At 69.2% G+C, this 55,870-nt stretch carries 48 protein-coding genes and 2 pseudogenes (1 of these 50 cut by a window edge); 25 read left to right on the plus strand and 25 right to left on the minus strand.

Translation table 11 applies throughout. The features are described from left to right. From VV867_RS19760 to VV867_RS19770, 3 genes and pseudogenes are all read left to right on the plus strand, one after another. A pseudogene (locus VV867_RS19760) lies at nucleotides 1-156 on the plus strand (ABC transporter permease); the annotation flags it as partial. Nucleotides 157-162: 6 nt separating this feature from the next. Beyond that, nucleotides 163-972, plus strand: coding sequence for an ABC transporter permease (locus VV867_RS19765; protein ID WP_089391084.1), 810 nt, complete (start codon nucleotides 163-165; stop codon nucleotides 970-972). 17 nt (nucleotides 973-989) lie between these two features. Continuing rightward, on the plus strand, nucleotides 990-2,129 hold the full coding sequence (locus VV867_RS19770) for an ABC transporter ATP-binding protein (protein ID WP_328567325.1): 1,140 nt from the start codon (nucleotides 990-992) through the stop codon (nucleotides 2,127-2,129). Between the two features lie 800 nt (nucleotides 2,130-2,929). On the opposite strand, the gene VV867_RS19775 is transcribed toward VV867_RS19770, so the two are convergent. After that, a complete protein-coding gene (locus tag VV867_RS19775; RefSeq protein ID WP_328567326.1) occupies nucleotides 2,930-4,333 on the minus strand; it encodes a purine-cytosine permease family protein in 1,404 nt (467 codons plus the stop codon). A 564-nt stretch (nucleotides 4,334-4,897) separates the two neighbouring features. Between VV867_RS19775 and VV867_RS19780 the strand changes: the two genes are divergently transcribed. Next, nucleotides 4,898-5,383, plus strand: a complete 486-nt coding sequence (locus tag VV867_RS19780; RefSeq protein WP_328567327.1) for a flavin reductase family protein — start codon at nucleotides 4,898-4,900, stop codon at nucleotides 5,381-5,383. Between the two features lie 216 nt (nucleotides 5,384-5,599). Here the strand turns inward: VV867_RS19780 and VV867_RS31195 are convergent, their stop codons facing one another. Beyond that, entirely contained in the window at nucleotides 5,600-6,328 is a 729-nt protein-coding gene (locus VV867_RS31195; RefSeq protein ID WP_371921176.1) for a methyl-accepting chemotaxis protein, read from the minus strand. A 129-nt stretch (nucleotides 6,329-6,457) separates the two neighbouring features. Next, nucleotides 6,458-7,633 (minus strand): annotated as a pseudogene (locus VV867_RS31200) (HAMP domain-containing protein); the annotation flags it as partial. A 114-nt stretch (nucleotides 7,634-7,747) separates the two neighbouring features. Between VV867_RS31200 and VV867_RS19790 the strand changes: the two are divergent. Next, on the plus strand, nucleotides 7,748-8,791 hold the full coding sequence (locus VV867_RS19790; RefSeq protein ID WP_328567329.1) for an LLM class flavin-dependent oxidoreductase: 1,044 nt from the start codon (nucleotides 7,748-7,750) through the stop codon (nucleotides 8,789-8,791). Between the two features lie 71 nt (nucleotides 8,792-8,862). Here VV867_RS19790 and VV867_RS19795 read toward each other — a convergent pair whose 3' ends face one another. From VV867_RS19795 to VV867_RS19810, 4 genes are all read right to left on the minus strand, one after another. Then, nucleotides 8,863-10,221: an MFS transporter gene (locus tag VV867_RS19795; RefSeq protein ID WP_328567330.1), complete on the minus strand. Its 1,359-nt coding sequence runs from the start codon at nucleotides 10,219-10,221 to the stop codon at nucleotides 8,863-8,865. Between the two features lie 76 nt (nucleotides 10,222-10,297). Continuing rightward, entirely contained in the window at nucleotides 10,298-10,642 is a 345-nt protein-coding gene (locus tag VV867_RS19800) for an NIPSNAP family protein (RefSeq protein WP_328567331.1), read from the minus strand. Next, nucleotides 10,642-12,375 (minus strand): FAD-dependent oxidoreductase, encoded by a 1,734-nt coding sequence (locus VV867_RS19805; protein ID WP_328567332.1) that lies wholly within the window; start codon nucleotides 12,373-12,375, stop codon nucleotides 10,642-10,644. The genes VV867_RS19800 and VV867_RS19805 overlap by 1 nt, the downstream gene beginning before the upstream one ends. A gap of 78 nt (nucleotides 12,376-12,453) precedes the next feature. Then, nucleotides 12,454-13,287: an SDR family NAD(P)-dependent oxidoreductase gene (locus VV867_RS19810; RefSeq protein ID WP_328567333.1), complete on the minus strand. Its 834-nt coding sequence runs from the start codon at nucleotides 13,285-13,287 to the stop codon at nucleotides 12,454-12,456. Between the two features lie 226 nt (nucleotides 13,288-13,513). Between VV867_RS19810 and VV867_RS19815 the strand changes: the two genes are divergently transcribed. The 5 genes from VV867_RS19815 (at nucleotide 13,514) to VV867_RS19835 (ending at nucleotide 18,737) form a co-directional block, all read left to right on the plus strand. Further along, nucleotides 13,514-14,389 (plus strand): helix-turn-helix domain-containing protein, encoded by an 876-nt coding sequence (locus VV867_RS19815; protein WP_109935108.1) that lies wholly within the window; start codon nucleotides 13,514-13,516, stop codon nucleotides 14,387-14,389. A 279-nt stretch (nucleotides 14,390-14,668) separates the two neighbouring features. Further along, the gene (gene msuE / locus VV867_RS19820) at nucleotides 14,669-15,229 is read left to right on the plus strand and encodes an FMN reductase (RefSeq protein WP_328567334.1); all 561 of its coding nucleotides are present in this window, start codon (nucleotides 14,669-14,671) and stop codon (nucleotides 15,227-15,229) included. An 11-nt stretch (nucleotides 15,230-15,240) separates the two neighbouring features. After that, nucleotides 15,241-16,392 (plus strand): FMNH2-dependent alkanesulfonate monooxygenase, encoded by a 1,152-nt coding sequence (gene ssuD / locus VV867_RS19825; RefSeq protein ID WP_328567335.1) that lies wholly within the window; start codon nucleotides 15,241-15,243, stop codon nucleotides 16,390-16,392. Then, complete coding sequence (locus VV867_RS19830) at nucleotides 16,389-17,600, plus strand: acyl-CoA dehydrogenase family protein (RefSeq protein WP_109935111.1); 1,212 nt, start codon at nucleotides 16,389-16,391, stop codon at nucleotides 17,598-17,600. Before ssuD ends, VV867_RS19830 begins: the two co-directional genes overlap by 4 nt. A gap of 9 nt (nucleotides 17,601-17,609) precedes the next feature. Next, nucleotides 17,610-18,737, plus strand: coding sequence for a sigma-54 interaction domain-containing protein (locus VV867_RS19835; RefSeq protein WP_109935112.1), 1,128 nt, complete (start codon nucleotides 17,610-17,612; stop codon nucleotides 18,735-18,737). A 12-nt stretch (nucleotides 18,738-18,749) separates the two neighbouring features. On the opposite strand, the gene VV867_RS19840 is transcribed toward VV867_RS19835, so the two are convergent. From VV867_RS19840 to VV867_RS19860, 5 genes are all read right to left on the minus strand, one after another. After that, entirely contained in the window at nucleotides 18,750-19,787 is a 1,038-nt protein-coding gene (locus VV867_RS19840) for a methionine ABC transporter ATP-binding protein (protein ID WP_328567336.1), read from the minus strand. A gap of 53 nt (nucleotides 19,788-19,840) precedes the next feature. Continuing rightward, on the minus strand, nucleotides 19,841-20,611 hold the full coding sequence (locus VV867_RS19845; protein ID WP_328567337.1) for a MetQ/NlpA family ABC transporter substrate-binding protein: 771 nt from the start codon (nucleotides 20,609-20,611) through the stop codon (nucleotides 19,841-19,843). 99 nt (nucleotides 20,612-20,710) lie between these two features. Continuing rightward, entirely contained in the window at nucleotides 20,711-21,376 is a 666-nt protein-coding gene (locus VV867_RS19850; RefSeq protein ID WP_109935115.1) for a methionine ABC transporter permease, read from the minus strand. Beyond that, nucleotides 21,373-22,746 (minus strand): LLM class flavin-dependent oxidoreductase, encoded by a 1,374-nt coding sequence (locus VV867_RS19855; protein ID WP_328567338.1) that lies wholly within the window; start codon nucleotides 22,744-22,746, stop codon nucleotides 21,373-21,375. Before VV867_RS19855 ends, VV867_RS19850 begins: the two co-directional genes overlap by 4 nt. Before the next feature lie 9 nt (nucleotides 22,747-22,755). Then, nucleotides 22,756-23,970 carry an SfnB family sulfur acquisition oxidoreductase gene (locus tag VV867_RS19860; protein ID WP_328567339.1) on the minus strand — a complete coding sequence of 405 codons (1,215 nt, stop codon included), beginning with the start codon at nucleotides 23,968-23,970 and terminating at the stop codon, nucleotides 22,756-22,758. Between the two features lie 321 nt (nucleotides 23,971-24,291). On the opposite strand from VV867_RS19860, the gene VV867_RS19865 reads away from it, so the two are divergent. Further along, nucleotides 24,292-25,020 carry a hypothetical protein gene (locus VV867_RS19865; RefSeq protein WP_109935118.1) on the plus strand — a complete coding sequence of 243 codons (729 nt, stop codon included), beginning with the start codon at nucleotides 24,292-24,294 and terminating at the stop codon, nucleotides 25,018-25,020. A gap of 13 nt (nucleotides 25,021-25,033) precedes the next feature. Here the strand turns inward: VV867_RS19865 and VV867_RS19870 are convergent, their stop codons facing one another. Then, nucleotides 25,034-25,213: a hypothetical protein gene (locus VV867_RS19870; RefSeq protein ID WP_328567340.1), complete on the minus strand. Its 180-nt coding sequence runs from the start codon at nucleotides 25,211-25,213 to the stop codon at nucleotides 25,034-25,036. A gap of 234 nt (nucleotides 25,214-25,447) precedes the next feature. On the opposite strand from VV867_RS19870, the gene VV867_RS19875 reads away from it, so the two are divergent. Both VV867_RS19875 and VV867_RS19880 read left to right on the plus strand, forming a co-directional pair. Beyond that, on the plus strand, nucleotides 25,448-25,885 hold the full coding sequence (locus VV867_RS19875; protein ID WP_109935120.1) for a CBS domain-containing protein: 438 nt from the start codon (nucleotides 25,448-25,450) through the stop codon (nucleotides 25,883-25,885). Between the two features lie 92 nt (nucleotides 25,886-25,977). Continuing rightward, nucleotides 25,978-26,160 (plus strand): ribbon-helix-helix protein, CopG family, encoded by a 183-nt coding sequence (locus VV867_RS19880; protein WP_109935121.1) that lies wholly within the window; start codon nucleotides 25,978-25,980, stop codon nucleotides 26,158-26,160. A 509-nt stretch (nucleotides 26,161-26,669) separates the two neighbouring features. Here VV867_RS19880 and VV867_RS19885 read toward each other — a convergent pair. Continuing rightward, the gene (locus VV867_RS19885) at nucleotides 26,670-28,331 is read right to left on the minus strand and encodes a SulP family inorganic anion transporter (protein WP_328567341.1); all 1,662 of its coding nucleotides are present in this window, start codon (nucleotides 28,329-28,331) and stop codon (nucleotides 26,670-26,672) included. 288 nt (nucleotides 28,332-28,619) lie between these two features. Here VV867_RS19885 and VV867_RS19890 point away from each other — a divergent pair, with 288 nt between their 5' ends. The 6 genes from VV867_RS19890 to VV867_RS19915 all read left to right on the plus strand — a co-directional run bounded on the left by VV867_RS19890 (nucleotide 28,620) and on the right by VV867_RS19915 (nucleotide 35,902). Then, entirely contained in the window at nucleotides 28,620-29,750 is a 1,131-nt protein-coding gene (locus tag VV867_RS19890; protein WP_089393882.1) for a PAS domain-containing protein, read from the plus strand. After that, nucleotides 29,747-31,171: a sigma-54 interaction domain-containing protein gene (locus VV867_RS19895; protein WP_275627986.1), complete on the plus strand. Its 1,425-nt coding sequence runs from the start codon at nucleotides 29,747-29,749 to the stop codon at nucleotides 31,169-31,171. The genes VV867_RS19890 and VV867_RS19895 overlap by 4 nt, the downstream gene beginning before the upstream one ends. A gap of 496 nt (nucleotides 31,172-31,667) precedes the next feature. Then, nucleotides 31,668-32,264, plus strand: coding sequence for a dimethylamine monooxygenase subunit DmmA family protein (locus tag VV867_RS19900; protein ID WP_109936889.1), 597 nt, complete (start codon nucleotides 31,668-31,670; stop codon nucleotides 32,262-32,264). Beyond that, nucleotides 32,261-33,229, plus strand: coding sequence for a PDR/VanB family oxidoreductase (locus VV867_RS19905; protein WP_089393880.1), 969 nt, complete (start codon nucleotides 32,261-32,263; stop codon nucleotides 33,227-33,229). The genes VV867_RS19900 and VV867_RS19905 overlap by 4 nt, the downstream gene beginning before the upstream one ends. Before the next feature lie 14 nt (nucleotides 33,230-33,243). Further along, entirely contained in the window at nucleotides 33,244-34,260 is a 1,017-nt protein-coding gene (locus tag VV867_RS19910) for a heme-dependent oxidative N-demethylase family protein (protein ID WP_328567342.1), read from the plus strand. 109 nt (nucleotides 34,261-34,369) lie between these two features. Continuing rightward, the gene (locus VV867_RS19915; RefSeq protein ID WP_328567343.1) at nucleotides 34,370-35,902 is read left to right on the plus strand and encodes an APC family permease; all 1,533 of its coding nucleotides are present in this window, start codon (nucleotides 34,370-34,372) and stop codon (nucleotides 35,900-35,902) included. A 384-nt stretch (nucleotides 35,903-36,286) separates the two neighbouring features. Here VV867_RS19915 and VV867_RS19920 read toward each other — a convergent pair whose 3' ends face one another. Beyond that, the gene (locus VV867_RS19920) at nucleotides 36,287-37,216 is read right to left on the minus strand and encodes an AEC family transporter (protein ID WP_275627989.1); all 930 of its coding nucleotides are present in this window, start codon (nucleotides 37,214-37,216) and stop codon (nucleotides 36,287-36,289) included. Nucleotides 37,217-37,323: 107 nt separating this feature from the next. On the opposite strand from VV867_RS19920, the gene VV867_RS19925 reads away from it, so the two are divergent. Further along, nucleotides 37,324-38,211, plus strand: coding sequence for a LysR substrate-binding domain-containing protein (locus tag VV867_RS19925; RefSeq protein ID WP_328567344.1), 888 nt, complete (start codon nucleotides 37,324-37,326; stop codon nucleotides 38,209-38,211). A gap of 255 nt (nucleotides 38,212-38,466) precedes the next feature. Here VV867_RS19925 and VV867_RS19930 read toward each other — a convergent pair whose 3' ends face one another. The 3 genes from VV867_RS19930 to VV867_RS19940 form a co-directional block, all read right to left on the minus strand. After that, entirely contained in the window at nucleotides 38,467-39,417 is a 951-nt protein-coding gene (locus VV867_RS19930) for an adenosine deaminase (protein WP_328567345.1), read from the minus strand. Between the two features lie 98 nt (nucleotides 39,418-39,515). Further along, a complete protein-coding gene (locus VV867_RS19935) occupies nucleotides 39,516-41,306 on the minus strand; it encodes an acyl-CoA dehydrogenase C-terminal domain-containing protein (protein WP_328567346.1) in 1,791 nt (596 codons plus the stop codon). After that, the gene (locus VV867_RS19940) at nucleotides 41,303-42,544 is read right to left on the minus strand and encodes a 3-hydroxyacyl-CoA dehydrogenase (RefSeq protein WP_328567347.1); all 1,242 of its coding nucleotides are present in this window, start codon (nucleotides 42,542-42,544) and stop codon (nucleotides 41,303-41,305) included. The genes VV867_RS19935 and VV867_RS19940 overlap by 4 nt, the downstream gene beginning before the upstream one ends. A 110-nt stretch (nucleotides 42,545-42,654) precedes the next feature. On the opposite strand from VV867_RS19940, the gene VV867_RS19945 reads away from it, so the two are divergent. After that, nucleotides 42,655-43,557 (plus strand): LysR family transcriptional regulator, encoded by a 903-nt coding sequence (locus tag VV867_RS19945; RefSeq protein ID WP_328567348.1) that lies wholly within the window; start codon nucleotides 42,655-42,657, stop codon nucleotides 43,555-43,557. Between the two features lie 234 nt (nucleotides 43,558-43,791). Here the strand turns inward: VV867_RS19945 and VV867_RS19950 are convergent, their stop codons facing one another. The 5 genes from VV867_RS19950 to hslO all read right to left on the minus strand — a co-directional run bounded on the left by VV867_RS19950 (nucleotide 43,792) and on the right by hslO (nucleotide 50,902). Continuing rightward, nucleotides 43,792-44,394 (minus strand): nitroreductase family protein, encoded by a 603-nt coding sequence (locus VV867_RS19950; RefSeq protein WP_109936879.1) that lies wholly within the window; start codon nucleotides 44,392-44,394, stop codon nucleotides 43,792-43,794. Between the two features lie 97 nt (nucleotides 44,395-44,491). After that, entirely contained in the window at nucleotides 44,492-45,985 is a 1,494-nt protein-coding gene (locus tag VV867_RS19955; protein WP_328567349.1) for a flavin-containing monooxygenase, read from the minus strand. A 124-nt stretch (nucleotides 45,986-46,109) separates the two neighbouring features. Next, the gene (locus VV867_RS19960; RefSeq protein WP_328567350.1) at nucleotides 46,110-48,044 is read right to left on the minus strand and encodes a RecQ family ATP-dependent DNA helicase; all 1,935 of its coding nucleotides are present in this window, start codon (nucleotides 48,042-48,044) and stop codon (nucleotides 46,110-46,112) included. 254 nt (nucleotides 48,045-48,298) lie between these two features. After that, entirely contained in the window at nucleotides 48,299-49,840 is a 1,542-nt protein-coding gene (locus tag VV867_RS19965) for a phosphoenolpyruvate carboxykinase (RefSeq protein ID WP_275627997.1), read from the minus strand. A 168-nt stretch (nucleotides 49,841-50,008) separates the two neighbouring features. After that, nucleotides 50,009-50,902 (minus strand): Hsp33 family molecular chaperone HslO, encoded by an 894-nt coding sequence (gene hslO, locus VV867_RS19970; protein WP_089393867.1) that lies wholly within the window; start codon nucleotides 50,900-50,902, stop codon nucleotides 50,009-50,011. Nucleotides 50,903-51,010: 108 nt separating this feature from the next. Between hslO and VV867_RS19975 the strand changes: the two genes are divergently transcribed. Then, a complete protein-coding gene (locus VV867_RS19975) occupies nucleotides 51,011-51,811 on the plus strand; it encodes a phosphatase PAP2 family protein (RefSeq protein ID WP_328567351.1) in 801 nt (266 codons plus the stop codon). A gap of 37 nt (nucleotides 51,812-51,848) precedes the next feature. Here the strand turns inward: VV867_RS19975 and VV867_RS19980 are convergent, their stop codons facing one another. After that, entirely contained in the window at nucleotides 51,849-52,244 is a 396-nt protein-coding gene (locus VV867_RS19980; protein WP_089393865.1) for an RNA-binding S4 domain-containing protein, read from the minus strand. 118 nt (nucleotides 52,245-52,362) lie between these two features. Here VV867_RS19980 and rimB point away from each other — a divergent pair, with 118 nt between their 5' ends. The 3 genes from rimB (at nucleotide 52,363) to VV867_RS19995 (ending at nucleotide 54,965) form a co-directional block, all read left to right on the plus strand. After that, entirely contained in the window at nucleotides 52,363-52,839 is a 477-nt protein-coding gene (rimB, locus tag VV867_RS19985; RefSeq protein ID WP_089393864.1) for a retropepsin-like aspartic endopeptidase RimB, read from the plus strand. Then, entirely contained in the window at nucleotides 52,836-53,741 is a 906-nt protein-coding gene (gene rimK / locus VV867_RS19990; RefSeq protein WP_089393863.1) for a 30S ribosomal protein S6--L-glutamate ligase, read from the plus strand. The genes rimB and rimK overlap by 4 nt, the downstream gene beginning before the upstream one ends. 297 nt (nucleotides 53,742-54,038) lie before the next feature. Beyond that, nucleotides 54,039-54,965, plus strand: coding sequence for a S66 peptidase family protein (locus VV867_RS19995; protein ID WP_328567352.1), 927 nt, complete (start codon nucleotides 54,039-54,041; stop codon nucleotides 54,963-54,965). A 310-nt stretch (nucleotides 54,966-55,275) separates the two neighbouring features. Here the strand turns inward: VV867_RS19995 and VV867_RS20000 are convergent, their stop codons facing one another. Further along, nucleotides 55,276-55,870: the 3' portion of an ATP-binding protein gene (locus VV867_RS20000; RefSeq protein ID WP_074978160.1), read on the minus strand. 725 nt of this gene lie beyond the right edge of the window; the window shows 595 of its 1,320 coding nt (coding positions 726-1,320); its start codon lies beyond the right edge, outside the window — the gene reads right to left on this strand; it ends in the stop codon at nucleotides 55,276-55,278.

Here is a 55,870-nt window from a genome sequence, read left to right on the forward strand (position 1 = left end):
CTGCCGGAATTCATCGTCCAGCAGGTGCAGTCCTTCCTCAACTGGGGCCTGGCCAGCGCCGCCGCGGCGTTGCTGATCCTGATCACCCTGGTGCTGTTCTACGTCTACCTGAAAGTGCAGCCGGAATCCCCGGTCGGCGCCAGTAACGCGAGGTAAGCCGCCATGCTGCTCTCCCCCAACGCCATGGGCCCGCGCCTGCGCGGCGGGCTGTACCTGGTCACCGGCCTGATCGCCGCCTTCCTGCTGCTGCCGATCGTGTTCATCGTGCTGCTGTCGTTCGGCTCCTCGCAGTGGCTGGTGTTCCCGCCGCCGGGCTGGACGCTGAAGTGGTACACCCAGTTCTTCGCCAACCCCGAATGGATGGACGCCGCCCTGGCCAGCCTCAAGGTGGCGGTGCTGACCACTGTCTGCGCGGTGGCCCTGGGCCTGCCGACCGCCTTCGCCCTGGTGCGCGGCAGGTTCCCCGGCCGCGAGCTGCTCTACGGCCTGTTCACCCTGCCGATGATCGTACCGCTGGTGATCATCGCCGTGGCGGTGTACGCGCTGTTCCTCAAGCTGGGCTACACCGGCACGCTGTTCGCCTTCGTGGTCAGCCACGTGATAGTCGCCCTGCCCTTCACCATCATCTCGATCATCAACTCGCTGAAGCTGTTCGACCAGTCCATCGAGGACGCCGCGGTGATCTGCGGCGCCTCGCGCCTGCAGGCGGTGTTCAGGGTGACCTTCCCGGCCATCCGCCCGGGCATGGTCGCCGGCGGCCTGTTCGCCTTCCTGGTGTCCTGGGACGAAGTGGTGCTCAGCGTGATGATGGCCAGCCCCACCCTGCAGACCCTGCCGGTGAAGATGTGGACCACCCTGCGCCAGGACCTGACCCCGGTGATCGCCGTCGCCTCGACGCTGCTGATCGGCCTGTCGGTCCTGGTGATGCTCGCCGCCGCGCTGCTGCGCCGGCGCAATGAAGTCAGCGCCTGAGCGCGAGGAGTCAGACAATGAGTGCCGTCATCCAAGAAACCGCGCCGGGCGGGACCCTGGTCAGCCTGCGCAACCTGAACAAGCACTACGGCGACTTCACCGCCGTGGACAACATCAACCTCGACATCCGCGACGGCGAGTTCCTCACCTTCCTCGGCTCCAGCGGCTCGGGCAAGAGCACCACGCTGTCGATGCTGGCCGGCTTCGAGACGCCCAGCAGCGGCGAGATCCTGGTGCAGGGCCAGTCGCTGGTGAACGTGCCGCCGCACAAGCGCGACATCGGCATGGTGTTCCAGCGCTACTCGCTGTTCCCGCACCTGTCGGTGCGCGACAACATCGGCTTCCCGCTGGACATCCGCAAGCAGAAGGGCGACGCGCGCGAGCGCCGCGTCGACGCCATGCTCAAGCTGGTGCAACTGGAGAAGTTCGCCCAGCGCCGCCCGGCGCAGCTTTCCGGTGGCCAGCAGCAGCGCGTGGCGATCGCCCGCGCGCTGGTCTACGAGCCGCGCATCCTGCTGATGGACGAACCCCTGGGCGCGCTGGACAAGAAGCTGCGCGAGGACCTGCAGGACGAACTGCGCCACCTGCACCGGCGCCTGGGCATCACCATCGTCTACGTGACCCACGACCAGGAAGAGGCCATGCGCCTGTCCCAGCGCATCGCCATCTTCAGCCACGGCAGGATCGTCGGCCTGGGCAGCGGCTACGACCTCTACCAGAACCCGCCGAACACCTTCGTCGCATCCTTCCTCGGCAACTCCAACTTCCTCCGCGTGCAGGCCCAGGGCAACGCCGCGGCGCGCTTCGAGAGCAGCGTGCTGGGCATCCGCCCCACCGGCGGCCTGCGCGAAGGCCAGGACCTGGTGCTGATGGTGCGCCCGGAGAAGGCCCTGGCCCTGACCGCCGAACAGGCCGCCGCGCAGCCCCTGCAGGCCGGCTGGAACGAACTGGGCGCCACGGTGCAGGAAGTGGTGTTCCTCGGCGAGAGCCAGACCTGCAGCGTGACCACCGTGGGCGGCACCCAGCTGACCCTCAAGGCGCTCTCCGGCGGCCAGCCGCTGCACCCGGGCAGCCCGGTGCGGGTACGCTGGGCGGCGGCCGACGCCTGCATCTACGGCGAATGGAACGAGAGCGACCTGGTCAAGGGCGCGCACTGATCCTTTGAAGTCCCTTGCGCCCCCGGCCGTTGTGGCGGCCGGGGGCTTTTTTTGCCTGCGGCTCCCGCTCCATATTTCCCCGTAGGAGCGGACCCTACCCACACCATTCCCTGTAGGAGCGCGCCCTGCGCGCGAAATCGCGGGCAGGGCCCGCTCCTACAGGTTGACACCGAACGCCGAATGGCCCGTAGGGCGAATAACCGTTCGCGGTTATCCGCCGTTGGCCGTGCTGCCGGGGCGTCCGGCGTGGCCGGTGAATCCAATCGCGGACGGAGTCCGCTCCTACGTCCGTGCGTCCTGGAACCGTAGGAGCGGACCTTGTCCGCGATTTGGCGGATAACGCCATAGGCGTTATGCGCCCTACGGGAAGCCCGGGAGCTTCGTGGTTTCGCCTCGCGCCGAACGGTCCCCTCTCCCGCTTGCGGGGGAGGGTTAGGGAGGGGGTGCGGCGTCAGGGTTGGCAGAGGTGCGTGAGCGAAGTCCGTCCCCTCTCCCCAACCCTCTCCCTGAAGGGAGAGGGGGCTGTCCGAGCAGGCGGATAACGCAGCGTCAGCCGGCAAACTCGTAGGGCGAATAACCGTTCGCGGTTATCCGCCGTTAGCCGGGGCACCGGGGCGTCCGGCGTGGCCGGTGAATCCAATCGCGGACGGAGTCCGCTCCTACGTCCATGCGTCCTGGAACCGTAGGAACGGACTCCGTCCGCGATCATGGCTACGAACCGTGCCGGCGGATGGCTCCGTGCGGCAAAAAAAGCCCCGCCAGAGTTGCTCTCGGGGCGTGGCGGAGAGTGGGACGAGGAATCAGTCGGCCAGGCCCAGGCGGCCCTGCAGGCTTGCGCGGGCCTGGCCGCGGGTGGCCAGGCAGTAGTACAGCGGGCAGGTCACCAGCAGGCCGGCCAGCCAGGACAGGTCGGCGCCTTCCAGGTAGTTGGCGTAGGGGCCGACGTAGAGCGCGGTGTTGGCGAAGGGCAGCTGCACCAGGATGCCGATGGCGTAGGCGACGATCGCGTGCGGGTTGAAGCGTCCGTAGATGCCGCCGTCGGCGCGGAAGATCGAGGCGATGTCGTAGCGGCCGCGCTTGACCAGGTAGAAATCGATCAGGTTGATGCAGGCCCAGGGCACCAGGACCAGCAGCAGGGCGAGGATCAGCCCGATGAACTGCGCGATGAAGTTCGCCGAGGCGCTCAGCGCCACCAGGCAGCTACCGGCGAGCACCACCGACGACAGCGCCACGCGCAGGCGCACGCTGGGCGTCCAGGTGGCGGCGAAGGTCTGGATCGAGGTGACGATGGAGAGCACCGCGCCGTACAGGTTCAGCGCGTTGTGGCTGATGATGTTGAGCAGGAACAGCACCATCAGCGCCGGGCCGAACACGCCGGTGGCCTGCTTCACCGCGGCCATGGCCTCGGTGCCTTCGGGGGTGGCCAGCACCGCCACCGCGCCGAAGCTGAACGACAGGCTGGTGCCCAGCACCGCGCCCAGGAAGGTGGCGAAGAACGGCCTGGCGATGCCGACGCTGGCCGGCAGGTAGCGCGAGTAGTCCGAGGTGTAGGGCGAGAAGCTGACCTGCCAGATGATCCCCAGGCACAGGGTGGCGACGAAACCGGAGAGGTTGAAGCCGCCGCGGCTGAAGAAGTCCGCCGGCAACTGCTGGCAGAAGATCCAGGCGAAGCCCAGCAGCAGCGCGCCGCCCATCACCCAGGTGCCGATGCGGTTGAGGGTGTGGATGAAGCGGTAGCCGATCACGCCGATGGCGGTGGCGCCCAGCGCGCCGAGCAGGATGCCCGCCGGCAGCGGCACGGCCGGGGCGATGCTGTGGATCGACTCGCCGGCCAGGACGATGTTGGAGATGAAGAAGCCAAGGTAGATGAGCGCGGTGAAGAACACGATCAGCAAGGCGCCGTAGCGGCCGAACTGGCCGCGGCTCTGGACCATCTGCGGGATGCCCAGCTGCGGCCCCTGGGCCGAGGCCAGGGCGATGCCGACGCCGCCGAGCATGTGCCCGAGGAAGATCGCGACCAGGCCCCAGAGCAGGTCCAGGTGGTAGACCTGGACCACCATGGCGCCGGTCACCACCGGCAGGGGCGCGATATTGGTGCTGAACCACAGGGTGAACAGGTCGCGGGCACGACCATGGCGCTCGGCCGGGGGCACGTAGTCGACGGTGTGGTTCTCGATGAGCGGGGTGGACTCGGTGTGGGACATCTTCTGGCTCGCTGCGGATGGCCGGGCGCGGGCGCGGAGCGTCCGGCCACATGGCCGACGGCGTTCCACTGCGGGCGCGGACAGTCGGGAATCGGGATTGCAGGAATCAGGCCACGGGCAGCCTGGTGCGGGACCGGCGGTGCCGGGGCGGGTGCAACCTCGGGGAATCATCGAGCCAGGCCCCTTCGGAGGCGCGGCGGGGGAACATCATGCACAGCATCTTCTTGTCTTCTTTGTACGAAAGCTACGTATGTATTTGCCTTCGGCAGCAGGCCCCGTAAAGGGCTGGCAGGCACGCCAAGGCGAAGACCATATTATGGTATTCCAAAATTCCGGCAAGCCTTTTCCCCACCAGCAGCCCCGACCTGGGGCTATCCAGGCGGCCATCCAGGCCCCTCGGAGAACCGCTGAAACCCTTGCCACCCGAGAGCTTGAGCCCGAAGAGCGACGTTCGTCGGCAACCGACTGGCGGTCATCCCGGGGCTTGAACTTTCAGTAATACGGTATACCATCAGACGAAAATAATTCCTCCAACGCCCGCCCCCGTGGCAGCAGGTACCCGCAATGATCGACGCCAACCTCTACAAGCAAGTCATGGGCTCCTTCCCCTCCGGCGTGACCGTGATCACCACCCTGGACGAGGACGGCCAACTGGTGGGCCTGACCGCCAGCGCCTTCAGCTCGCTGTCGATGGACCCGGCGCTGGTGTTGTTCTGCCCCAACTACAGCTCCGACTCCTACCCGGTGCTGATCCGCCGCAAGCAGTTCGCCATCCACCTGCTCTCCGCCGAGCAGCAGAGCGAGGCCTACAGCTTCGCCAAAAAGGGCAAGGACAAGGCGCAAGGCATCGACTGGCAACTGAGCGAGCTGGGCAACCCGCTGCTGGAAGGCGCCACCGCGGTGATCGAGTGCGAGCTGTGGCGCGAGTACGAAGGCGGCGACCACGCGATCATGGTCGGCGCGGTGAAGAACCTGGTGGTGCCGGAACAGCGGGTGCAGCCGATGGTTTACTGCCGCGGGAAGATGGGGGCGCTGCCGGCGCTGGCCTGATACCTGTAGGGCGGATAACGCCTACGGCGTTATCCGCCAAATCGCGGACGGAGTCCGCTCCTACGGTTCCAGGAAGCACGGTCGTAGGAGCGGGCCCTGCCCGCGATTCGCGCGCAGGGCGCGCTCGAATGGCATGGCTCGGCCAGCGTAGGAGCGGACTCCGTCCGCGATTGAACCTGCAGGCTGCGCCGGACCCTCCGGTGGCACAGCCAGCCCTCACGTCCTGAACCGCGACACCAGCCGGTTCAACTCCTCCGACAACCCATTCAACGTCTGCGCATCCCCCCGCGTGGCGTCCGCCAGCCCCGCCACTTCCTGGGCGTCGCGGTGGATCTGGGCGATGTGCCGGTTGATCTCCTCCGCCACCTGGTGCTGCTCCTCCGCGGCCGTGGCGATCTGCGCGTTCATGTCGCGGATCACGTCCACCGACTCGCGGATGGCGCCGAAGCAGGCGCGGGCCTCGCGGATGGAGCCGACGGTGCGCTGCGAGGCCTCCAGGCTGGCCTGCATCTGCCGGCCGGTGTCGTGGGTGCGGCGGGCCAGGTTGCCCAGCAGCGCGTCGATCTCGCCGGTGGATTCGGCGGTGCGCCGCGCCAGCGCGCGGACCTCGTCGGCCACCACGGCGAAGCCGCGGCCCTGGTCGCCGGCCCGCGCCGCCTCGATGGCGGCGTTGAGCGCCAGCAGGTTGGTCTGCTCGGCGATGGAGCGGATGGTGCCAAGGATCGACTGGATGTCGTTGCTGTCCTGCTCCAGCTGGCGCATGGCGCTGGCCGAACCGGCGATCTCCTCGCTCAGGCGGCCGACGCTGTCCACCGCCTCGTCGATCTGCTGCTGGCCGTCGTGGGCCTGGCGCTGGCCGCTGTCGGCGGAGGCCGCCGCCTGGCTGCAGGAGCGCGCCACCTCGTTGGCGGTCATGACCATCTCGTTGAACGCCGTGGACACCATGTCCACCGCCTCGCGCTGGCGCGCCGCGGTATCGGCCAGGGCCTGGGAGGTGCCGCTGGAGCTGCCGGCGCTCTGGTGGATGCTCGCCGCGGCCTGGCCGATGTGCTGCACCAGGCGGCGGATGGCATCGAGGAACTGGTTGAACCAGCCGGCCAGCTGCGCCGTCTCGTCGCGGCCGCGCACCGGCAGGCGTCCGGTGAGGTCGCCGTCGCCCTGGGCGATGCCCTCCAGGCCGTCGGCCACGGCGCGCACCGGGCGCACCACCAGGCCGGCGAAGAAGGCGCCGACACCGGCGAAGCCCAGCGCCACCAGCGCGGCGATCAGGGCGATCGCCCAGGTCAGGCGGGTCGCCGCGGCCATCACCTCGCTCTCCTTGATCAGGCCGACGAAGCGCCAGCCCAGGGCCTGGGACGGCCAGACGTTGGCCAGGTAGCGCTCGCCGTCGATGGTCACTTCCACCAGGCCCTTGTCGGCGCTGGCCAGGCTGGCATAGCCGCTGCCCAGCTCGTCGAGCTTCCTGAAGTTGTGCTCCGGCTGCTGCGGGTCGACCAGCACGGTGCCGTCGCCTTCCATCAGCATCAGGTAGCCGCTCTCGCCCAGGCGGATGCCCTTGACGATATCGGTCAGGCGCTTGAGCGAGACGTCGATGTTGACCACCCCACCCTGCTCGCCGAGGCGGTTGGCGAAGGTGCGCACGGTGCTGACCAGCACCACCTTGTCCGCCGCCCAGTAATAGGCGTGAGTGCGCAGGGTGCGCCCCGGCTGGGCCATGGCCGCCTGGTACCAGGGGCGGGTGCGCGGGTCGTAGCTGGCCAGTTGGTCGTCGCCCGGCCAGAAGGCGTAGCCGCCCTCGCGCGTGCCGAGGGACACGTAGGCGTAGTCCGGGTGGCTGTGGGCCAGGCCGGCGAAGAGGTCGAACACCCGGTGGTCGAGGTCGCCGGCCGGGTGCTGCGCGGCGTCGGCGCCGATGAATTGCTTGAGGCCGGCGTCGATGGCCTGCAGCTGCGGGTGGCTGGCCAGGTACTCGACATTCTGGGCGATGCCGTCGAAGAACAGCTGCATGGCGTTCTCCACCTGGCGGATCTCCCGGCTGCTGCCGTCGATGAAGCCGGCCCGCGCCTCGCCGCGCAGGTTGAAGATCACCAGCGCGGCGACCAGGAGCACCGGCAGGCTGGCGATGGCGGCGAAGGCCAGAATCAGTTTCTGTTTGAGGTTCATCCTTACTCCTTGGTCGGCGCCGGGCAGAAACGCCTTGCAGATATTCCGTATTATGGTATACCAATAAACCACGGACACCCAGCACATTCATGGCCAGTCGCCATGCCAGTGCCCGACCCCCGAAGCAGCGGTGCGCGCAGGCGCATCCCATCCGCCGGCCGCGCCTGTGCCGGATACAAGAAAAGGTTCGAGGTAAGCGATATGAAATTTTCCCTGTTCGTGCACATGGAGCGCTACGACGAGCAAACCAGCCACCGCCAGCTGTTCGAGGAACTCACCGAACTGACGCTGATGGCCGAGGCCGGCGGCTTCAGCACCGTGTGGATCGGCGAGCACCACGCCATGGAATACACCATCTCGCCCAGCCCGATGCCGCTGCTGGCCTACCTGGCCGCCCGTACCGAAACCATCCGCCTGGGCGCCGGCACCATCATCGCGCCCTTCTGGCACCCCATCCGCGTGGCCGGCGAATGCGCCCTGCTCGACGTGATCAGCAACGGCCGCATGGAAGTGGGCCTGGCTCGCGGCGCCTACCAGTACGAGTTCGACCGCATGGCCAACGGCATGCCGGCCACCGACGGCGGCAAGTACCTGCGCGAGATGGTCCCGGTGGTGCGCGCGCTGTGGCAGGGCGACGTCGCCCACGAAGGCGAGATCTGGAAATTCCCCACCGCCACCTCCTCGCCGCGGCCGCTGCAGAAGCCCACCCCGCCGATGTGGATCGCCGCCCGCGACCCGGACTCGCACAACTTCGCCGTGGCCAACGGCTGCAACGTGATGGTCACCCCGCTGATGAAGGGCGACGAGGAAGTGGTCGACCTGAAGAACAAGTTCGAGGCGGCCCTGGCCAACAACCCCGGCGTGCCGCGCCCGCAACTGATGGTGCTGCGCCACACCCACGTGCACAGCGCCGACGACCCGGACGGCTGGAAGGTCGGCGCCGAGGCCATCTCGCGCTTCTACCGCACCTTCGACGCCTGGTTCGGCAACAAGCAGACGCCGGTCAACGGCCTGCTGCCGCCCAGCCCCGAGGAGAAGTTCAAGGACCGCCCGGAGTTCGAACTGGAGAACATCCGCAGGAATACCATGATCGGCACCCCCGAGGAAATCATCGCGCGCATCCGCCACTACCAGGAACTGGGCGTCGACGAATTCAGCTTCTGGGCCGACAACAGCCTGCCCTACGAGCAGAAGAAGAAGTCCCTGGAACTGTTCATCAAGCACGTGGTGCCGGCGTTCCGCTGAACATCCGCCCGGGCTTCACAACACCAACGCCGGTCAGGAAACTGACCGGCGTTGTGCATTCGGTCCCTGCCTCACCAGGAACCGGCGCCCGCCACCTTCGCCCGCTCGGTGCGGGCCGCGCGACGGCCCTGGGCGCACACCGCCAGGGCGGCCAGGGCGGCGGGCGCCACCAGGGCGCCGAACACCTGCGGCAGCGACCAGCCCAGGGCCATCATCTGGGCGCCGGCGAAGGCGCTGAGGATGGCGCCGAAGCGGCCGATGCCGCTCATCCAGCTGGCCCCGGTGGCGCGCGCCTCGGTGGGGTAGAAGCAGGCGGCCAGGGCGTTCATGCCGACGCTGGAGCCGTTCAGGCAGAAGCCCACCAGCCAGGCGATGGCGCACAGCAGGTAGAAGTGCGCGGTGACGTGGCCGATGGCGAAGATCACCAGGCCGCCGAGCAGGAAGCTGAGCATGATCACCCGCTGCTTGTTCCAGCGGTCCATGGCCCAGCCCACGCTGAGCGCGCCCAGCGGCCCGCCGACCTGGAAGCAGGCGGTGATCAGCGCCGCGTCCGCCACGCTGTAGCCGCCGCCCTCCTTGACCAGGGTCGGCAGCCAGCTGCTGAACAGGTAGACCAGGAACAGCGAGAGGAAGTAGCCGCCCCAGAGCATCAGGGTGCCGAAGCGGTAGCGTGGCGAGAGCATGATGCCGATGGCGCCGCCCGGCTCGCGCGCCCTGGGCGGCACCAGGAATTCGCTGTCGGCGGCGATCGCGTCCGGCGCCAGGCGCCGGAGGATGCGGCGGATGCGCGCCGGCTCGGCGCGGCGCGCCACCAGGAAGCTCACCGACTCCGGCAGGCCGAACAGCAGCAGCGGCGCCACCAGCAGCGGCAGCACGCCGCCGAGCACCAGCACGCTGTGCCAGCCGAAGGCCGGGATCATCCAGGCGGAGAGGAAGCCGCCGCCCGCCGCACCCAGGGAGAAGCCGCAGAAGGCCACGGTGATGAGGAAGGAGCGGCTGCGTTGCGGCGCGTACTCCGACACCAGGGTGCTGGCGTTGGGCATGGCCGCGCCCAGGCCCACGCCGGTGAGCAGGCGCAGGATGACCATCTGCTGCAGGTCGCCGGCGAAGGCCGTGGCCAGGGTCCACAGGCCGAAGAAGAACACGCTGCACACCAGCACCGCCTTGCGCCCGTAGCGGTCGGCCAGCGGCCCGGCCACCAGGGCGCCCAGCGCCAGGCCGATGAGCGCGGCGCTGAGCACCGGGCCCAGGTCCCTGGCGCTCAGCGCCCAGTCCATCTTCAGCTGCGGGGCGATGAAGCCCATCGCCGCCACGTCGAAACCGTCCAGGGCGATGATCAGGAAGCCGAGGAACACCACCCACTTCTGGTAGCCGCCCAGGGGCCGGGCGTCGATCAGTTCACGCACGTCTATGGCTTGCTTGCCGCTCATTTCTGGCACCTCTCGCATCGGGCGGCCGGCAGCCGCCGCTTTCTTGTTGTTGTGTCGCGATCGCTTCGGTCCCGCCTCAGGCCCGTGGCTGGCCCTCCAGCGTGCGGAAGCGCACCGGGCGGATGATCCGCGTCTCCTGGGCGATCACCAGGTGGGTGGTGGCGCGCAGGTATTCGGCGAAGCCCGGGTCGCTGTCGCGGGCCAGGCTGCGTTTCTCGAAGTCGTCGAGGCTGTCGTAGCCCCACAGGTGCACCACCTGGTTCAGCGGGCCGATGCTGCTGGTGTAGAAGGCCAGCGGCGGGCCCAGGTGGCGCAGCAGGATGGGCATGGCCAGGCGCTCGAAGAGGTCGAGGAACTCGGCCATGCCGCGCGGGCGGATGCTGTAGACGCGGTGGTCGACCACCGGCTTGTGGGCGAGCATCAGGCCACCTCCCGGCGCCGCGCGGCGCCTTGCTCCAGCCCGGCCAGGTGGCGGCCGGTGAGGTAGCCGAAGGTCATGATCGGGCCCAGGGTGATGCCGGCGCCGGGGTAGTTGCCGCCCATCACGCTGGCGCGGTCGTTGCCCACCGAGAACAGCCCGGGGATGGCCTCGCCGCGGGCGTCGAGCACTTCGCCACGGACGCTGGTGCGGATGCCGTCGAAGGTGCCGAGGTCGCCCATCAGCACCTTGAGCGCGTAGTAGGGCCCTTCGCCGATCGGCGCCACGCAGGGGTTGGGGCGCTGCCCGGGGTCGGCCAGGTAGCGGTTGAAGCTGGTGCCGCCACGGCCGAACTGGCGGTCCTCGCCGTGCGCCGCGCCCTGGTTGTATTCGTGCACCGTGCGCGCCAGGCCGGCGGCGTCGAGCCCGGCGGCCTGGGCCAGCTCGGCCAGGGTGCGGCCCTTCACCAGGTAGCCGTTGCGCAGCAGCGGGGCCAGCGGCATGGGCGCCGGCTTGGCGTAGCCGAGGCCGTACTTGGCGATGGTGCGGCTGTCGCAGACCAGCCACATGGCGGTTTCCTTCTGCCCCGCGCAGGCCTGGATCAGCGCCGCGCCGACGTCGTGGTAGGAGTTGGCTTCGTTGGTGAAGCGCCGGCCGTCGCGCAGCACCCCGATCACCCCCGGCTTGTAGCGGTCCAGCAGGTGCGGGAAGGCCGTGTAGCCGCCGCCCATGGGCACCCTGGACACCGGCATCCAGGCCGCCGCCTCGGGGTAGCGTATGTCCACCTGGCCGCCGGCCTGCTCGGCCATGCGCAGGCCGTCTCCGGTGTTGCCGGCGGGCACCGGCGAGCAGTGCTCGCCGCTGCTGCGCAGGTGCGGGTAGGCCTGGCGGATGCGCTGCAGATCGTGGGAGAAGCCGCCGCAGGCCAGCACCACGCCGCGCTTCGCCTCGATGCGCAGCTCGCCCCCGGGGCCGCTGGCCAGCGCGCCGCGCACCTTGCCGCCGTCGATCAGCAGCTGGCGGGCGGGGGTGGCCGTGTGGATCGGGATGCCCAGGTCCAGCGCCGACTTCGCCAGGCGCGCGGCCAGGGCATTGCCGCTGGTGACCTGGATGCCGCGGCGGTACAGCAGCAGCTCCTTCACATGGGTGGCCAGGCGCCTGGCTACGTAGACGAAAGATTTCAGCGAGCGCGTGGCGTTGAAGAAGTGCTTCAGGTCGGCGTTGGACGAGTTGAACATCATGCCGATGAAGGTGATGGTCTTCAGCGGCGGGCGCAGGCGCGCCATGTCCCGGCCCAGGCCGCGGATGTCGTAGGGCGCGGCGAGGATGGAGCGGCCGACGTCGACGCCGCCGGGGGCGTCGGGGTGGTAGTCCGGGTAGAGCGTGGGCACGAAGCGCACCTGGGTCTCGCGCTCGAAGAAATCGACCATCTCCGGGCCGGCGTCGAGGAAGGCGTCCACCGCCTCGGCGTCGTAGAAGTCGCCGGTCTCGTGCCGCAGGTAGGCGAGCGCGGCCTCGCGGCTGTCCTTCACCCCGGCCTCGCGGGCGTGGCGGTTGCCGGGTATCCACAGCACGCCGCCGGAAAACGCGGTGGTGCCGCCGAACACGCTGTCCTTCTCGATCACGACCACGTCCAGGCCGTGCTTGCGCGCGGTGATGGCGGTGGACAGGCCGCCGGCGCCGGCGCCGATGACCAGCACGTCGCAGCGCAGGGTGGTTTCTTGCTGGGGGCTCATGGGGCTCTCCTCGAATGCGGGCCGAGCGCGCCCGGCCCGCGGGGCGGCGGGCAGGCGCGGTGGTGGTGGCGGGAAGGCTCAGGCGGCCTTGATCGGCGACTCGTAGCCGGGGCGCGGGATCAGCGCCATGGGCATGCTTTCCAGGCCGCCGTCGACGGTCAGCTCGGCGCCGTTGACGTAGTCCGCGCGGGGGCTGGCGAGGAACAGCACGGCGTTGGCGATGTCCAGCGGCTCGCCGATGCGGCGGTTGGCAGTCATCGCCTCGCGCGCGGCCTGCACCTGCGGGTCGGCGTAGAACGAGGCCGACAGCGGGGTGCGGATCAGCCCCGGGCAGATGGCGTTGCTGCGCACGCCGCGGGCGCCCCATTCGGCGGCCAGCTGGCGCGAGAGCATGCTCACCCCGGCCTTGGCCGCGCTGTAGGCGCCGCTCCAGGTCTGCGGGTAGTGCGCAGCGATGGAGGCGATGTGGACGATGCGCCCGGCGCCGCGGGCCAGCATCAGCCGGCCGAAGGCCTGGGAGCACAGCAGGTAGCCGTTGAGGTTCACCGAAAGCACCTGGTTCCACTGCTCCAGGCCGATCTCCTCCAGGGCGCCGGGGCGCAGCACGCTGGCGTTGTTGACCAGCACGTCGCAGCGGCCGAAGCGCGCCTGCACCAGGGTGGCGGCGTTATTCACGCTCTCCAGGTCGGAAATGTCGCAGGCGATGGCCGGCACTTCCTGCCCGGCCTGCTGCGCCAGCAGCCCGGCGAGGTCGCGGCAGCGGGGCTGGTCGCGGTCCAGCAGGACCACCCGGGCGCCCTCGCGCACCAGGGCGCCGGCGATTTCGAAACCGATGCCGCCGGCGGCGCCGGTGACGACGCATACCGCGTCGTCCAGGCCAAGCCAGGGGCTGCGTGCTTGGGATTGAGTCATTGTTGTCTCCGGCACTGTAAGGCGAAGGCCGGGGAAGGTTCGGCAGCCCCGGTCCTGGCGGCCAGAGTAGGCCCGGCGACGGCGCCGGCAGAATGGACAAAAGCCACAAGCGACCCGACATTTTCGACAATCCGCCGCCGCCATGACCGCCACGATTTGCCTGCGCCGGCCGCACTGGTTAGGGTTGTCCACAGGTCCGCCGAGCCCTGCCGGGCATACAACAACAATGAGCAGCATCCCCAACTACGACCTCTACGGCGAGGCGCCGCAACCGGTGTGGCACGAGTCGCTGCACGTGGAGTCCATCTCCCAGCGCTCCGGCGCGCACAACTGGGAAATCGCCCCGCACCGCCACGACGGCCAGCTGCAGATCCTCTACCTGCAGCAGGGCGCCGGCGAGGTGCTGCTGGAAAGCCAGTGGGTGGCGGCGCAAGCCCCCTGCGTGATCTACATCCCCGCGCAGATGGTCCACGGCTTCCACTGGGCCGGGCAGGTGGACGGCCACGTGGTCACCGCCCTGCAGCCACCGCTGGAAAGCGCCGCCGCCGTGCTCTCCCCGGCCCTGCTGCCGCAGTTGCAGAAGCCCTGGGTGATCCCCCTGCCGCACTGGGAAACCGGCGAGGACCCGCTGCTGCCGCTGTGCCTGGCGCTGCACCAGGAGTACCACGAGCGCGCCCGCGAGCACGTGGCCTGCAGCATGTCGCTGCTGCTGGCGCTGGTGATCCACATCTTCCGCTGCGCCGCCGAGGCCGACCACCCGGCCCCGCCCCAGGGCCGCCGCAGCCAGCAGGTGCGCGCTTTCCGCGAGCTGGTGGAAGCGCACTTCCGCCGCCACCGCCCGGTGCACGACTACGCCGACGAGCTGGGCGTGACCATGGCCACCCTCGGCCGCCTGTGCCAGGAGCAGCTGGGCATGACGCCCATGGCGGTGATCAACGCGCGCCTGGTGCTGGAGGCCAAGCGCGAACTGGCCCATTCGCGCCAGAGCGTCAAGGCCATCGCCCACGACCTGGGCTTCTCCGACGTCGGCTACTTCAGCCGCTTCTTCCGCAAGCACACGCGCTTGTCGCCCAGCGAGTTCCGTAGCCAGGGCGCCGGCTGACGCGGCCTGCGGGCCTTATATTCATTTAAAGAATAATAAAATCTGAATTTATTCTTTTTTACCTCAACCTCGATTCCTCTATAACTGCGCAGGAATCGACGGCCAGCACACTGTTGCGCTGCCAACAGTTGCCCAGCAGCAACTACCCGCCAGCCAACAGTTCGCCCAGCAACACTTGATAAATATCCATACGAATCAATGCGTTGAGTCCTGGCACAGGTCTTGCGAAAAGGATCTGGACCCGCCCTGCCGGCAGGGCAACAGCACAGGAAACCGAGAATGACTGCCCCCTTGAAAGTGGTCGCCGTGTCCGGCGGCGCCTATCGCCCCTCCCGCACCCTGGTCCTGACCGAGGCCATCCTCGCCGAGATCGGCCGCCACCTGGACGCCGAGGTCCAGCTCATCGAACTGGCCGACATCGCCCGCCCGGTGGGTGGCGCCCTGAGCCGCGCCGAGCTGCCGGCGGAAGTGGAAGCGCAGCTGCGCGCCATCGAGGCGGCCGACCTGCTGCTGGTGGCCTCGCCGGTGTACCGCGGCTCCTACCCGGGGCAGCTCAAGCACCTGTTCGACCTGATCGGTCAGGACGCCCTGATCGGCACCCCGGTGCTGCTCGCCGCCACCGGCGGCAGCCAGCGCCATGCCCTGGTCATCGACCACCAGCTGCGCCCGCTGTTCAGCTTCTTCCAGTCCCTGACCCTGCCCCTGGGCGTGTACGCCAGCGAGGCCGACTTCCAGGACTACCGCGTCACCTGCGAACTGCTGCAGGCGCGCATCCGCCTGGCGGTGGAACGCGCCCTGCCGCTGTTCGGCGACCACCGCGCACTGCGCCGCATCGCCTGAGGAGCGCCACGATGAATGTCTTCTGGTTCCTCCCCACCCACGGCGACGGCCACTACCTGGGCACCAGCCAGGGCGCGCGCCCGGTCAGCCTCAACTACCTCAAGCAGATCGCCCAGGCCGCCGACGGCCTCGGCTACCACGGCGTGCTCATCCCCACCGGGCGTTCCTGCGAGGACTCCTGGGTGATCGCCTCGGCCCTGGCGCCGCTCACCGAGCGCCTGCGCTACCTGGTGGCGATCCGCCCGGGGATCATCTCGCCGACCGTTTCCGCGCGCATGGCCGCGACCCTCGACCGCCTCTCCGGCGGCCGCCTGCTGATCAACGTGGTGACCGGCGGCGACCCCGACGAGAACCGCGGCGACGGCATCCACCTCAGCCACGCCGAGCGCTACGAGGTCACCGACGAATTCCTGCGCATCTGGCGCCGGGTGCTGCAGGGCGAGTCGGTGGACTTCGCCGGCAAGCACATCCAGGTGGAGAACGCCAAGGCGCTCTACCCGCCGATCCAGAAGCCCTACCCGCCGCTGTACTTCGGCGGCTCCTCGGAAGCCGCCCACGAGCTGGCCGCAGAGCAGCTGGACGTATACCTGACCTGGGGCGAGCCGCCGGCCGCGGTGGCGGCGAAGATCGCCGACGTGCGCCAGCGCGCCGCCCGCCACGGGCGCGAAGTGAAGTTCGGCATCCGCCTGCACGTGATCGTCCGGCCCACCGAGGAAGAAGCCTGGAAGGCCGCCGACCAGCTCATCGAGCACATCTCCGACGACACCATCGCCGCCGCGCAGCAGTCGTTCTCGCGCTTCGACTCCGAAGGCCAGCGGCGCATGGCCGCACTGCACGGCGGGCGCCGCGACAAGCTGGTGGTGGCGCCGAACCTGTGGGCCGGCGTCGGCCTGGTGCGCGGCGGCGCCGGCACCGCGCTGGTGGGCAACCCGCAGCAGGTCGCCGAGCGCATCAAGGAATACGCGGACCTGGGCATCGACAGCTTCATCTTCTCCGGCTACCCGCACCTGGAAGAAGCCTACCGCTTCGCCGAGCTGGTCTTCCCGCTGCTGCCCGAGCCCTACGCCAGCCTGGCCGGCCACGGCCTGACCAACCTCACCGGGCCGTTCGGCGAAATGATCGCCAACGACGTCCTGCCCACTGCCCGGAAGCAGTCGGCATGAGCCGGCACGAGGAGCTGCCCGTGAATTCGTCCGCACAAGCCTCCGTCCTCAGCCCGCTGCAGCTGGCACGCCAGCTGGCGGCGGACTTCGCCGAAAGCGCCGTGGAGCGCGACAAGCTCGGCGGCACCCCGAAGGCCGAGCGCGACGCCCTGCGCCGCAGCGGCCTGCTCGGGCTGGTCATCCCGCAACAGTACGGCGGCCTGGGCGCCAGCTGGAGCGAGGCCCTGGAAGTGACCCGCGAGTTCGCCCGCGTCGACAGTTCCGTGGCCCACGTGTTCGGCTTCCAGCACCTGATGCTGGCCACCGTGCGCCTGTTCGCCCGCCCCGAGCAGTGGCAGCCGTGGTTCGAGCAGACCGCGCGCAAGAACTGGTTCTGGGGCAACGCCCTGAACCCCCTGGACACCCGCACGGTGGTGAAGAAGCTCGACGGCTGGCGCGAGTTCTCCGGCAAGAAGAGCTTCTGCTCCGGCGCCAGCGACTCGGAAATGCTGATCGCCTCGGCGGTGGACGAAGGCAACGGCGGCAAGCTGCTGATCGCCGCCATCCCCAGCGGCCGCACCGGCATCACCCTGCACGGCGACTGGGACAACATGGGCCAGCGCCAGACCGATAGCGGCAGCGCCACCTTCGAACGGGTGCGCGTGGAAGAGTCCGAGCTGCTGCTCGACCCGGGCCCGCTGAGCACGCCCTTCGCCTGCCTGCGCCCGCTGATCGCCCAGCTGCTGTTCGCCAACCTGTTCCTCGGCGTGGCCGAGGGCGCCTTCGAGGAGGCGCGGCAGTACAGCCTCAAGGAAAGCCGCCCGTGGTTCCGCTCCAGCGCCCGCAGCGTCGGCGAGGACCCGTACGTGCTGCGCCACTACGGCGAGTTCTGGGTCGGCCTGGAAGGCGTGCGCCTGCTGGTGGAGCGCGCCGCCGCGCAGCTGGACGAGGCCTGGCGCAAGGAACACGCCCTGGGCGCCGAGGAGCGCGCGCAGCTGGCGGTGGCCATCGCCACCGCCAAGGTCGCCGCCAGCCGCACCGGCCTGGACATCTGCAACCGCCTGTTCGAGGTCACCGGCGCCCGCGCCACCCACGCCTCGCTGCGCCTGGACCGCTTCTGGCGCAACCTGCGCACCCAGTCCCTGCACGACCCGCTGGACTACAAGCTCCACGAGCTGGGGGACTGGGCGCTCAACGGCACGCGGCCGACACCCACCTTCTACTCCTGAGGCAGAGACATGCAACTGCTGACGCTACCCCCCTCCCCCGCACTGGCCACCTCGATCCGGGCGACCGCACAGGTCTTCGAAGACCCGAAATCGCAGGCGCTGCTCGCCCATCTGCAACAGGTCGCCCCCAGCGAGGCCAGCGTCCTGATCATCGGCGAGACCGGCACGGGGAAGGAGCTGGTGGCGCGGCACATCCACAACCTCAGCGGGCGGCGCAACGGGCCCTTCGTCGCGGTGAACTGCGGGGCCTTCTCCGAGTCGCTGGTGGAGGCGGAACTGTTCGGCCATGAAAAGGGCGCCTTCACCGGCGCCCTGAGCGCCAAGGCCGGCTGGTTCGAGGAAGCCAACGGGGGCACCCTGTTCCTCGACGAGATCGGCGACCTGCCCATGGCCATCCAGGTCAAGCTGCTGCGCGTGCTGCAGGAGCGCGAGGTGGTGCGCCTGGGCTCGCGCAAGAGCATCCCGATCAACGTGCGGGTGCTGGCGGCCACCAACGTGCAGCTGGAACGGGCGATCAACGCCGGGCACTTCCGCGAGGACCTGTACTACCGCCTCAACGTCGTCACCCTGCAGTTGCACCCGCTGCGCGAACGCCCCGGCGACATCCTGCCGCTGACCCGCCATTTCATCCGCAGCTACAGCGAGCGCCTGGGCTACGGCCAGGTGCAGCTCAGCGCCGAGGCCGAGCGCAAGCTGGTCGGCTACGGCTGGCCGGGCAACATCCGCGAGCTGGAGAACGTCATCCACCACAGCCTGCTCACCTGCCGCGACGGCCTGGTGCGCGAGGACGACCTGCGCCTGTCCAACCTGCGCCTGGAACGCCAGGACGAGGCCCCGGCGGGGCACAGCGGCAGCCCGGCGGCCACTGGCGGCGAATCCGCCGAGGAACTGCTGCAGCGCGCCTTCCGCCGCCTGTTCGAGGAATCCGCCGGGGCGCTCTACGAGCGCGTCGAGGAAAGCCTGCTGCGCGCCGCCTACCGCTTCTGCCACCACAACCAGGTGCACACCGCCAACCTGCTCGGCCTGTCGCGCAACGTCACCCGCACGCGGCTGATCGCCATCGGCGAGCTGGTGGTGAACAAGCGCCGCGGCCCGGAGCAGGAGCTGGACAACCGCGTGGTGCGGCTGTCCATCTGAGCCCCTTCAGGCTCAGCCCACCAGGCTGACGCGGTCGGCCAGCGTCCGCGCGCGCTCCACTATCCTTGCGCGTTCCGACGGCGGCGCCGCCACGCGCAGCCGCAGACTGCCCAGGGAGCGGCCCTGGATGCGTTCCAGGCTGGCCTGCACCAGGTGCACCGCGAAGCCCAGTTCGCGGCCGATGGCGGCCGGCTCCGGCTCGCGGGCGCTGGCGCCGCTGTAGTGCAGGTCCAGCAGCAGGCCCTCGCCCGCCGCCTCGCCGTCGGCATCGTGGCGCAGGGTGCCGAGCAGGCTGCGCGTCACCTCGTGGCGCGGGTCGCCGAAGACTTCCCAGACCTCGCCCTGCTCCACCACCTGGCCGCGCTCCAGCACCACCACGCGGTCGCAGAGGTCGCGGATCACTTCCATCTCGTGGGTGATGAGGACGATGGTCAGGCCCAGGCGGCGGTTGATGTCGCGCAGCAGCGCGAGGATGGACTGGGTGCTTTCCGGGTCCAGCGCCGAGGTGGCCTCGTCGCACAGCAGCAGGTCCGGCCGCAGCACCAGCGCGCGGGCAATGCCGACGCGCTGCTTCTGCCCGCCGGACAGCTGCGCCGGGTAGGCGTCGCGCTTGTCCGCCAGGCCCACCAGCTGCAGCAGTTCGTCAACGCGCCGGGCGCGCTCGGCGCGCGGCACGCCGGCCAGCACCAGCGGCAGGGCGACGTTGTCGCCGACCGTGCGCGAGGCCATCAGGTTGAAGTGCTGGAAGATCATCCCGGTGCGCCGGCGCAGGTGCGCCAGGCGCCCGTCGTCGAAGGCGCCGATGTCCTCGCCGTCGACCAGCACCTGGCCGGCGCTGGGCCGTTCCAGGCGGTTGAGCGAGCGCAGCAGCGAGGACTTGCCGGCGCCGCTGCGGCCGATGATGCCGAAGACCTCGCCGCGGCGGATATCCAGGTCGATGCCGTGCAGCGCCTGCACTTCCCGGCCGCCGGCCAGGTAGTGCTTGGCCAGGCCCTGCAGGCGGATGTGGGTGGCAGCCGCCAGCGGCTGCGAATGCTTGAAGCTGACCATGGGTGCGTTCCTGCCGGGCGCGGCGCCCGTCCTGGGCGCCGCGCCGGGTCACATCAGAAGCCGGGGGCGATCTCGCCCTTGTAGCGGGTCAGGATGAAGTTGCGCACTTCCGGCGAGTTGAGCGCCTTGGCCAGCTTCTGGATGCCCGGGTCCTGGATGTTGTCCGGGCGCGCCACCAGGAACTCGATGTAGAGGTCCTTGCCCTTCTCGACGATCAGCGCGCTCTTGATGTCGATGCCGGCTTCCAGCGCGTAGTTGGCGAAGACGAAGGCCAGGTCGACCTGTTTCACCGAACGCGCCAGCATGGCGCCTTCCAGCTCGCGGATCTTCAGGTGGTGCGGGTTGTCGACGATGTCGCGCTGGGTGGACTGCGGGTTCGCCGGGTCCTTCAGCTTGATCAGCCCGGCCTCGGCCAGCAGCACCAGGGCGCGGCCGGTGTTCACCGGGTCGTTGGGGATGGCCACGCTTGCGCCATCGGGCAGCTCGGCCAGGCTCTTGTACCTGGCCGAGTAGGCGCCGAAGGGCTCGATGTGCACGCCGACCACCGGCACCAGGTTGGTGTGGCGGGTCTTGTTGAAGTCATCGAGGAACGGCCGGTACTGGTAGTAGTTGGCGTCGAGGTTCTTCTTCGCCAGCTGCAGGTTGGGCTGGATGAAGTCGTTGAACACCTTCACCTCCAGGTCCACGCCTTCCTTGGCCAGGGCCGGCTTGACGAACTCGAGGATTTCCGCGTGCGGCACCGGGGTGGCGCCCACCACCAGGTGTTCGTTGGCGTGGGCGTTGATGGCTATTACGGCAGCCAGGGCGGCCAGGACTTTCTTCATTGTGCTTGCTCCGATCAGTGGTTTCTTGGGATGGCCGTCGTGGGTGTGGACGTGGGCCTGCGGCGACGTTTCCCGGCCGCCGCGAGCGGGGTGTTGGGTTCAGCGCCGGGTGTAGTGGCGCACCAGGCGGTCGCCGCTCATCTGCAGGGCCTGCACCAGCAGGATCAGCAGCAGCACGGTGACCACCATGACGTCGGTCTGGAAACGCTGGTAGCCGAAGCGGATGGCCAGGTCGCCCAGGCCGCCGCCGCCGACCACCCCGGCCATGGCCGTGTAGTCGACCAGCACGATGGCGGTCACGGTGATGGCCGCGATCAGCCCGGTGCGCGCTTCCGGCAGCAGGGTGTGGAAGACGATCTGGCGGGTGCTCGCACCCATGGCCTGCACCGCTTCCACCAGGCCGCGGTCCACTTCGCGCAGCGAGCTTTCCACCAGCCGCGCGAAGAACGGCGTGCAGCCCACCACCAGCGGCGGGATGGCGCCGCGCACGCCCAGCGAGGTGCCGGTGAGCAGCTCGGTGGCCGGGATCAGCACGATCAGCAGGATGATGAACGGCATCGAGCGCAGCACGTTGGCCACCACCGAGAGGGTGCGGTACAGGCGCGGCGAGTCGAGCAGCTGGCGCTGGCCGGTGAGGTACAGCAGCACGCCCAGCGGCAGCCCCAGCAGCACGGTGCAGCCCAGGGCCGCGCCGAGCATGCTGAGGGTGTCCAGGCAGGCCTGGGCGATCTCGCTCCAGTCGACGTTGGCCAGCCATTCGTTCATCGCCGGACCTCCTCGCGCAGGGTGGCGACCGGGTGCGGCGCGGCCAGGCGGTCGCCGGCGCCGAACAGCTTGTGGCGCAGGGTGCCTTCGGCGTAGTCGCGCTTGAACAGCCCGCGGGCCTGCAGCTCCGGTACCAGCAGGTCGACCACCGCCTCGAAGGTTTCCGGCATCACCACGCCGGCCAGGTTGAAGCCGTCGACGTCGGTTTCTTCCACCCATTCCTGCAACTGGTCGGCCACGGTCTGCGGCGAGCCGACCAGCACCGGCCCGTCGCCGCCGATGGCGCAGTAGTCGGCGATCTCGGCGGTGGTCCAGGTGCGCGTCGGGTCGGCGCGGGTGAAGGCTTCCACCGCCGACTGGATGGCATCGCTGGGCACTTCGCGCAACACCTGGCCGGGGGCGTATTCGGCGAAGTCGATGCCGGTCCAGCCGGACATCAGCGTCAGCGCGCCGGTGGCGCTGGCGTACTCGCGGTACTCGGCCAGGCGCGCCAGGGCCTCGGCGTCGGTCGGCGCGACTATCACCGTGAGCTGTTCGAACACCAGCACGTCGGCCGGGTCGCGCCCGGCGGCGCGCACCGCCTCGCGCAGGTCGGCCACCTGCTTCTTCAGCACCGCCTTGCTCGGCGCGGCGACGAACACGCACTCGGCGTTGGCCGCGGCGAAGGCCCGGCCACGACTGGAGGCGCCGGCCTGGTAGAGCACCGGGGTGCGCTGCGGCGAGGGCTCGCAGAGGTGGAAGCCGGGCACCTGGAAGTACTCGCCAGCATGGTGGATACCGTGGACCTTGCCCGGCTCGGCGTAGACACCGCTGTCGCGGTCGGCGACCACGGCGTCGTCCTCCCAGCTGGTTTCCCACAGCTTGTAGCAGACCTGCAGGTATTCCTCGGCCAGGGCGTAGCGCTGGTCGTGGGACAGCTGGCGCTGCTGGCCGAGGTTGCGCGCGCCGCTGGCCAGGTACGAGGTGACGATGTTCCAGCCGGCGCGGCCGCCGGTCAGGTGGTCGAGGGTGGACATGCGCCGGGCGAAGGGGAACGGGTGCTCGAAGGACACCGAGGCGGTCACGCCGAAGCCCAGGTGGCGGGTGGCCGCGGCCATCGCCGGGACCAGTTGCAGCGGGTCGTTCACCGGCACCTGGGCGCCGGTGCTGAGCGCGGCGTCGGCGTTGCCGCCATAGACGTCGTACACGCCCAGCACGTCGGCGATGAACAGGCCGTCGAGCTTGCCGCGCTCCAGGGTCCTGGCCAATTCGATCCAGTAGTGGATGTCGGTGTAGCGCCGCGCCTGGTCGCGCGGGTGCCGCCAGAGGCCGGGCGACAGGTGGCCGACGGTGTTCATGGCGAAGGCGTTGAGGCGGATCTGCTTGCTCATGGCGCCACCTCAGTTCCAGTCGTGGCGCGGCGGGCGCTTGCCGTTGAGCAGCCAGTTGCCGACCAAGTGATACTTCCAGCGCACCGGGTCGTGCAGGGTGTGCACGCGGGCGTTGCGCCAGTGGCGGTCGAGGTTGTGCTTGCGCAGGGTGGAGCGGGTGCCGCCCAGCTCGAACAGCTTGTTCGACGCCTCGATGGCGATCTCGGTGGTCAGCACTTTGGCTCGCGCTACGGCCAGGGAGGCGGCGGCCACCTTGTCCTCGTCGGGCTCGGCCTTGCCGGCGTCGAGCACCCGCCCGGCGCGCTCCAGCAGGGCTTCGGCGGCCTCCAGGCGGATGTCCAGGCCGCCGACCTGGATGATGGTCAGCGGGTCCTCGCTGGCCTTGTCCACACCTGCGTCGATCCACGGGCGCGCGTGCTCGCGGACGAAGGCGATGGTGTCGCGCAGCGCCGCGCGGGCGATGCCGGCGTCGATGGCGGCGGTGGTGATCTGGGCGAAGGGCCCGGCCAGGGTCGGGCTTTCGTAGGAGCGGTAGCTGGGGAACAGGTTGAAGGCCGGCACGCGCAGGCCTTCGAGCAGCACGCTGCCGCTGGAGGTGGTGCGCTGGCCGATGCTGTCCCAGTCGTCGATCACCGCCAGCCCGGCGCTTTCGCGGGGAACGAAGGCCAGTTGCGCGCGGTCCTGCTCGTCCAGCGCCAGCACGCCCAGCCAGTGCGCGTAGAGCGAGCCGGTGCAGTAGCCCTTGCGGCCGTCGATGCGGTAGCCGTCGCCTTCGGCGACCAGGCGGGTGCGGATGTCCTGGACGTTCTTGCCGCCGGTTTCCGACAGCGCGTTGGCGAAACGGTGGCCTTCCAGCACCAGGCCGAAGAAGTAGCGCTTCTGCTCCTCGGTGCCCTGCAGGCGGATGTCTTCCAGCAGGCAGTAGTGGTTCTGCGGGATCTGCCCCAGGGACGGGTCGGCCGCCGAGACGATGGCGATCACCTGGGCCAGGGTGGCGTGGGAGACCTCCGCGCCGCCGTACTCGCGCGGCACGGTGATGCCCCACAGGCCGCTGTTGGAGAAGGCGTCGACGACCTCCGCCGGCACCCGGCGGTCGAGGTCGCGCCCGGAGGCGCCGGCCAGCAGCAGCTCGGCGACCTCGTGGGCGACGCGGATGGCCTCGGCGTCGTCGCGGATCACGCGCGCGGCGGGGCGGTTGAGGGGGTAGGCAGCAGAAACGGACATGGTCTTCCTCGTGGCGAACAGTGGCCCGTGTGGGGCCGGGACCTCCCGGCAGCGGGCCCTGCTCTGTCCGAGCACAATCCATGCCTGAATTTTTTATCTTAAATATCAATTAGTTGAGATTTATCGGCGACAAACGAGTGGCCGGCCGGACACTGCCTGTTGAAGCACTGTCCGGCAGCCAACAGTTGTTCCCCGGGCAACAGCCCCACCGAAGCATGGGACGGACAGCCGGGCGACGGAAATGTGCCGCCGCGCCCTGCAAGCGCCAAAGCACCGACTAGACTTGAAACTCCCGGCCCGCGCATTTCCAAGGAGGCCACCGTGCGTACCTGTTTCGTACTGCTCCTCGCGGCCGGCCTGGTCGGCTGCGCGGCGGATGTGAAGCGCGCCGACGCGCTCTCCCCCATCAGCACCTATGCCGACACCCGCAACCGCCTGCTGGTGAACTTCCAGGGCGACCCCGGCGTGACCGCCACGCCGGGCTGGACGCGGCTGACCGGCGCCTGGCGGCGCATGCTGCAGGACGACGCGGCGTCGTCCGACTACCAGCTGGGCGAGCAGACCGGCGCGGTGGCGACCACCAGCGTGCCGGCGACGCTGCTGGTGGTGGAAGTCGACCGCCTGCGCCAGGAGGCCGACGGCGACGGCCTGGGCAAGGGCAGCCTGCGCGTCAACGTGCGCTTCACCGACGGCCCCAGCGGCCGGCTGATGGGCTCGCGCCGCTACGAGAGCGACATCGCCGAACCCACCTCGCTGGAAGGCCAGCTCAAGGACATTTCCAAGGCCATCATCGAGGAAGTCGAAGGCGCCCAGCGCATCGCCAAGCGCGACCCGCTACCGGAGTCCCCGACGCCGGCCAGCGCGCCGGCCGAGCAACCGGCCCGGCCCGCGCCGGCACCGGCGCCCGGCCAGTCGGTGGCCAGCCGCGACGCGGCGGCCAAGCCGGTGGTGGCGGTGGAGAACCAGGAACGCCAGTTGCAGAAGCTGCAGCGCAGCAACCTGCCGTTCGACCAGTACCAGAACGAATACCGGCGCATCACCGCGCAGTGAGCGCCGGCGCGCCTCAGTCGTCGTGCCAGTGGGCGCCGTCGTCCTCGTCGTCCCAGTCGTCCTGATCGTCCTCCGGGTCGTCGCGCAAGCCGGTGGCGTCGTGCTCGAAGTCCTCCGGGGCGTCGTCGTCCCACTCGTGGTCGAGCAGGTGCTCGTGCTCCGGCTCGGGGAGGTCGATGTCGTCGTCGTGCATGGTGCGGTCTCGGCAGCGGGGTGCAGCGGAGCCTCCATGCTACGGCCTCGCCGGGCCCGCGCAAAGCCTCGGTGGTCGCGCGGCACGGCGCATTTGGCTATAAGTCAGAAGGAAGGCGATGACGTTTTCCTATCGGGGCGATGCCGTTTCCAGCATTGTGCGCAACGCCCCGCTTGCCGATCCTGTGGCCACTCGGGGCAGGTGCCCCCGCACAACAGCAGAAGGACATCCAGCATGAAGACCGTCGCACAGCTCCTCCACGCCAAGCAGAGCCAGCAGGTGCACACCATAGGCCCGCACGAGATGGTGCTCGACGCCCTGCGGGTGATGGCGGTGAAGAACGTCGGCGCCCTGCCGGTGGTGGACAACGGCCAGGTGGTGGGCGTGGTCAGCGAACGCGACTACGCGCGCAAGATGATCCTCCAGGGCCGCTCCTCGGTGGGCACCCCGGTCAGCGCCATCATGAGCTCGCCGGTGGTCACGGTGGACTCGCAGCAGAACATCGACACCTGCATGAGCATCATGACCGAGCGCCACCTGCGCCACCTGCCGGTGGTGGAGAACGGCCAGCTGGTGGGCCTGCTGTCCATCGGCGACCTGGTCAAGGAAGCCATCGCCGAGCAGGCCGCGCTGATCCAGCAGCTGGAGCAGTACATCCGCGGCGAACAGTGAGCCGCCGGGGGCGCGGCGGACGGCGCCATGACAGGGGCGCGGATGGGGCATTAGAATTTGATTAACATCCGCGACCCGAACAAGTAGAACCCATGGAAAACCGCACCGCCCGCCTGACCGTCCTGATCGACCCGATGAAGAAGAAGGCCTTCGAGGAACTCTGCGCCAGCCAGGACCTGACCCCCTCCCAGGTGGTTCGCCAGCTGATCCGGGACTACCTGGAGAGCCACGGGGTGAGCTACGCCACGCAGCCGAAGGTGGGCGGGCAGGATTGAGGGCAGCCCGCACAATCGCCCATGCAGGAGCGCGCCCTGCGCGCGAATCGCGGGCAGGGCCCGCTTACGACCGTGCTTCCCGGTAACGTAGGCATTCGGGGCAAGAGCACCCTCTCCCCAGCCCTCTCCCGCAAGCGGGAGAGGGGGCTGTCCTCTGCAGGGGGAAGGGCCGGAGTCAACCTCACACCTTCGCAATAGATAGACTGTGCGTAGGGCGCATAACCGTTCGCGGTTATCCGCCATTGCCCGTGCCGCCGGGGCGCCCGGCGTGGCCGATACCAATCGCGGACGGAGTCCGCTCCTACATCACCGGTAGGCAGCGCTTTTCGTAGGAGCGAGCTTGCTCGCGAACCGCATGGCACCGCGTTTGTTCGCGAGCAAGCTCGCTCCTACGAAGAGCATCTCGGCGCAGGCTGCAAGACAGTTGCTCCTACGATCGTGCTTCCCTGGAACTGTAGGAACGGACTCCGTCCGCGATCCGGCGGATAACGCCGTGGGCGTTATACGCCCTACGCCGTTTCCACCTCTTCCACCGCCCCTTCGCAAGCCGCCAGCGCCAAGGCGAAACTGGCGTGGTAGTTCTTCCTGCCCACCGTCTCGACGATCCCCGCGCGCACCAGCTTGTGCCGGACCCGCGGGTTGGCCTCGCAGAGCTTCACCGTCACCCCGCGCTTGCGCAGCTGCTGGATCACCTCCTCCAGCGTCTGCATGCCGGTGATGTCCATGAAGGGCACCCGGCCCAGGCGGATCACCAGCAGCCGCGGGTCGCTGTGGGTCTTCGCCAGGGCGCGCTCGAAGGTCTCGGCGGCGCCGAAGAACAGCGGGCCCTCGATGGTGTATACCAGCACACCCGGCGGCAGCGTCGGCACGCCCTGGCCGCGCAGTTCGCCTTCCAGCTCGGCGCCGCCCAGTTGCTGCACTTCCACCGAGGAGGCCATGCGCCGCATGAACAGCAGCATGGCCAGGATCACCCCGATGTTCACCGCGATCACCAGGTCGCTGAACACCGTCAGGCCGAAGGTGATCAGCAGGATGGCCACGTCGGCCCGGGGCGCGCGGCGCACCATGCGCACGAAGTGGCGGGCCTCGCTCATGTTCCAGGCCACCACGAAGAGGATCGCCGCCAGCGCGCACAGCGGGATGCTGGAGGCCAGCGGGGCGAGGAACAGGATGATCAGCACCAGGGTCGCCGCATGGGCCACCCCGGCGATGGGGCTGTTGCCGCCGTTGCGGATGTTGGTGGCGGTGCGGGCGATGGCGCCGGTTGCGGCGAAGCCGCCGAACAGCGGCGCCAGCAGGTTGGCGATGCCCTGGCCGACCAGTTCCTGGTTGGAGTCGTGGCGGGTGCCGGCCATGCCGTCGGCGACCACCGCCGACAGCAGCGACTCGATGGCGCCGAGCATGGCGATGGCGAAGGCCGGGCCGATCAGTTCGAGGATCCGCGGCAGCGTGACCTCCGGCAGGCTCGGCGTCGGCAAACCGCGGGGGATGCCGCCGAAGGCGCTGCCGATGGTGGCCACGCCGTCGAACTGGAACAGCGCCTGCAGCAGGCTGACCAGCACCATCGCCAGCAGCGGCCCCGGCACCCGCGCCAGGTACGGCAGGCGCGAGCCGTAGAGCACCGCGGCCAGGCCCAGCAGGGCCAGCAGGGTGGTCGCCGGGTGCAGCTGCGGCAGGGCCTCCAGCAGGTGCCAGAGCTTCTGGTGGAAGTGCTCGCCGGTCACCGCCGGCAGGCCGAAGAAGTCCTTCCACTGGCCGACCCAGATGATCACCCCGATGCCGGCGGTGAAGCCGACGATGACCGGGTCGGGGATGTACTTGATGACGCTGCCCAGGCGGGTGATGCCCAGCAGCAGGAGGATGGCCCCGGCCATCAGCGTGGCCAGCTGCAGGCCGTCGACGCCGTAGCGCGCGGTGATGCCGGCGAGGATGACGATGAAGGCGCCGGTGGGCCCGGCGATCTGCACCCGGCTGCCGCCGCACAGCGAGACCACCACGCCGGCCACGATGGCGGTGTACAGGCCCTGCTCGGGCTTCACCCCGGAGGCGATGGCGAAGGCCATGGCCAGTGGCAGCGCCACCACCCCGACGATCACCCCGGCGAGCAGGTTGCGCGGCCAGTTCTGAAGGTTCAACAGCCCGGCTTTCCAGGCCTCGCGTACGGCGATCATCAAGCACACCTCCTAAGAAGGATGCACATCAGATTAACATGACATGTTAATCGAAGTGTACTGGCCACCACCCTCCGTCGCCCGCCACCTGACGGGGACGTGGCCAGTCGCTACCCTCGGCAGCAGCGCTGCAAAAATGCCAACACCGCTGCATTCCTGCATGCACTTGCGCCAGGGGTGCGGGCCGGGGCCCGCCGCCATGGGCCCTCGCCCCTGGCATGCAACCTGCCTGGGTAGCGGATGGCCCGCGCGACGGCGCCGGCCCCTCACCCCCATGGAGAACCATAGATGGATTCGCTACGCCTGCTGCTCGACCGCGGCCTGCTGCTGGCCGACAGCATCGCCGCGGACGGCCGCTTCCTCGACGTCTCCGCCGAGCAGAGCGACCAGCTCGGCTACCCGCCCGGCGCGCTCCACGGCCAGGGCATGGAGCAGGTCTACACCGCCGACTCGGTGCGCGCCCTGCAGCAGCTCTTCGCCAACCCGCCGGCCGACGAACGCGTGCAGGACCTGGAGCTGACGCTGATCCGCCACAACGGCGGCCTGCTGCCGGTGCTGGCCAGCGGCGTGCTGCAGTGGCGCGACGGCGAGCCGCCGCGCCTGCACCTGGTGAAGATGCCCCTGGGCGGCATCAGCCGGCGCCTGGCCGAGCTGCAGAATGCCAACGAAGTCATGAGCCAGATGCTCTACAGCGCCAAGGTCGCCTACTGGTGCATCGAGTTCGCCGAGCCGGTGGACGTGCGCCAGACGCCGGACGAGATCGTCCGCCAGGTGTTCGAGAACCGCTCCTACTGGCGCATGTGCAACCGCGCCATGGCGGCCATCTACGAGATGCCCGCCGACGTCGACTTCGGCCAGCAGCCGGTGCGCCTGTACTGGCCGCGCAGCCCGGCCAACGAGGAGTTCGTGCGGCGGCTGATCGAGGCCGACTTCCACGTCGACGGCGCGCTCTCGGTGGACCGCCGCCACGACGGCTCGCCGGCCTACGTGGAGAACGACGTGCGCGCCAGCATCCACAACGGCCGCCTGCTGCGCATGTGGGGCAGCCTGCGCGACGTCAGCCAGGAGCTGCGCATGCAGCACGACGCCGAGCAGCGCATCGAGGCCCTGCGCCGGGTGTTCGACGCGGTGCCCGACGCGGTGCTGGTGATCGACGAGGCGGCCCAGCCGCAATGGCGCAACGCCGCCTTCGAGCAGGTGTTCGGCATCACCCGCGCCGCCGGCGTGGCCGCCACCCTCGACCGCCTGCCGCTGCCCGAGCGCACCTGGCAACGCCTGGAGCTGCCCGACCAGTACGGCAGCTTCCGCGCCTTCGACAGCCACTGCTCGCGCATCCTGATCCGCGAGAACCAGGCCTGGCGCGTGGTCGTGCTGCGCCCGGACGGCATCGAGCGGCGCGCGGCGGAGCTGCACCCGTGAGCGGCGAGGGCTTCTTCGCGCCGATGCGCATGGGCATGCGCTCGGCGGTCAACGTCAGCGCCGAGATGCTCGCCGCGCTGCTGGAGACCCCGGCGCTGCACGCCCTGCTCGACGGCTTCGGCGAGGCGCTGATCGTCTGCGACGGCGACTCCCGGGTGCGCTTCCTCAACCTGGCCGCCGAGCGCATCAACCGCGTGTCGCGCCAGGACGTGCTGGGCCTGACCGACAGCGACTTCTACCAGCGCTCGGCGCTGCAGTTCGACGACTTCCTGCAGAGCGTGCGGCGTGGCGGCAAGAGCGCGCTGACGCGCTCGCGCGACGGCCGGCTGTTCCTCACCCGCCTGCAGAGCGTGCCCGCCGGCGCCTACGAGAAGCCCTACACGCTGCTGATCCAGCGCGAATACGAACCCCGCGAAAGCGCCGGCCGCAGCGCCCCGGCACCGTCGCTGGCGGACAGCCCAGCGAGCCTGGGCGACCCGCAGGACAACGCGCTGCACATGTCGCCGCTGCTCTCGGACATCGCCGACATGGGCGTGCGCGCCTTCCGCCGCCGCGCCCGCCTGCTGCTGCTCGGCGAGCCCGGCGTGGGCAAGACCGCCATCGCCCGGCACATCCACCGCGCCGCCGGCTGGGGCGACCGGCCCTTCGTCGACGTGAACTGCGCGAGCATCCCCGAGACGCTGTTCGAGTCGGAGATGTTCGGCTACGAGCGCGGCGCCTTCACCGGCGCGCTGCAGCAGGGCAAGCGCGGCTACATCGAGAGCGCCGCCGGCGGCACGCTGTTCCTCGACGAGATCGGCGAGATCCCCCTGCAGGTGCAGGCCAAGCTGCTCAAGTTCCTCGACGACGGCACCATCCAGCCGGTGGGCTCGCCGCTGTCGAAGAAGGTCCAGGTGCAGGTCATCGCCGCCACCAACAAGGACCTCAAGGCGCTGGTCGCGGCCGGCCTGTTCCGCGCCGACCTCTACTACCGCCTGGCCGTGCTGCCGGTGGACATCCCGCCGCTGCGCGCCCACCGCGACGACCTGCCGGTGCTGATGGACATCCTCCTGGCCCGCATCAACCGCGACCGCCAGCCACCGCTGCGCCTCGCCACCGCCTGCCGCCAGCGCCTGCTGGGCTACGACTTCCCGGGCAACATCCGCGAACTGGTGAACATCTTCGAGCGCCTGGCGGTACTGGCCGACGACGTGGCCGAGGAACAGCACCTGCCGCCGGAACTGCTGGGCACGGCCGCCCCCGCCGGGGAAGCCGAGCCGCTGCCCTTCGCCAGCGCCGACGAGCCGCTCAAGGCGCAGGTGCAGCGCTTCGAGCGCCAGGTGATCCTCCAGGCGGTGCGCCTGTGTGGCAGCAAGCGCAAGGCGGCGCAGCATCTGGGGATCGATGTGGGCACCCTGATCCGCAAGCAGCAGCGGGACTGAAGCTGTTTTCGTAGGAGCGAGCTTGCTCGCGAACGGCACTTCCCGGATGCACCGGCATTGAACCGACCTCCGTCCCCTCTCCCCAGCCCTCGGCTGCGCGCCCCGCCCTGAAGGGAGAGGGGGCTTGTCCGTGCCGAGAGAAGGAATGGTTTCAGTCAGAAACCGCCGGAGCTGCCGGCTGACTCTGAAATATCCGAGCACGCCGAACGGTCCCCTCTCCCTTCAGGGAGAGGGTTAGGGAGAGGGGCGGCGCCCAACCAACACACCGCTGCCCCAGGATAACCACCGCCACCAACGCTGCATTTCTGCCTATCCCCCTTGTCATTTCTGCTTACATTCCCTCCCCCACAAAACAACAATCTCTTTATTTTCAACAACTTAATTTCTTGGCACACCCTGTGCTCCACCTCCATCGACCCGTGACCGTGCACGGGTCCTCGAATCGCGCCAGGCATCCCCAACCGAGGTTGCCGGCAGTTCTGGAGGCACAACAACAATGCTCATCACAGGTATCAAGAGCAGGCCGGTCTACGACGACCTGCGCCCGCTCGCCGGCAGCAACCACATAGTCGCAGGCCAGGGCAGCGGCGGCAGCGCCATGCTCCGGCTGCTCGGCGAGATGCCGCGCACCGCGCCCATCCGCGTGCTCTATTCCACCGAATCCTTCTCCGGGCAGGACCACCTGGCCGCGCTGCGCGACATCGCCGACGTGGAGCTGACCCTCTACCCGAGCAACCGCGCGCTGGTCGACGACCTGCACGCCCTGCTCGGCCAGTCGCGCATGGGCACCCGCCTGTACCTGGCCGGTTCGGAAAGCTTCATCGGCACCGCCATGCAGGCCGCCGACGCGATCAACCTGAACCGCGACGAAGTGCTGCGCGAGCACTGCGGCTCCTTCGTGCGCCGCGTCTGGTGCGTGCACTGCGACGGCTACACCGAGAACGTCACCCAGCGCGTCTTCGAGTGCCCGCACTGCGCCCGTACCCTGGTGGTCCGCGACCACTATTCCCGCCGCCTCGCCGCCTTCCAGGCGGTCAAGGCCGACGCCGAAGTCCCCGGCGAGCTGCCGGCAGCCGAGGAGCTCGACACATGAGCCAGTCCACCGGAACCCTCAACGTCCGCGTCGCCCGCATCGAGCAGGTCACCCCGGAAATCAAGCGCTTCACCCTGGTCCCGCGGGACGGCGGCCAGCTGACGCCGTTCTCCGGCGGCAGCAACGTGGTGGTGCTGATCCCCCACGAGGGCGGCACCTACCGCAACGCCTACTCGCTGATGAGTTCGCCCTACGACGCCAGCGCCTACCAGATCGCCGTGCGCCGCGTGGCAGACGGCCGCGGCGGCTCCCGGCGCATGCACGACGCGGTGAAGGAAGGCGACGAGCTGGAAATCCTCCGCCCGGTGAACCTGTTCCCGCTGAGCAAGCACGCGCGCCTGCACCTGTTCATCGCCGGCGGCGTGGGCATCACCCCGGTGTGCTCGCAGCTGGCCGAGCTGCGCCTGCGCGGCACGCCCTTCGAGGTGCACCTGGCGGTGCGCGGCGCGGAACACGCGCGCCTGGGCGAGGAACTGCTGCGCGAATACGGCGATGCCGTGCGCCTGTACCGCGACGACCGCGGCGAGCGCCTGGACATCTCCGCCGTGCTGGCCGACCGCCCGCTGGGCAGCGACGTCTACGTCTGCGGCCCCGAGGGCATGATCCAGGCCACCATAGACGCGGCCCGCGCCCACGGCTGGACCGACAGCCACATCCACTACGAGCGCTTCCTCGAACAGGGCAGCAGCGGCGAACCGTTCAAGGTCACCCTGGCGCGCAGCGGCGCAACCATCGAGGTCTCGCCCGACCAGAGCCTGCTGGAAGCCGCCGAGGCCGCCGGCCACGAGATTCCCTACCTGTGCCGCGGCGGCGCCTGCGGCATGTGCGAGACCAACGTCCTGGAGCTGGACGGCGAGATCCTCCACACCGACGACTGGCTGTCCGACGAGGACAAGGCCGCCAACAAGAAAATCATGCCCTGCGTGTCGCGCGCCAAGTGCTCGCGGCTGGTCATCGACTGCTGAGCCGGAGAACGACCATGACCATCCAATTCCGCCCCGACGAAACCTACCGCGACGACTACACCTACGCGAACAGCCCCGAGTGCATCGCCCGCGCGCCCTTCCCCTTCCCGGACGACGAGTACATGTACTCGATGAACCTGGAGCCCCACGTCAGTGTGGGTGACGGCGCCTTCCGCGCGGTGTTCGACATCGACGAGCACTACATCAGCGAGTGCCGCGACCGTGCCATCACCCTGGAGAAGGACCCGGGCATGCACTACGTCTCGGCGCCGCACATGATGGAAGCGCAGTGGGACCTGCTCGAACTCATCATGGAGTCCTACGCCAAGGACTACCCCGAGTACTTCGCCCTGGAGCGCGACGGCACCCGCTGGCACTGGACCAACAGGCTGCTGAACATCGACGACACCTTCACCTTCGGCGACCCGGCCACCCTGCCCTATGAGCCGATGGAATACATCACCCGCCAGGCCCAGGGCGACTGGGTGCTGCAGGAAGAGCGCGACGGCACCCTGTACTGGGGCGCCGGCATCGCCACCCAGCGCGCCGACTACTCGCTGCGCTTCAACCTGGGCATGGCCTGGCACGAGTTCCACGGCCCGGTGCCGCTGGTCAAGGAAACCGGCATGCTCGACCGCGCGCTGAAGTTCCTCCTGCGCCTGCGCAACGGCCACCCGGTGCGCCGCCTGAACTGGTCGCTGACGGTCAACCCGCGCCTGGACGTGTCCGCCGAGAGCCTGCCGGAGTGGGCCCCGGACCGCACCACGGTGACCGCCGAGAACGCCGGCAAGCTGGTCTACCTGCGCATCGAGCTGCAGCCGCTGCACCGCCTGCCGCGCAGCAACGCCATCGTGTTCCCGATCCGTACCTACCTGCTGAACCTGGAAGACATCGCCAGCAACCCGGCCTGGGCCAAGCGCATGCACCGCGTGCTCAAGTCCCTGAACCAGGAACTGGTGGACTACAAGGGCTTCACCCGCTACCGCGACGCGGCGGTGGAATGGCTCTCGAAGTACGACGACGGCCAGTAGGCGCCGCACCCGCCATAACGACAATGAGCCCGTAGAGGGCGGCGGCGGACACCCGAGGTCCGCCGCAGACAATGTGCCACTGCCCATTACCCCCTGAGAGGAAACAACGATGAGTGGGTCCCCTGCCACGCGTGCCGCTGGCGTAACCGATCACGATGCCGAGCAGCTTCGCGCCCTCGGCTACAGCTCGAACTTCGAGCGCAGCATGAGCCTGTGGGAGAACTTCTCCCTGGGCTTCACCTACCTGTCGCCGGTCGTCGGCGTCTACACCCTGTTCGGCCTGTGCCTGGCCGCCGGCGGGCCGCCGATGTTCTGGTCGTACCTGCTGATCGGCCTCGGCCAGCTGCTGGTGTGCCTGGTGTTCGGCGAGGTGGTCTCGCAGTTCCCGATCTCCGGCGGCGTCTACCCCTGGGCGCGGCGCCTGGTGGGCAAGCGCTGGGCGTGGATGGTCGGCTGGGTCTACGCCTGGGCGCTGTGCGCCACCATCGCCGGCGTCTCCGTCGGCGCCGGCCCGTACCTGGCGGCGCTGCTGGGCTTCGCGCCGGACGCGAACGTCAGCATCTACATCGCCCTGGCGCTGATCCTGGTCTCCACCGGCCTCAACCTGGTGGGCACCAAGCTGCTGGCGCGGGTGGCCATGTTCGGCTTCCTCTGCGAGCTGGTCGGCGCCATCCTGGTCGGCGGCTACCTGCTGGTCTTCGAGCGCCACCAGCCGTTCAGCGTGCTGTTCGACACCTTCGGCCTCGGCGCCGCGGACGGCTCCTACCTGCCGGCCTTCCTCGCCGCCTCCCTGGCCGGCCTGTTCCAGTACTACGGCTTCGAGGCCTGCGGCGACGTGGCCGAGGAGACCCCCAACCCCGGCAAGCGCATCCCCAAGGCCATGCGCATGACCATCTACATCGGCGGCGCCGCCGCGATGTTCGCCTGCCTGGCGCTGATCCTCTCGGTGCCGGACATGCACAAGGTGCTCGCCGGCGAAGACACCGACCCGGTCGCCACCATCCTCGCCAACGCCTTCGGCCCCGTGGGCTCGCGCCTGGTGATGGCGGTGGTGCTGGTGTCCTTCGTGTCCTGCGTGCTCAGCCTGCAGGCCGCCGCCAGCCGCCTGCTGTTCGCCTACGCCCGTGACGAGATGATCGTCGGCAGCCGCGTGCTGCAGCGCCTGTCGGCCAACCACGTGCCGTCCGCCGCGCTGGTCGTCAGCGGCGTGGTGCCGGCTGCCATCGTCTGCCTGGGCCTGTTCATGGCCGACGCCACCGCCACCATCGTCGGCTTCGCCGCCATCGGCATCTACATCGCCTTCCAGCTGATCGTGGTCGCCGCGCTGATCGCCCGCACCAAGGGCTGGGTGCCCGGCGGCCAGTTCAGCCTGGGCCCCTGGGGCACGCTGGTTAACGTCGCCGCGCTGGTCTACGGCCTGGGCGCCATCGCCAACATGGTCTGGCCGCGCAGCCCCGACGCGCCCTGGTACATCAACTACTCGATGATCCTCACCACCGCCGTGGTGCTGGGCGCCGGCCTGCTCTACATGCTGCTGGCCAGGCCCTACGACAAGGGCACCGCGCCAGCCGGCGACGCCCACAGGATCTCCGGCCGCCAACGATCCGTGCGCGCGACTGGCGCGCTTACCGAACCGGCTTGATCGCAACCCTGACGCAATTCGGGCCATACGCCTGAGGGGCGCGTCCGGCGCCGCGCGGGGCCCCTTCCCCGCGCCGGCGCCAAGCGGTTTGCGAACGGGCCTGCCAGCCCCGCGCTTGGCAGGCCCGGTTTTTTTCCCGCACTACGCCAGGCCTGACCACGACGTAGGGCGGATAACCGTTCGCGGTTATCCGCCGTTTCACCTTTCTCATCGCCAACGCCGTGGCTAAGCCTGGCGCGCCCTACAAGGATGCCCAGGCTCGACCCGAGCGGGGTTCGGCCAAGGCCAAACGGCGGATAACGCGGAGCGTTATTCGCCCTACGCCGGACTTGGCCACGACGTAGGGCGCATAACGCCTATGGCGTTATCCGCCGCAACCCTCGCTCAGCGGGCAATCCACAACAGGCACGCCGACAAGGTCACCAACGACCCCAGCGTCGACAACAGAATGCTCCGCGAGACCACCGGTGCCTCGCGCCTGTAGTACTCCGCCAGCATGTACGGCCCGGTGCCGGTGGGCAGCGCGCTGAGCAGCAGCGCCGAATCCGCCCACAGCGGCGGCAGGGCGAACACCTTGTAGGCGAGGAAGCCGGTCAGCAGCGGCTGGCCCACCAGCTTCACCAGCACCAGCGGCCAGGCGCCCACCTGCGGACCCTCCTGCTTCTGCGCCAGGAACAGGCCGAGGGAGATCAACGCGCAGGGCGTGGTGGCCGCCGCCAGCAGGTCGAGGAAATGCACCACCGGCTCGGCCAGGCCCAGGCCGCCGGCGGCCCACAGGCCTCCAACGATGGGCGAGACCACCAGCGGGTTCTTCAGCAGCGCGCGGCTCACCACCAGCACCGCGCGGCCGATGTGCTTCTCGCTCTGCAGGCCGACCTCGATGCACACCACCGCCACCGCGAAGAGCACGCAGACCACCAGCAGCGAGGCGATCAGCGCCGGCTCCAGGCCGTCCTGGCCGAACACCAGCAGGCACAGCGGGATGCCCATGTAGCCGGTGTTGGCGTAGGAGGCGCTGAGCCCGTCGATGCTCGCCGCCGGCAGTCCGCGGCCCTGCCACAGGCGCCAGGCCAGGGTGGCGCCGAACACCAGCAGGCAGCCGGCGGTGAAGGCGGCGAGGAAGCCCGGCTGCCAGATTTCCGCCCAGGTGGCCGTGGCGGTGACCTTGAACAGCAGCGCCGGCAGGCACAGCCAGACCACCAGCCGGTTGATCTCCGAGGCCGCGCCCTCGCCCAGGCGGTTGCTCCGGCGCGCCAGCCAGCCGGCCAGGATCAGCGCGAAGATGGGCAGGACGACGACGATCACGGTGTGCATGGGCGGCTCGGCAAGGCATTGTCATGGGCAGGCTGGCGAGCATAGGATCGGGCCATCGATACCGTCCAATGCTTGTTGAAGGCCAAATTGATACCGGAAATGCATCGATGATCGAACTGCGCCAGCTGCGCTACTTCCTCGCCCTCGCCGAGCACCTGCACTTCGGCCGCGCCGCCGAGGCCCTGCACCTGACCCAGCCGCCGCTGAGCCGGCAGATAGCCGCGCTGGAGGCCGAGCTGGGCACCCCGCTGTTCGCCCGCCATTCGCGCGCGGTGGAGCTGACCGCCGCCGGCCGCGAGTTCCAGCAGCACTGCAAGAGCCTGCTGGCCGGCCTCGACCTGGCGGTGCGCTCGGCCCGGGCCAGCGCCCGCGGCGAACGCGGCGAGCTGCGCCTGAGCTTCACCATGGTCGCCGCCTGGACGCTGCTGCCGACCCTGCTCAAGCGCTACAGCGACGCTTATCCACAGGTGAAGGTGGTGCTCAACGAAGTGCTGCCGCGCGACCTCGGCCCGGCGCTGGAAGCCGGCGAGGCCGACGTCGCCCTGACCTTCCCGGCCCGCGAACCCGGCCAGCTGCGCTACCGCACCCTGCTGCGCGAGCCGTTGTGCGCGGTGCTGCCGGCAAGGCATCCCCTTGCGACGCGGGAGCGCCTGGCGCCCGCCGAACTGGCAGCGGAGGCGTTCATCAGCTTCCCCCACAGCACCGCGCCGGCCCTGCACGAGGCGGTGATGCAGTGCTGCCGGGACAACGGCTTCGAACCGCGCATCCAGCTGGAGCCGCACCTGCAGCAGACCATCGTCAACCTGGTGGCCGAGGGCCTGGGCGTGGCCCTGGTGCCGGACTCGATGCGCAAGATGCAGCTGCCCGGCGCGGTGTTCGTGACGTTGGAGGCGTCGCCACTGGTGGACTATGGGGTGGCTTGGAGCCCGCATAACGACAACCCTTGCCTGGGGGCTTTCCTGCGGTGTGCGGGGGTGGATACGGGCTCTTCGTAGGAGCGAGCTTGCTCGCGAACGGTGTTCCCCGGATACGCTTGCGTTACACCGACCTCCGTCCCCTCTCCCCAACCCTCTCCCTGAAGGGAGAGGGGGCTTGTCCGTGCCGAGAAAGGTGATGGTTTCCGCCGGAAACCTCTGCGCTAGCCGGCTAACGCCATAACATCAAACCCTGCCCAACGGTCCCCTCTCCCTTCAGGGAGAGGGTTAGGGAGAGGGCGCTCTACCGCCCAACACCCAAAGTCCCAAGCAAGCTCATTTCACCAACCGCGCATCCAGACTATTCTGCGCCAACCGCTGCGCCTGCTCCTTCGTCATCCCCAGGTGCTCGTACAGGGCCTGGAAGTTCTCGGTGACGTAGCCGCCGAAGTAAGCCGGATCATCCGAGTTCACCGTCACCTTCACCCCGCGCTCCAGCATCTGCAGGATGTTGTGCTCGCGCATGTGGTCGAACACGCACAGCTTGGTGTTGGACAGCGGGCAGACGGTCAGCGGGATCTGCTCGTCGATGATGCGCTGCATCAGCCGCTCGTCCTCGATGGCGCGCACGCCGTGGTCGATGCGCTCGACCTTGAGCAGGTCCAGGGCTTCCCAGATGTATTCCGGCGGGCCTTCCTCGCCGGCGTGGGCGACGGTCAGCAGGCCTTCGGCGCGGGCGCGGTCGAACACGCGCTGGAACTTGCTCGGCGGGTGGCCGACCTCGGAGCTGTCCAGGCCGACGGCGACGAAGGCGTCGCGGAACGGCATGGCCTGGTCCAGGGTCCTGAACGCCTCTTCCTCGGACAGGTGGCGGAGGAAGCTGAGGATCAGGCCGTGGCGGATGCCCAGCTGCTTCTCGCCATCCTTCAGCGCGCCCTGGATGCCGCGCAGCACGACTTCGAAGGGAATGCCGCGGTCGGTGTGGGTCTGCGGGTCGAAGAAGGGTTCGACGTGGATGACGTTCTGCGCCTTGCATTTGAGCAGGTAGGCCCAGGTCAGGTCGTAGAAGTCCTGCTCGGTGCGCAGCACGTCGGCGCCGGCGTAGTAGAGGTCGAGGAACTCCTGCAGGTTGTTGAAGGCGTAGGCCTTGCGCAGGGTCTCGACGTCGGCCCAGGGCAGCTTCACCTGGTTGCGTTCGGCCAGGGCGAACAGCAGTTCGGGCTCCAGGGTCCCTTCCAGGTGCAGGTGCAGTTCGGCCTTGGGCAGGGCGTTGAGCCATTCGTACATGGGTGGTTTCTCGTCATCGGGCTGGATCGATGCAAGTTTAACCCGGCCTGGCCCTGCGCGTGGGCCGCCCCGCCGCGTGCGGGACGGCCCTGTGGCGATCAGAACGCGAAGTGCGCCTCGTCCAGCGCCATCAGGCAGCCGGCGCCGCCCAGCAGGGCCTCGCGGTGCATGCTGGCGCGCGGCAGGATGCGCCGCAGGTAGAAGTCGGCGCTGGCCAGCTTGGCGCGGTAGAAGTCGCCCTCGCCAGTGCCGGCGTCCAGCGCCGCCTGGGCGGCCCCGGCGGCGCGCAGCCACAACCCGGCGAGCAGCGCGTAGGCGCTGTACTGCAGGTAGTCCACCGACATGGCGCCGATTTCCTGCACGTCGCGGCGGGTGGCGGCCAGCACGTCGGCGGTCAGCCCGCGCCATTCCTGGATGCGCTCGCGCACCACGGCGGCCATGGGCGCCAGCTCGGGGTGGGCGGCCAGGGCGGCACAGGTTTCCGCCAGGTCCGCCTGCAGCGCGGCCATCTCGGCGCCGCCGTCGCCCAGCAGCTTGCGGCGGATCAGGTCGAGCGCCTGGATGCCGTTGGTGCCCTCGTAGATCTGGGTGATGCGGCTGTCGCGCATCAACTGCTCCATGCCCCACTCGCGGATGTAGCCGTGGCCGCCGTAGACCTGCACACCGAGGCTGGCGACTTCCTGGCCCATGTCGGTGAGGAAGGATTTGACGATGGGGCTCAGCAGCGCCGCGCGCTTGCCCGCCGCCTTGCGGCCATCGGCCTCGGGGTGGCCGTGCTCCAGGTCCAGCTCGCGGGCGCAGAGCGCGGCGAGCATGCGGCTGCCTTCGGTGAGGGTCTTCTGCGTCAGCAGCATGCGCCGCACGTCGGGGTGAACGATGATCGGGTCGGCGGCCTGCTGCGGCTGCGCGGGGCCGGTCAGGGCGCGCGACTGCAGACGCTCGCGGGCGTAGGCCAGGGCGCCCTGGAAGCTGCGCTCGGCGATGCCCAGGCCCTGCAGGCCGACCTGGAAGCGCGCGTCGTTCATCATGGTGAACATGCAGGCCAGGCCCTGGTTGGCCTCGCCGATCAGCCAGCCGGTGGCGCCGTCGAAGTTCATCACGCAGGTGGAAGCGCCCTTGATGCCCATCTTGTGCTCGATGGCGCCGCAGCCCAAGGCATTGCGCACACCCGGCGTACCGTCGGGGTTGGCGATGAACTTGGGCACCAGGAACAGGCTGATGCCCTTCACTCCGCCCGGGGCGTCCGGCAGGCGCGCCAGCACCAGGTGGACGATGTTCTCGGACAGGTCCTGCTCGCCGCCGCTGATGAAGATCTTGCTGCCGCTGACCCGGTAGCTGCCGTCGGCCTGGGGCTCGGCGCGGGTGCGCAGCAGCGCCAGGTCGGTGCCGGCCTGGGGCTCGGTGAGGCACATGGTGCCGGTCCACACGCCGCTGACCATCTTCGCCAGGTAGGCCTGCTGCAGCTCGGCACTGCCATGCTTGTACAGCGCCAGCACGGCGCCCTCGGTGAGCCCGGAATAGACGCGGAAGGACAGCGAGGCAGCCATCAGCATCTCGTGGAAGTTCGCCGCCACCAGCTGCGGGAAGCCCTGGCCGCCGAACCCGACCGGGCCGGTCATGCTCGCCCAGCCGTTGTCGCAGTACTGCCGGTAGGCCTCGCGGAAGCCGTCCGGGGTGGTCACCGCGCCGTCATGGAGGGTTGCGCCCTGCTCGTCGCTGTTGCGGTTCAGCGGCGCGACCACTTCGCCGGTGTAGCGCGCGCCCTCTTCCAGCACGCCATCGATCAGCTCGCGGTCCAGGCCGTTGCCCAGCAGCGCGCAGTGGCCGGCGGCGTCGAAGAGTTCGTGGAGGACGAAGCGCATGTCGCGCAGGGGGGCCTGGTAGCTCATGCGCCCTGCTCCCCGTGGACGTCGGCGAAGCGACCACCACTGGCGGCCAGGCGCTCGATCAGCGCGGCCGGCTGCCAGTGCGCGCCGTGCTGCCCGGCGAGGTCGCGCAGGCGCGCGAGGATGCCGGCCAGGCCCTGGGCGTCGGCCCAGGCCATGGGCCCGCCCTGGGCCGCGGGGAAGCCGTAGCCGTTGAGGTAGACGGTGTCGATGTCGGCGCTGCGGCTGGCGATGCCCTCGTCGAGGATCTTCGCGCCTTCGTTGACCAGCGCCAGCAGGCAGCGCTCGAGGATTTCCTCCGGGCCGATGTCGCGGCGCGCATAGCCCAGGCGCTCGGACTCGCGCAGCACCAGGGCGTCGACCTCGGGGTCGTGCTCGGCCTGGCGGCTGCCGGGTTCGTAATGGTAGAAGCCGTTGCCGCTCTTCTGGCCGAAGCGGCCCATCTCGCACAGGCGGTTGTCCACCTGCACGGTCGGCGCGTCCTGGCCCTTGCCGGCCAGCTCGCGGGCGCGCCATTCGAGGTCGATGCCGACCACGTCGAACATGCGGAACGGGCCCATGGCGAAGCCGAAGCCCTGCAGCGCGGCGTCCACCTGGAACGGCAGCGAGCCTTCGAGGATCAGCCGCCGGGATTCCTGCACGTACTTCTCCAGCATGCGGTTGCCGATGAAACCGTGGCAGTTGCCGGCCACCACGCTGACCTTGCCCATGCGCGCGCCCAGTTCCAGGGCGGCGTCGAGCACGGCGGGCGCGGTCCTGGCGCCACGCACGATCTCCAGCAGCTTCATGATGTGCGCCGGGCTGAAGAAGTGCAGGCCCAGCACCTGGGACGGCCGTGCGGTCACCGCGGCGATGGCGTCGACGTCCAGGTAGGAGGTGTTGCTGGCGAGGATCGCCGAGGGCTTCAGCGCCGCGTCCAGCTCGCGGAAGATCGACTGCTTGAGTTCCAGGTTCTCGTACACCGCCTCGATCACCAGGTCCGCCTCGCGGATCGCCGCGTAGTTGTCCGCCGGGGAAATCCGCGCGCGGCGGGCCGCCGCCTCCGCCTCGTCGATCCGCCCCTGGCGCACGTTGTGGGCATAAGTGTCGGCCACCGCGCCCTGGGCCTGCAGCAGCATCTGCGGGTTGTTGTCCAGCCACTGCACCTGCACGCCAGCGTTGGCCAGGCACATGACGATGCCGCGGCCCATGGTGCCGGCGCCTATCACCGCGGCGCTGCGAATCGGGGGAATCGGGCTCATGGTCTTCCTCTTGTTATCGAAACGGGCGTTCGAGCAAAAAAGCGACAGTCACCATAGGCAAGTTCGGATTATTTTTGAAATTTAGTCTTGTGATGCGCAGTATTTATCCGATGAATATAAATACCTTCGACCTCAACCTGCTGCGTGTCTTCGACGCCCTCCTGCGCGAACGCAGCGTTTCCCGCGCCGCCGAGCGCCTGGCCCTGAGCCAGCCGGCGGTGAGCAACGCCCTGGGCCGCCTGCGCGAGCTGCTCGACGACCCGCTGCTGGTGCGCATCGGCCGCAGCATGCAGCCCACGCCACGGGCGCTGGAGCTGGAGGCGCCGATCCGCGAATCGCTGCAGCGCATCCTGCAGAGCCTAAGCGGCGCCGAGCGCTTCGATCCGGGGCGCAGCCGCCAGCGCTTCATCCTGGCGCTGACCGACTACGCCGAGCTGCTGTGCATGCCGGCGCTGCTGCGGCAACTGGGCACGGAAGCGCCGGGCGTGGCCCTGGACGTGCGCCACCTGGCCCCGAGCCTACCGGTGGAGGCGCTGGACAAGGGCAACCTGGACCTGGTGCTGGGCCGCTTCGAGGAAGTCCCGGCGCGCTTCGAGCGCCGCCCCTGGGCCAGCGAGACCCTGCGCCTGCTGGCCCGCCGCGGCCACCCGCGGGTGGACGGCCCGCTGTACCTCGGCGGCTTCCTGCGCGAACGCCACCTGTGGGTATCCGGCGGCCAGACCCGCGGCATGGTCGACCTGTGGCTGGCCAGCCAGGGCCTGAAGCGGCAGGTCGCCTACGTCACGCCCAACTACCTGCAGGCCGCGCAGCTGGTGGCCGAGACCGAGCTGCTGACGGTGCTGCCGACGCGCCTGGCCGAACATTTCGCCAAGCGGCTGCCGTTGCAGGTACTGGAGTTGCCCTTCGACGTCGGCCAGTTCCACCTGGAGCTGGTGTACCTGGCCCAGCGCGAGCGCGACGTGGCGTTGCAGTGGCTGGTGCAGCGCATGCTGGAGGCCGCGCCGCGACCGTAGGGTGGAACGCCGACGGCGGATAACCGTTCGCGGTTATCCGCCGTCGGCCGTGCCACCGGGGCGTCCGGCGTGGTCGGTGAATCCGATCGCGGACGGAGTCCGCTCCTACGCAGCCCCCACCGCGCCATCACCCCGTAGGAGCGCGCCCTGCGCGCGAATCGCGGGCAGGGCCCGCTCCTACATCACCGGCTGGCAACGCTTTTCGTAGGACGCGATCATCCGCGCCAACGCGGCTCAGAACCGGTCGCGGATCACCACCTCGTCCAGCGCCAGCTTGCCCACCCGCGGCTTGGGCGCCAGGGTCTGCTTGCCGACGGCGACCATCAGGCCGATCACGTGGTTCTCCGGCAGGTTGATCAGCTTGCCCACGGCGTCGAAGTCGAAGCCGTCCATGGGGCAGGAATCCAGGCCCTTGCCGCGGGCGGCGAGCATCAGCGTCTGGGCCATCAGGCCGCAGCTGCGCATGGTCTCGTCGCGCTGCACCTGGGGCTTGCCGCGGTAGTAGGCGTCGATGGCGCCGGCCATGTAGTCCTGCACTTCCTGGGGCGCGCCTTCCCACACGCGGCGGGCGTTCTTCTCCCAGCTGTCGAGCTGGGCGCAGACCACCACCAGCATGGACGCGTCGGTCACCTGCGCCTGACCCCAGGCCACTTCGCGGATGTGCGCGCGCAGCTGCGCGTCGCTGACCTCGACCAGGCGCACGTGCTGCAGGTTGAAGGCCGAGGGGGCGAGCATGGCCAGCTGCAGCAGCTCGTCCTTCTCCTCGCGGCTCAGGCTGAAGGCCGGGTCGTAGCCCTTGACCGCGCGGCGGCTGCGGATGGCTTCGTCGATATGCATGGGGGGACTCCTTTCATTGACGGCGAAAAATGCCCGCCATGGTAAACCGCCCGGGCGTACGCTTCAGGCGGTTTTCCCGATAGGAATCATCGAATCGCTACACCGCCTGCAACGACGCCTCGTCGTCCTGCTGGGCGCGCGGCGAGGTGAAGGTCAGGTAGCCGTCCTCCACCTTGCCGTGGCGCAGCAGCGCCAGGTCCAGGGCGTAGTTCTGGTAGAGCTTCCAGGGCGTGCGGTCGCCCTGCTTGGGCATCTTGTCGGCGGCGCGCTGGATGTAGCCGGAGTTGAGGTTGAGGAAGGGCTCCTCCTTCACCTGGCCGGCCCCGGCGCGCGGGGTGCACTGGCGCATGCCGATGGCGTCCAGGTGGTTGATCAGGCGGCAGAAGTACTCGCTGGAGAGGTCCGCCTTGAGCGTCCAGCTGGCGTTGGTGTAGCCGACCACCGCGGCCAGGTTGGGCAGATCGCGCAGCATGATGCCGCGGTAGCCCATGCTCTGGTTGACCTGGAACGGCTTGCCGTCCACCGCCAGCTCCGCACCGCCGAACATCACCAGGTCCAGGCCGGTGGCGGTGACGATGACGTCGGCCTCCAGCACCTGCCCGGATTTCAGGCGGATGCCCTTCTCGCAGAAGCTGTCGATGTGCTCGGTGACCACCGAGGCCTTGCCCTTGCGCAGCGCCTTGAACAGGTCGCCGTCCGGCACGCAGCACACGCGCTCGTCCCAGGGCTTGTAGCGCGGGCTGAAGTGGCGCATGTCGAAGTCCTTGCCCAGCTGGTGCCTGGCCAGCCCCAGCAGGGCCTTGCGCACCACGCCGGGGAAGGCCTTGGAGAGCATGAAGAAGATCATCTGCATGGTCACGTTGCGCGCCCGCGCCTGGCGGTACACCCAGGTCTCGGGCAGGAAGCGGCGCAGGAAGTTCGAGATGGGGTCCTTCTGCGGCAGGCTGATCACGTAGGACGGCGAGCGCTGCAGCATGGTGACGTGGCGCGCCTTGTCGGTCAGCGAGGGCACCAGGGTCACGGCGGTGGCGCCGCTGCCGATGACCACGATGCGCTTGTCGGCGTAGTCGAAGCCTTCCGGCCACAGCTGCGGGTGGATGACCTGCCCGCCGAACTGCTCGCGGCCCTTGAATTCCGGGGTGTAGCCGGCCTCGTAGCGGTAGTAGCCGGTGCACATCAGCAGGAACTGCGCGCTCATGCGCACAGGTTCCGGCTCGTCGCCGCGCTGCACGGTCAGCAGCCAGCGCGCGCTGTCGCTGTTCCAGTCGGCCTTGAGCACGCGGTGGCAGTAGCGGATCTTGCCGTCGATGCCGTTCTCGTGCGCGGTCTCCTCGATGTAGTGGCGGATCGAGGGGCCGTCGGCGATGGCCTTGGGGTCGGTCCAGGGCTTGAAGTTGTAGCCCAGGGTGTACATGTCCGAGTCGGAACGAATGCCCGGGTAGCGGAACAGGTCCCAGGTGCCGCCCATGGCCTCGCGGCCTTCCAGCAGGGCGAAGGTCTTGCCCGGGCAGTGCTTCATCAGGTGGTAGGCGGCGCCGATACCGGACAGGCCGGCGCCGACGATCAGGACATCCAGGTGCTCGACAGACATGGTGGCTCCTCGGCCGGTGGCGGACAACGCCTTGCTGAGTCTAGGAGGGAATTCCTCCCCCGTACCCTACAAGGGACGCCACCGGCCGGCGCCCCACCCTAGGATGGGTGGAGCCACCGCGGCGTTACCCCTGGGCGAGCTGCGCCGCCACCCAGGCGCGCACCTGGGCGTAGGGGTAGTCCTCCAGCGCTGCGTAGCCGGGCAGCGTGCGCGCCCGCAGGCGGGTGAAGGCCGGCACGCCGATGCCACAGAGGAAGCGCGTCACGCAATCGGCGCTGGGCGGCAGGCCGCGGGCGCCGCGGTATTTCTCCAGGAAGGCGGCGCAGCGGCTCTGCAGCGTCTGCCCGTCCAGCGGCGCCAGGGCCGGCGGCTCCGGCAGGCGCGCGACGCGGCCGGCGCAGACCGAGCAGTGCCCGCAATGCTCCGGCGCCCGCTGGTCGCCGAAGTAGCGCGCCAGGCGCCGGCTCAGGCACTGGTCGCTGGCGAAGAGTTCGAGCATGGCGCCGATGCGCGCGATCTCGCTGGCCTCGTGGCGCTTGAAGTAGGCGTACAGCTCGTCGCTGAGCGCCTCGGGGTCGAACCCCGCCTCGCGCACCGCATAGACCTCGGTCATCTGCTTGCTTTCCAGCTCGATCCAGCCGCGTTCCTGGAAGTAGTCCAGGGCCTTCACCACCCGCGCGCGCTCGGCGCCGTGGCGCTGGTAGAGGGTGTCGAAGTCGAGGGTCGACCAGGTGCGCGCCCGCGCCGAGGTGCTGAGGATGGCCTCGACGAACTGCCGCCGCTCGCCTTCGAAGTGGCCCAGCAGGGCCGCGGGCTCGATGAGGTTCTTGAAGCGGTATTCGGCGAAATAGGCGAAACGCGGGGCGATGATGCCGCGTAGCTCCAGCTGCACCAGCAGCGTCTTGAGCGGCAGCTGGCGGATGTTCGACTGGTCCGACAGCGCGGTCAGCATCAGCTCCCACTGGCCGTTGGGCGCGGCGGCGATTTCCTCCAGCACGCTGCGGATGCCCTCGCGCTCGGGCGTGTCGCCGTAGACGAAGTTCTCCAGCACGCTGAGGCTGTCGCGGTTGGCCAGCACCAGGCAGTCCGAGTTCTGGCCGTCGCGGCCGGCGCGGCCGATCTCCTGGCTGTAGTTCTCCACCGACTTGGGCAGGTCGAAGTGCACCACGTTGCGGATGTCGCTCTTGTCGATGCCCATGCCGAAGGCGATGGTCGCGACTATGCAGTTCAGCCCGCCGGCCATGAAGCGCTGCTGGATGACCTCGCGCTCGGCGTGGTCCATGCCGGCGTGGTAGGCGCGGGCCGGGATGCCGCGCTCGCACAGGTGCGCGGCGATGTCCTCGGCGGTCTTCTGCTGGGTCACGTAGACGATGCTCGGCTGGCCTTCGCGCGCGCCCAGCCATTCCACCAGGCGGGCGCGCTTGGCGGCGCTGGCCACCGGCTCCACCTGCAGGTGGAGGTTGGCGCGGTAGAAGCCGGTGGTGACCACGTCCGCCTCGGCGATGGCGAACTTGGCGCGCATGTCGTCGATCACCGCCGGCGTCGCGGTGGCGGTCAGCAGCAGCACCTGGGGAATGCGGAACTGCCTCTGGTAGGCCGGCAGCTTCAGGTAGTCGGGGCGGAAGTTGTGGCCCCATTCGGAGATGCAGTGCGCCTCGTCGACCACCAGCAGCGAGATCGGCACCTCGCCGATGAAGTTGCGGAAACGCTCGTTCTTCAGGCGCTCCACGGAAATCATCAGCACCTTCAGCTCGCCGCTGCGGGCGCGGGCCATGGTCTGCGCCACCTGCTCGCGGCTCTGCGCCGAGTCGATGCTGGCGGCGGCGATGCCATGGCGGGCGAGGAAGGCCAGCTGGTCCTGCATCAGCGCCAGCAGCGGCGACACCACCAGGGTCAGGTGCGGCAGCATGATGGCCGGCAACTGGTAGCACAGCGACTTGCCCGAGCCGGTGGGGAAGATCGCCGCCGCCGAGCGCCCGCCCAGCACGGCGCTGACCGCCGCCTCCTGGCCGGGGCGGAACTGGCGGAAGCCGAAGACGCGTTCGAGGGTGTCGTGCATGCGGGTCTCTCCATTACCTGTCATGGGCGGAAGCTCCATGCTAGGGACCGCCGTTGTAGGAGCGAGCCTGCTCGCGAACGGCCCGATTCCGGTTCATCGGAAAGCGCGCTCCTAGGGTAGCCCCGTAGGAGCGGACCTTGTCCGCGATCGCGGATGAGATCCGCTCCTACGCCGGGCCCACCGCCGGTTTCCACCTGTAGGAGCGGCCAATGAAAAAGCCGCCCGGAGGCGGCTCTTTCGGCGAACGGGCGCGCTTACAGCTGCGGGCCGGCGTCCTTGATGGCGTCGCTCACGTCGAACTTCTTGAAGTTCTCGATGAACTTGCCGGCCAGGCCCTTGGCGGCTTCGTCGTAGGCGGCCTTGTCTTCCCAGGTGTTGCGCGGGTTGAGCAGGTTGGTCTCGACGCCCGGGACGAGCTTGGGCACGTCCAGGTTGATGATGTCCAGGTGCTCGGTCTCGGCGCCGACCAGGGCGCCGCTCTGGATGGCGGCGATCACACCACGGGTGGTCGGGATGTTGAAGCGCTTGCCGACGCCGTAGCCACCGCCGGTCCAGCCGGTGTTGACCAGGTACACCTTGGAGCCGAAGGCCTTGATGCGCTTGATCAGCAGCTCGGCGTAGACGCCGGCCGGGCGCGGGAAGAAGGGCGCGCCGAAGCAGGTGGAGAAGGTCGACTTGATGCCGCCGCCCGAACCCATCTCGGTGGAACCGACCAGCGCGGTGTAGCCGGACAGGAAGTGGTAGGCGGCCTGCTCGTTGTTCAGGATCGACACCGGCGGCAGTACGCCGGTCAGGTCGCAGGTCAGGAAGATGACCGCGTTGGGCTCGCCGCCCAGGTTGGCTTCCGAACGCTTCTCGACGTGCTCCAGCGGGTAGGCCGCGCGGGAGTTCTGGGTCAGGCGGTCATCGGCGTAGTCCGGGGTGCGTTCCTCGTCGAGGACCACGTTCTCCAGCACGGCGCCGAACTTGATGGCCTTCCAGATGACCGGCTCGTTCTTCTCGGACAGGTCGATGCACTTGGCGTAGCAGCCGCCTTCGATGTTGAAGACGACGCCTTCGCCCCAGCCGTGCTCGTCGTCACCGATCAGGTAACGGCTTTCGTCGGCCGACAGGGTGGTCTTGCCGGTGCCGGACAGGCCGAAGAACAGGGTCACGTCGCCCGCTTCGCCGATGTTGGCGGCGCAGTGCATCGGCAGCACGTCCTTCTCCGGCAGCAGGTAGTTCTGCACCGAGAACATGGCCTTCTTCATTTCACCGGCGTAGCGCATGCCGGCGATCAGCACTTTCTTCTGGGCGAAGTTGAGGATGACGCAGCCGTCGGAGTTGGTGCCGTCACGCTCGGGCACGCATTCGAAGTTGGCGACGTTCAGCACCTGCCACTCGTCGCGGCCGGCCGGGTTGTAGGTTTCCGGGTTGATGAACAGCTGGCGGCCGAACAGGTTCTGCCAGGCGGTGCCGGTGGTCATCCTGACCGGCAGGTAGTGATCGGCGGCCGAACCTACATGCACGTGGGAAACGAAGTGGTCCTGGGCGTCGTTGAAGGCCTGGACGCGCTCCCAGAGGGCGTCGAACTTGTCGGCCGGGAACGGGCGGTTGATCGCGCCCCAGGCGATGGAGTCCTTGCTGCCGGGCTCTTCGACGATGAAGCGGTCGGCAGGCGAGCGGCCGGTGCGGTGGCCGGTTTCCACCACCAGCGAGCCGTTGTCGGCCAGGCGACCTTCGCCGCGGCGAATGGCTTCCTCGACCAGTTGGGCAACGCTGATATCGGTGTACACGGCTTTGTTGGCTTGCGTCATGTGGGTCCCCATCGGCCGGAGCCGAGTCCTCCAAACATTGCGTAGTGACTTCTAATTTCCACTACAGCGGAAAAAAGTCGCGGGATTATGCCAGAAAAGAACGGTTCTCGTGCAGCCTCTGATCCGGCGAGGGCGCCAATGGTTCGGCTATCGCCCCGATAGCGCCGATCAATGGCGGGTCTGTGACGGTGCCGCGCTGCCGCCGCCGGCGAACAGCTGGGCGATGTCGCTGCCGTCGAAGGCATAGCGCTGGTTGCAGAACTGGCAGTCGACGGTGATCTCGCCGCCCAGCTCGCCCAGCAGGCGCTCGGCGTCTTCCTTGCCGAGGCTGACCAGGGCGTTGGCCGAGCGCTCGCGCGAGCAGCTGCAGCGGAACACCAGCGGCTGCGGCTCGAACAGGCGCACCGCTTCCTCGTGGTACAGGCGGTGCAGCAGCGTCTCGTTGTCCAGGCCCAGCAGCTCCTCGGCGTTGAGGGTGTCGGCCAGGGTGGTCAGGTGCTGCCAGCTGGCCTCGCGATCCTCGGCGTCCTTCAGGCGGTCGGCGGGCAGCTGCTGCAGCAGCAGGCCGCGGGCGTGGCGGCCGTCGGCGCCCAGCCAGAAGCGCGTGGGCAACTGCTCGGAGGTGGCGAAGTAGGACGACAGGCAGTCCGCCAGGCAGGCGCCCTCCAGCGGCACTATGCCCTGGTAGCGCTGGCCGTTCTTCGGGTCTACGGTCATGGTGAGCACGCCGTCGGGCATCAGGTCGAGCAGGCCGGCGCTGTCGCGGATGGCCTCGGCGTCGTAGCGGGCCAGGCCACGCACCTCGCGCTCGCTGGAGCACTCCACCATGAGCAGCGGCACGGCGCCGCTGGAGCGCGCCTGCAGCACCAGCAGGCCGTCGAACTTCAGGGTGCCGCACAGCAGCGCCGCGGCGGCGAGCATCTCGCCCAGCAGCTGGGCCACCGGCTGCGGGTAGGGGTGCTTGGCCAGCACTTCGGCGAAACTGCGTTCGAGCGCCACCATTTCACCGCGAACGTCGGTGTTGTCGAAGAGGAAACGCTGACTTTGATCGATCTGGGACATGCTGGGCACAACGCTGGCTAAGGCACAAATACATGACAAGCTGATGGCAAAGGCCTATAAAGCGCGCTTCGCGACAGCCGCCCGGTTCAGTAAGGGGGAATCGATTCTATGGAGAAAGCTTCGCCGTTCCAAGCCACCTGGTCGTGGCGCCCGTTCATCGCCTGCCACCTGCTGGCCCTGGCCCTGCTGCTGCTCTGGCTATGGACGCCGACCCGCGCCGCCATCGACTTCTTCGATTTCAGCCTGTTCCACGCCCTCAACGCGCCCCTGGCGACCAACGAGACCTGGCGCGATACCTGGGCAGTGGCCAGCACGCGACCGTTCGACGCACTGGTGGCGCTCATCCTGCTCCTGCTGCTGATCCGCGGCGACTGGATCTTCAAGGCCACCCAGGTGCGCGCCGCGACCTTCGGCCTGGTGGTGACCATGGTGGTGCTGATGATCGTCCGCACCCTCTATGCCAAGATCGCCCACCACCTGGGCTGGCAGCACGCCAGCATTTCCGCCATCGCCCCCGACGCCGTGCGCCTGGAAGACTTCTTCCGCAGCTGGCAGGACACCCTCTTCGAGGTGAAGGACGAGTCGGCGCGCAGCTTCCCCGGCGACCACGCCTCGGTGCTGCTGGTGTGGGCGCTGTTCCTCAGCCTGTTCGCCCGCAACGCCGTGCAGTGGCTGGTGGTCTGGGCCCTGGCCCTGCTGTTCATGCTGCCGCGCCTGGTGGCCGGCGCCCACTGGGGCCAGGACGACTATATAGGCGGCGTGCAGATGGCCCTGCTGGCCCTGGCCTGGAGCTGCTTCACCCCCTTCGCCGCCTGGGCCAGCGCCGGCCTGGTGCGCCTGACCGAGCCGCTGTTCGCGCAGCTGGCGAAGGTGCCGCTGCTCAACCGCCTGAGCGTGATCGCCGCCTGAGGCGCCCCCGCAATCCCCGCCACGGCGGGGGTTGCGGCTATTCCTGGTCGTCGAGGAAGTGCAGCAGCTGGCGGCGCTGCTTCTTGCTCGGCCGGCCGTCGGTCTGCACGCCCAGGGCGCCGGCCTTGCGCAGGGCCGCCGCGTCCTCGCGGCGCTTCAGGCTCTCGGCGGTTTCCTCGTAGAGCAACTGAGCGTCCGGCGCACCCCGGCGCACGCCCGACAGCGCCTTGACCACCACCGTGCGCTCGTCGAACCCGGTACGCAGCACGTACTCCTCGCCGACCTTCGGCTCCTTGCTCGGCTTGCAGCGCTCGCCCCGGCAATGCACCTTGCCGCCCTCGATGGCCGCCTTGGCCAGGCCGCGGGTCTTGTAGAAGCGCGCTGCCCACAGCCACTTGTCCAGGCGTACCCTGTCGTCGTCTTTCTCGCTCACGGCCTCATCCACACGTCTGCAACCTGGCCAGTCTACCCTCGGCCCGGCGTTCCCGGCAGGCCCCTGGCGGGCGCCGATGGCCCTGCTAGAATGCCGCAAAACCCTGGGACGGCTCCTTTTGAAGACCTTCGACCACCTGTCAGTGATCGGCCTGCGCGAATGGATCGGCCTTCCCGACCTGGGCATCGTCGGCCTGCGCGCGAAGATCGACACCGGCGCCAGCACCTCCAGCCTGCACGCCAGCGACATCGTCACCTTCCACCGTGACGGCCGCGACTGGGTGCGCTTCACCGCCCACCTGGGCACCCAGGTGCAGCGCCGCCACCGTTGCGAGGCGCCGCTGGTGACGATGAAGACCATCCGCAGCTCCAACGGCCAGGCCCAGACCCGCTACGTGATCCGCACCACCCTGGCCCTGGGCGACCGCGCCTGGCCGGTGGAATTCACCCTGGCCTGCCGCAAGACCATGCGCTACCGCGTGCTGCTGGGCTCCAAGGCGCTGGTCCAGGGCCAGCTGGTGGTCAACCCGGCGCTGACCTACGTCCAGGACAAACCCCTCATCATGGTTACCCCCGCCCTTTCAGGTGCCCAATGAAAATCGCCGTGCTGTCGCGCAATCCGCGCCTGTATTCCACCCGTCGGCTGGTGGAGGCCGGGCAACAACGCGGGCATGAGATGGTGGTGATAGACACCCTGCGTGCCTACATGAACATCGCCAGCCACAAGCCGCAGATCCACTACCGCGGCCAGCCGCTGGAAGGCTTCGACGCGGTGATCCCGCGCATCGGCGCATCGGTCACCTTCTACGGCTGCGCGGTGCTGCGCCAGTTCGAGATGATGGGCGTGTTCCCGCTCAACGAGTCGGTGGCCATCGCCCGCTCCCGCGACAAGCTGCGCTCGCTGCAGCTGCTCTCGCGCAAGGGCATCGGCCTGCCGATAACCGGCTTCGCCCACTCCCCGGACGACGTGCCGGACCTGATCCAGATGGTCGGCGGCGCGCCCCTGGTGATCAAGCTGCTGGAGGGCACCCAGGGCGTCGGCGTGGTGCTGGCCGAGACGCAGAAGGCGGCCGAGTCGGTGCTGGAAGCCTTCATGGGGCTCAAGCACAACATCATGGTGCAGGAATACATAAAGGAAGCCGGCGGCGCCGACATCCGCTGCTTCGTGGTGGGCGACAAGGTGATCGCCTCGATGAAGCGCCAGGCCGCCCCCGGCGAGTTCCGCTCCAACCTGCACCGCGGCGGCAGCGCCAGCCTGATCAAGATCACCCCCGAGGAACGCATGACGGCGATCCGCGCGGCGCGGATCATGGGCCTGAAGGTGGCCGGTGTCGACATCCTGCGCTCGCACCACGGCGCGCTGGTGATGGAGGTGAACTCCTCGCCGGGCCTGGAAGGCATCGAGACCACCACCGGCAAGGACATCGCCGGGGTGATCATCGAGTACCTGGAGAAGAACGCCGGGCCGCATATGGTCAGAACCAAGGGCAAGGGGTGAGCCGGGCGGCCACCTCACCACCTACGCCGTTTTCTGGGTTATTCCCCTTCGGGCCAGCACAAGCGTTGTTCGCGATGGAGCCGCGTCCCGCGTTCGCGGGAATGACGGGGTTTGAGGATGGTGCCAGCCTTCCAGGCCACTCCGAACGGCCCCCTCTCCCTTCAGGGCGGGGCGCGCAGCCGAGGGCTGGGGAGAGGGTACGGAGGTGACCTCATTCACCGCTGTGACCGGGAAACTCCGTTCGCGAGCAAGCTCGCTCCTACAATGTCGTTCGTCACGCCGTCCCGGATTTCGTTTATGCCCAAATCCCCCCGCCCCTCCGACCTGACCTGGTCCCCCTTCGAAGGCCGCGTCGCCCTGGTCGCCCCGGCATCCTCCATCGCCGAGGAGGTCTTCGAGGCCACCCTGCGCCAACTGGAGGTGCTGGGCATCGACTACCACCTGGGCGAGCACGCCGAAGCCCGCTACCGCTACCTGGCCGGCACCCTTGAGCAGCGCCTGGAGGACTTCCACCGGGCCTTCGAGCTGCCAGACGTCAGCGCCGTCTGGTGCCTGCGCGGCGGCTACGGCTGCGCGCAGCTGGTGCCCGGGCTGGATTGGGCGCGGCTGAGGGCGGCCTCGCCGCGGCCGCTGATCGGCTTCTCCGACATCTCCATCCTGCTCAGCGCCTTCCACCGCCACGGCCTGCCGGCGATCCACGGCCCGGTGGCCAGCGCCCTCGGCCTGCAGCCGCTGAGCGCCCCCAGCGAACAGCGCGAGCGCCTGGCCTCGCTGGCCTCGGTCAGCCGCCTGCTGGCCGGCGAGGACGACCACCTGCCCTGCGCCCACCTGGGCGGCCCGAAGAAAACCGTCGAAGGCGAGCTGATCGGCGGCAACCTCACCGCCCTGGCCAGCACCGCCGGCACCGTCGCCGCGCTGCACGCCCCGGCCGGCGCCATCCTGGTGCTGGAGGACGTGGGCGAGCCCTACTACCGCCTGGAGCGCAGCCTCTGGCAACTGCTCAACAGCATCGACGCGGCAAGCCTGGGCGCGGTGGTGCTGGGCACCTTCACCGACTGCCCGCGCAAGAACGTGGCGCACAGCCTGGAAGAAATCTTCGTGGAGTACCTGAAGCCGCTGGGGGTGCCGCTGTACCACGGGCTGCCGAGCGGGCACGGGGCGCAGAATAGGGCTTGGCCTTATGGGAAGGTGGGGCGGTTGGGGGTGAAGGGGTTGGAGTGGTAGAGCCTGCGTCAGGCTCAACAGATCGCGGACGGTGCTTGCTCGAGACTCTGGTGCTGAATTCGAGAGCGCCCTCTCCCTAACCCTCTCCCTGAAGGGAGAGGGGACCGTTCGGAGCGCTCTGATATTTCGGCGTTAGCCGGCCAGCACAGAGATTACCGACTAAAACCACCCCCTCTCTCGGCACGGACTAGCCCCAACGGCGGATAACGCTGGCGCGTTATCCGCCCCACGTAGCGCCCCCTGTAGGAGCGCGCCCTGCGCGCGAATCGCGGGCAGGGCCCGCTCCTACACCCGCCGGGGATACCGCGGCTCAGGAAGCCCCGCGCGGCAGCATCAGCCCCAGCGGCAGGCACACCCGCGCCTCCACCCCGCCGCCCTCGCGGTTGCGCAGTTCCACGCTGCCGCCGTGCTGCGCGGCGATGCGCTTGACGATGGCCAGGCCCAGGCCGGTGCCCTTGCCGCCGCGCGCCTTGTCGCCGCGGATGAAGGGGTTGAAGATGCTGTCCAGCTCCTGCGGGTCGATGCCGGCGCCGCGGTCCAGCACGCTCAGCACCACGTAGGGCGCACCGTCGCCGCCGGCCAGGTGGCTGGCCACCTCGACGTTGCCGCCGCCGTGGTTGAGGGCGTTGCCGATCAGGTTGCCCAGCAGGCGCTTCATCGACACCCGCCGCAGCGGGAACGGCGGCAGCGGCTGCAGGCTCAGGCGCACGTGCTCCTCGCCCTGGTTGTAGGGCGCCACCACTTCGCGGGTCAGCTCGTTGAGGTCGCCCGCCTCCACCGGCTCGTCGCGGCCGTCGCGGATGAAGGCGAGGAACTGGTCGAGGATCTGGTCCATGTCCTCGATGTCGCGCACCATGTCCTCGACCATCTCGCGCTCGGTCTCGGGCATCAGCTCCAGCGACAGG

Source organism: Pseudomonas sp. JH-2 (assembly GCF_036231725.1).
In the GTDB taxonomy this organism is placed as follows: Bacteria; Pseudomonadota; Gammaproteobacteria; order Pseudomonadales; family Pseudomonadaceae; genus Pseudomonas; species Pseudomonas delhiensis.

What these genes read in the sequence shown, in the direction of transcription:
- VV867_RS19765 (WP_089391084.1), top strand. Translation starts at nt 163, where the DNA reads ATGCTGCTCTCCCCCAACGCCATGGGCCCGCGCCTGCGCGGCGGGCTG.
- VV867_RS19770 (WP_328567325.1), top strand. Translation starts at nt 990, where the DNA reads ATGAGTGCCGTCATCCAAGAAACCGCGCCGGGCGGGACCCTGGTCAGC.
- VV867_RS19775 (WP_328567326.1), bottom strand. Translation starts at nt 4,333, where the DNA reads ATGTCCCACACCGAGTCCACCCCGCTCATCGAGAACCACACCGTCGAC.
- VV867_RS19780 (WP_328567327.1), top strand. Translation starts at nt 4,898, where the DNA reads ATGATCGACGCCAACCTCTACAAGCAAGTCATGGGCTCCTTCCCCTCC.
- VV867_RS31195 (WP_371921176.1), bottom strand. Translation starts at nt 6,328, where the DNA reads ATGGTGTCCACGGCGTTCAACGAGATGGTCATGACCGCCAACGAGGTG.
- VV867_RS19790 (WP_328567329.1), top strand. Translation starts at nt 7,748, where the DNA reads ATGAAATTTTCCCTGTTCGTGCACATGGAGCGCTACGACGAGCAAACC.
- VV867_RS19795 (WP_328567330.1), bottom strand. Translation starts at nt 10,221, where the DNA reads ATGAGCGGCAAGCAAGCCATAGACGTGCGTGAACTGATCGACGCCCGG.
- VV867_RS19800 (WP_328567331.1), bottom strand. Translation starts at nt 10,642, where the DNA reads ATGCTCGCCCACAAGCCGGTGGTCGACCACCGCGTCTACAGCATCCGC.
- VV867_RS19805 (WP_328567332.1), bottom strand. Translation starts at nt 12,375, where the DNA reads ATGAGCCCCCAGCAAGAAACCACCCTGCGCTGCGACGTGCTGGTCATC.
- VV867_RS19810 (WP_328567333.1), bottom strand. Translation starts at nt 13,287, where the DNA reads ATGACTCAATCCCAAGCACGCAGCCCCTGGCTTGGCCTGGACGACGCG.
- VV867_RS19815 (WP_109935108.1), top strand. Translation starts at nt 13,514, where the DNA reads ATGAGCAGCATCCCCAACTACGACCTCTACGGCGAGGCGCCGCAACCG.
- msuE (WP_328567334.1), top strand. Translation starts at nt 14,669, where the DNA reads ATGACTGCCCCCTTGAAAGTGGTCGCCGTGTCCGGCGGCGCCTATCGC.
- ssuD (WP_328567335.1), top strand. Translation starts at nt 15,241, where the DNA reads ATGAATGTCTTCTGGTTCCTCCCCACCCACGGCGACGGCCACTACCTG.
- VV867_RS19830 (WP_109935111.1), top strand. Translation starts at nt 16,389, where the DNA reads ATGAGCCGGCACGAGGAGCTGCCCGTGAATTCGTCCGCACAAGCCTCC.
- VV867_RS19835 (WP_109935112.1), top strand. Translation starts at nt 17,610, where the DNA reads ATGCAACTGCTGACGCTACCCCCCTCCCCCGCACTGGCCACCTCGATC.
- VV867_RS19840 (WP_328567336.1), bottom strand. Translation starts at nt 19,787, where the DNA reads ATGGTCAGCTTCAAGCATTCGCAGCCGCTGGCGGCTGCCACCCACATC.
- VV867_RS19845 (WP_328567337.1), bottom strand. Translation starts at nt 20,611, where the DNA reads ATGAAGAAAGTCCTGGCCGCCCTGGCTGCCGTAATAGCCATCAACGCC.
- VV867_RS19850 (WP_109935115.1), bottom strand. Translation starts at nt 21,376, where the DNA reads ATGAACGAATGGCTGGCCAACGTCGACTGGAGCGAGATCGCCCAGGCC.
- VV867_RS19855 (WP_328567338.1), bottom strand. Translation starts at nt 22,746, where the DNA reads ATGAGCAAGCAGATCCGCCTCAACGCCTTCGCCATGAACACCGTCGGC.
- VV867_RS19860 (WP_328567339.1), bottom strand. Translation starts at nt 23,970, where the DNA reads ATGTCCGTTTCTGCTGCCTACCCCCTCAACCGCCCCGCCGCGCGCGTG.
- VV867_RS19870 (WP_328567340.1), bottom strand. Translation starts at nt 25,213, where the DNA reads ATGCACGACGACGACATCGACCTCCCCGAGCCGGAGCACGAGCACCTG.
- VV867_RS19875 (WP_109935120.1), top strand. Translation starts at nt 25,448, where the DNA reads ATGAAGACCGTCGCACAGCTCCTCCACGCCAAGCAGAGCCAGCAGGTG.
- VV867_RS19880 (WP_109935121.1), top strand. Translation starts at nt 25,978, where the DNA reads ATGGAAAACCGCACCGCCCGCCTGACCGTCCTGATCGACCCGATGAAG.
- VV867_RS19885 (WP_328567341.1), bottom strand. Translation starts at nt 28,331, where the DNA reads ATGATCGCCGTACGCGAGGCCTGGAAAGCCGGGCTGTTGAACCTTCAG.
- VV867_RS19890 (WP_089393882.1), top strand. Translation starts at nt 28,620, where the DNA reads ATGGATTCGCTACGCCTGCTGCTCGACCGCGGCCTGCTGCTGGCCGAC.
- VV867_RS19900 (WP_109936889.1), top strand. Translation starts at nt 31,668, where the DNA reads ATGCTCATCACAGGTATCAAGAGCAGGCCGGTCTACGACGACCTGCGC.
- VV867_RS19905 (WP_089393880.1), top strand. Translation starts at nt 32,261, where the DNA reads ATGAGCCAGTCCACCGGAACCCTCAACGTCCGCGTCGCCCGCATCGAG.
- VV867_RS19910 (WP_328567342.1), top strand. Translation starts at nt 33,244, where the DNA reads ATGACCATCCAATTCCGCCCCGACGAAACCTACCGCGACGACTACACC.
- VV867_RS19915 (WP_328567343.1), top strand. Translation starts at nt 34,370, where the DNA reads ATGAGTGGGTCCCCTGCCACGCGTGCCGCTGGCGTAACCGATCACGAT.
- VV867_RS19920 (WP_275627989.1), bottom strand. Translation starts at nt 37,216, where the DNA reads ATGCACACCGTGATCGTCGTCGTCCTGCCCATCTTCGCGCTGATCCTG.
- VV867_RS19925 (WP_328567344.1), top strand. Translation starts at nt 37,324, where the DNA reads ATGATCGAACTGCGCCAGCTGCGCTACTTCCTCGCCCTCGCCGAGCAC.
- VV867_RS19930 (WP_328567345.1), bottom strand. Translation starts at nt 39,417, where the DNA reads ATGTACGAATGGCTCAACGCCCTGCCCAAGGCCGAACTGCACCTGCAC.
- VV867_RS19935 (WP_328567346.1), bottom strand. Translation starts at nt 41,306, where the DNA reads ATGAGCTACCAGGCCCCCCTGCGCGACATGCGCTTCGTCCTCCACGAA.
- VV867_RS19940 (WP_328567347.1), bottom strand. Translation starts at nt 42,544, where the DNA reads ATGAGCCCGATTCCCCCGATTCGCAGCGCCGCGGTGATAGGCGCCGGC.
- VV867_RS19945 (WP_328567348.1), top strand. Translation starts at nt 42,655, where the DNA reads ATGAATATAAATACCTTCGACCTCAACCTGCTGCGTGTCTTCGACGCC.
- VV867_RS19950 (WP_109936879.1), bottom strand. Translation starts at nt 44,394, where the DNA reads ATGCATATCGACGAAGCCATCCGCAGCCGCCGCGCGGTCAAGGGCTAC.
- VV867_RS19955 (WP_328567349.1), bottom strand. Translation starts at nt 45,985, where the DNA reads ATGTCTGTCGAGCACCTGGATGTCCTGATCGTCGGCGCCGGCCTGTCC.
- VV867_RS19960 (WP_328567350.1), bottom strand. Translation starts at nt 48,044, where the DNA reads ATGCACGACACCCTCGAACGCGTCTTCGGCTTCCGCCAGTTCCGCCCC.
- VV867_RS19965 (WP_275627997.1), bottom strand. Translation starts at nt 49,840, where the DNA reads ATGACGCAAGCCAACAAAGCCGTGTACACCGATATCAGCGTTGCCCAA.
- hslO (WP_089393867.1), bottom strand. Translation starts at nt 50,902, where the DNA reads ATGTCCCAGATCGATCAAAGTCAGCGTTTCCTCTTCGACAACACCGAC.
- VV867_RS19975 (WP_328567351.1), top strand. Translation starts at nt 51,011, where the DNA reads ATGGAGAAAGCTTCGCCGTTCCAAGCCACCTGGTCGTGGCGCCCGTTC.
- rimK (WP_089393863.1), top strand. Translation starts at nt 52,836, where the DNA reads ATGAAAATCGCCGTGCTGTCGCGCAATCCGCGCCTGTATTCCACCCGT.
- VV867_RS19995 (WP_328567352.1), top strand. Translation starts at nt 54,039, where the DNA reads ATGCCCAAATCCCCCCGCCCCTCCGACCTGACCTGGTCCCCCTTCGAA.